Origin of the sequence: Aquitalea magnusonii (assembly GCF_003202035.1) — a bacterium.
Taxonomy (GTDB): Bacteria; Pseudomonadota; Gammaproteobacteria; order Burkholderiales; family Chromobacteriaceae; genus Aquitalea; species Aquitalea magnusonii.
On sequence record NZ_QJKC01000002.1, the window covers coordinates 1 to 56089 of the forward strand.

The 56089-nt window shown below is 60.2% G+C and carries 58 protein-coding genes (1 of these 58 cut by a window edge); 20 read left to right on the forward strand and 38 right to left on the reverse strand.

What is annotated here, in order from left to right; genetic code table 11:
* From DFR38_RS21825 to DFR38_RS01765, 3 genes are all read right to left on the reverse strand, one after another.
* On the reverse strand, positions 1 to 120 hold a 120-nt coding region (locus DFR38_RS21825), incomplete at its 3' end, for a helix-turn-helix domain-containing protein (RefSeq protein ID WP_146215901.1).
* A 228-nt stretch (positions 121 to 348) separates the two neighbouring features.
* A complete protein-coding gene (locus DFR38_RS01760; RefSeq protein ID WP_211310700.1) occupies positions 349 to 792 on the reverse strand; it encodes a hypothetical protein in 444 nt (147 codons plus the stop codon).
* The gene (locus DFR38_RS01765; RefSeq protein WP_059287449.1) at positions 779 to 1246 is read right to left on the reverse strand and encodes a MarR family winged helix-turn-helix transcriptional regulator; all 468 of its coding nucleotides are present in this window, start codon (positions 1244 to 1246) and stop codon (positions 779 to 781) included. The genes DFR38_RS01760 and DFR38_RS01765 overlap by 14 nt, the downstream gene beginning before the upstream one ends.
* A 607-nt stretch (positions 1247 to 1853) precedes the next feature.
* On the opposite strand from DFR38_RS01765, the gene DFR38_RS01770 reads away from it, so the two are divergent.
* From DFR38_RS01770 to DFR38_RS21180, 3 genes are all read left to right on the forward strand, one after another.
* The gene (locus tag DFR38_RS01770; RefSeq protein ID WP_059287448.1) at positions 1854 to 2504 is read left to right on the forward strand and encodes a hypothetical protein; all 651 of its coding nucleotides are present in this window, start codon (positions 1854 to 1856) and stop codon (positions 2502 to 2504) included.
* 593 nt (positions 2505 to 3097) lie between these two features.
* Positions 3098 to 3709: a hypothetical protein gene (locus DFR38_RS20870; RefSeq protein ID WP_146215902.1), complete on the forward strand. Its 612-nt coding sequence runs from the start codon at positions 3098 to 3100 to the stop codon at positions 3707 to 3709.
* 207 nt (positions 3710 to 3916) lie between these two features.
* Positions 3917 to 4093: a hypothetical protein gene (locus DFR38_RS21180; RefSeq protein WP_158527673.1), complete on the forward strand. Its 177-nt coding sequence runs from the start codon at positions 3917 to 3919 to the stop codon at positions 4091 to 4093.
* Positions 4094 to 4141: 48 nt separating this feature from the next.
* Here DFR38_RS21180 and DFR38_RS01780 read toward each other — a convergent pair whose 3' ends face one another.
* From DFR38_RS01780 to DFR38_RS01790, 3 genes are read right to left on the reverse strand one after another with little or no spacing between them, the layout of a single operon-like run.
* Positions 4142 to 4846, reverse strand: coding sequence for an anaerobic ribonucleoside-triphosphate reductase activating protein (locus DFR38_RS01780; protein WP_158527674.1), 705 nt, complete (start codon positions 4844 to 4846; stop codon positions 4142 to 4144).
* Positions 4824 to 5009 carry an anaerobic ribonucleoside-triphosphate reductase gene (nrdD, locus tag DFR38_RS21650; protein ID WP_059285362.1) on the reverse strand — a complete coding sequence of 62 codons (186 nt, stop codon included), beginning with the start codon at positions 5007 to 5009 and terminating at the stop codon, positions 4824 to 4826. Before nrdD ends, DFR38_RS01780 begins: the two co-directional genes overlap by 23 nt.
* A 40-nt stretch (positions 5010 to 5049) precedes the next feature.
* Positions 5050 to 6765 carry a ribonucleoside triphosphate reductase gene (locus tag DFR38_RS01790; protein ID WP_059285361.1) on the reverse strand — a complete coding sequence of 572 codons (1716 nt, stop codon included), beginning with the start codon at positions 6763 to 6765 and terminating at the stop codon, positions 5050 to 5052.
* A 270-nt stretch (positions 6766 to 7035) separates the two neighbouring features.
* Here DFR38_RS01790 and DFR38_RS01795 point away from each other — a divergent pair, with 270 nt between their 5' ends.
* The 6 genes from DFR38_RS01795 to DFR38_RS01820 all read left to right on the forward strand — a co-directional run bounded on the left by DFR38_RS01795 (position 7036) and on the right by DFR38_RS01820 (position 14852).
* Complete coding sequence (locus tag DFR38_RS01795) at positions 7036 to 8142, forward strand: ABC transporter ATP-binding protein (RefSeq protein ID WP_110312915.1); 1107 nt, start codon at positions 7036 to 7038, stop codon at positions 8140 to 8142.
* A 69-nt stretch (positions 8143 to 8211) separates the two neighbouring features.
* A complete protein-coding gene (locus DFR38_RS01800; RefSeq protein ID WP_239688576.1) occupies positions 8212 to 9237 on the forward strand; it encodes an ABC transporter substrate-binding protein in 1026 nt (341 codons plus the stop codon).
* 114 nt (positions 9238 to 9351) lie between these two features.
* Positions 9352 to 10620, forward strand: coding sequence for an ABC transporter permease (locus DFR38_RS01805; RefSeq protein ID WP_059285359.1), 1269 nt, complete (start codon positions 9352 to 9354; stop codon positions 10618 to 10620).
* Between the two features lie 26 nt (positions 10621 to 10646).
* On the forward strand, positions 10647 to 11465 hold the full coding sequence (locus DFR38_RS01810) for an ABC transporter permease (protein WP_103524522.1): 819 nt from the start codon (positions 10647 to 10649) through the stop codon (positions 11463 to 11465).
* Between the two features lie 192 nt (positions 11466 to 11657).
* Entirely contained in the window at positions 11658 to 13208 is a 1551-nt protein-coding gene (locus DFR38_RS01815) for a FecR family protein (RefSeq protein WP_110312916.1), read from the forward strand.
* 21 nt (positions 13209 to 13229) lie between these two features.
* Complete coding sequence (locus DFR38_RS01820) at positions 13230 to 14852, forward strand: CHASE2 domain-containing protein (RefSeq protein WP_110312917.1); 1623 nt, start codon at positions 13230 to 13232, stop codon at positions 14850 to 14852.
* Between the two features lie 62 nt (positions 14853 to 14914).
* Here DFR38_RS01820 and DFR38_RS01825 read toward each other — a convergent pair whose 3' ends face one another.
* The 25 genes from DFR38_RS01825 to DFR38_RS01945 form a co-directional block, all read right to left on the reverse strand.
* On the reverse strand, positions 14915 to 15259 hold the full coding sequence (locus DFR38_RS01825; protein ID WP_110312918.1) for a 2Fe-2S iron-sulfur cluster-binding protein: 345 nt from the start codon (positions 15257 to 15259) through the stop codon (positions 14915 to 14917).
* 2 nt (positions 15260 to 15261) lie between these two features.
* Positions 15262 to 16464 carry a molybdopterin molybdotransferase MoeA gene (locus DFR38_RS01830; RefSeq protein ID WP_059285460.1) on the reverse strand — a complete coding sequence of 401 codons (1203 nt, stop codon included), beginning with the start codon at positions 16462 to 16464 and terminating at the stop codon, positions 15262 to 15264.
* A complete protein-coding gene (mobB, locus tag DFR38_RS01835; protein ID WP_110312919.1) occupies positions 16451 to 16960 on the reverse strand; it encodes a molybdopterin-guanine dinucleotide biosynthesis protein B in 510 nt (169 codons plus the stop codon). The genes DFR38_RS01830 and mobB overlap by 14 nt, the downstream gene beginning before the upstream one ends.
* Positions 16961 to 17050: 90 nt before the next feature.
* On the reverse strand, positions 17051 to 17269 hold the full coding sequence (locus DFR38_RS01840; protein WP_059285461.1) for a hypothetical protein: 219 nt from the start codon (positions 17267 to 17269) through the stop codon (positions 17051 to 17053).
* A gap of 180 nt (positions 17270 to 17449) precedes the next feature.
* Entirely contained in the window at positions 17450 to 18574 is a 1125-nt protein-coding gene (locus DFR38_RS01845; protein WP_110312920.1) for a succinylglutamate desuccinylase/aspartoacylase family protein, read from the reverse strand.
* Positions 18575 to 18608: 34 nt separating this feature from the next.
* Positions 18609 to 19376, reverse strand: coding sequence for an ABC transporter ATP-binding protein (locus DFR38_RS01850; RefSeq protein ID WP_059285462.1), 768 nt, complete (start codon positions 19374 to 19376; stop codon positions 18609 to 18611).
* A gap of 21 nt (positions 19377 to 19397) precedes the next feature.
* A complete protein-coding gene (locus DFR38_RS01855) occupies positions 19398 to 20111 on the reverse strand; it encodes an ABC transporter permease (protein ID WP_059285463.1) in 714 nt (237 codons plus the stop codon).
* Positions 20108 to 20797, reverse strand: coding sequence for an ABC transporter permease (locus DFR38_RS01860; RefSeq protein ID WP_059285464.1), 690 nt, complete (start codon positions 20795 to 20797; stop codon positions 20108 to 20110). Before DFR38_RS01860 ends, DFR38_RS01855 begins: the two co-directional genes overlap by 4 nt.
* Positions 20798 to 21266: 469 nt before the next feature.
* On the reverse strand, positions 21267 to 21767 hold the full coding sequence (locus DFR38_RS01865) for a DNA-deoxyinosine glycosylase (RefSeq protein ID WP_110312921.1): 501 nt from the start codon (positions 21765 to 21767) through the stop codon (positions 21267 to 21269).
* A gap of 12 nt (positions 21768 to 21779) precedes the next feature.
* Positions 21780 to 22397 (reverse strand): ribonuclease HII, encoded by a 618-nt coding sequence (gene rnhB / locus DFR38_RS01870; RefSeq protein WP_211310702.1) that lies wholly within the window; start codon positions 22395 to 22397, stop codon positions 21780 to 21782.
* Complete coding sequence (lpxB, locus tag DFR38_RS01875; RefSeq protein ID WP_059285465.1) at positions 22382 to 23560, reverse strand: lipid-A-disaccharide synthase; 1179 nt, start codon at positions 23558 to 23560, stop codon at positions 22382 to 22384. The genes rnhB and lpxB overlap by 16 nt, the downstream gene beginning before the upstream one ends.
* A 2-nt stretch (positions 23561 to 23562) precedes the next feature.
* Entirely contained in the window at positions 23563 to 24339 is a 777-nt protein-coding gene (lpxA, locus tag DFR38_RS01880; RefSeq protein ID WP_059285466.1) for an acyl-ACP--UDP-N-acetylglucosamine O-acyltransferase, read from the reverse strand.
* Between the two features lie 2 nt (positions 24340 to 24341).
* Positions 24342 to 24794 carry a 3-hydroxyacyl-ACP dehydratase FabZ gene (gene fabZ, locus DFR38_RS01885; RefSeq protein ID WP_059285467.1) on the reverse strand — a complete coding sequence of 151 codons (453 nt, stop codon included), beginning with the start codon at positions 24792 to 24794 and terminating at the stop codon, positions 24342 to 24344.
* On the reverse strand, positions 24787 to 25836 hold the full coding sequence (gene lpxD, locus DFR38_RS01890; protein ID WP_110312922.1) for a UDP-3-O-(3-hydroxymyristoyl)glucosamine N-acyltransferase: 1050 nt from the start codon (positions 25834 to 25836) through the stop codon (positions 24787 to 24789). The genes fabZ and lpxD overlap by 8 nt, the downstream gene beginning before the upstream one ends.
* A gap of 52 nt (positions 25837 to 25888) precedes the next feature.
* Positions 25889 to 26377, reverse strand: coding sequence for an OmpH/Skp family outer membrane protein (locus tag DFR38_RS01895; RefSeq protein WP_059285468.1), 489 nt, complete (start codon positions 26375 to 26377; stop codon positions 25889 to 25891).
* A gap of 18 nt (positions 26378 to 26395) precedes the next feature.
* Positions 26396 to 28684, reverse strand: a complete 2289-nt coding sequence (gene bamA, locus DFR38_RS01900; RefSeq protein ID WP_059285469.1) for an outer membrane protein assembly factor BamA — start codon at positions 28682 to 28684, stop codon at positions 26396 to 26398.
* Between the two features lie 9 nt (positions 28685 to 28693).
* Positions 28694 to 30040, reverse strand: a complete 1347-nt coding sequence (rseP, locus tag DFR38_RS01905; RefSeq protein WP_110312923.1) for an RIP metalloprotease RseP — start codon at positions 30038 to 30040, stop codon at positions 28694 to 28696.
* Positions 30034 to 31215 (reverse strand): 1-deoxy-D-xylulose-5-phosphate reductoisomerase, encoded by a 1182-nt coding sequence (gene ispC / locus DFR38_RS01910; RefSeq protein ID WP_059285470.1) that lies wholly within the window; start codon positions 31213 to 31215, stop codon positions 30034 to 30036. Before ispC ends, rseP begins: the two co-directional genes overlap by 7 nt.
* Positions 31216 to 31224: 9 nt before the next feature.
* A complete protein-coding gene (locus DFR38_RS01915; RefSeq protein WP_059285471.1) occupies positions 31225 to 32031 on the reverse strand; it encodes a phosphatidate cytidylyltransferase in 807 nt (268 codons plus the stop codon).
* A gap of 6 nt (positions 32032 to 32037) precedes the next feature.
* Entirely contained in the window at positions 32038 to 32787 is a 750-nt protein-coding gene (locus DFR38_RS01920; protein ID WP_059285472.1) for an undecaprenyl pyrophosphate synthase, read from the reverse strand.
* Positions 32788 to 32798: 11 nt separating this feature from the next.
* Positions 32799 to 33356 carry a ribosome recycling factor gene (gene frr / locus DFR38_RS01925; RefSeq protein WP_059285473.1) on the reverse strand — a complete coding sequence of 186 codons (558 nt, stop codon included), beginning with the start codon at positions 33354 to 33356 and terminating at the stop codon, positions 32799 to 32801.
* Positions 33357 to 33437: 81 nt separating this feature from the next.
* Complete coding sequence (gene pyrH / locus DFR38_RS01930; RefSeq protein WP_045844999.1) at positions 33438 to 34157, reverse strand: UMP kinase; 720 nt, start codon at positions 34155 to 34157, stop codon at positions 33438 to 33440.
* Between the two features lie 92 nt (positions 34158 to 34249).
* Positions 34250 to 35116 carry a translation elongation factor Ts gene (tsf, locus tag DFR38_RS01935; RefSeq protein ID WP_059285474.1) on the reverse strand — a complete coding sequence of 289 codons (867 nt, stop codon included), beginning with the start codon at positions 35114 to 35116 and terminating at the stop codon, positions 34250 to 34252.
* A 73-nt stretch (positions 35117 to 35189) separates the two neighbouring features.
* Positions 35190 to 35918 (reverse strand): 30S ribosomal protein S2, encoded by a 729-nt coding sequence (gene rpsB, locus DFR38_RS01940; protein ID WP_059285475.1) that lies wholly within the window; start codon positions 35916 to 35918, stop codon positions 35190 to 35192.
* A gap of 146 nt (positions 35919 to 36064) precedes the next feature.
* Positions 36065 to 36346, reverse strand: a complete 282-nt coding sequence (locus DFR38_RS01945) for a hypothetical protein (protein WP_239688590.1) — start codon at positions 36344 to 36346, stop codon at positions 36065 to 36067.
* Between DFR38_RS01945 and DFR38_RS01950 the strand changes: the two genes are divergently transcribed.
* The 5 genes from DFR38_RS01950 to nudC all read left to right on the forward strand — a co-directional run bounded on the left by DFR38_RS01950 (position 36345) and on the right by nudC (position 42380).
* A complete protein-coding gene (locus DFR38_RS01950) occupies positions 36345 to 37382 on the forward strand; it encodes an NAD(P)H-dependent flavin oxidoreductase (RefSeq protein ID WP_059285476.1) in 1038 nt (345 codons plus the stop codon). The two genes, DFR38_RS01945 and DFR38_RS01950, sit on opposite strands and share 2 nt — an antisense overlap.
* A 232-nt stretch (positions 37383 to 37614) precedes the next feature.
* Positions 37615 to 38940: an MFS transporter gene (locus tag DFR38_RS01955; protein ID WP_059285477.1), complete on the forward strand. Its 1326-nt coding sequence runs from the start codon at positions 37615 to 37617 to the stop codon at positions 38938 to 38940.
* A gap of 236 nt (positions 38941 to 39176) precedes the next feature.
* A complete protein-coding gene (locus DFR38_RS01960; protein ID WP_110312924.1) occupies positions 39177 to 40376 on the forward strand; it encodes a cation:proton antiporter in 1200 nt (399 codons plus the stop codon).
* Between the two features lies 1 nt (position 40377).
* Entirely contained in the window at positions 40378 to 41499 is a 1122-nt protein-coding gene (locus DFR38_RS01965) for a YbdK family carboxylate-amine ligase (protein WP_059285478.1), read from the forward strand.
* Positions 41500 to 41585: 86 nt separating this feature from the next.
* Positions 41586 to 42380: an NAD(+) diphosphatase gene (gene nudC, locus DFR38_RS01970; protein WP_059285479.1), complete on the forward strand. Its 795-nt coding sequence runs from the start codon at positions 41586 to 41588 to the stop codon at positions 42378 to 42380.
* Between the two features lie 62 nt (positions 42381 to 42442).
* Here nudC and DFR38_RS01975 read toward each other — a convergent pair whose 3' ends face one another.
* From DFR38_RS01975 to orn, 3 genes are all read right to left on the reverse strand, one after another.
* A complete protein-coding gene (locus DFR38_RS01975; RefSeq protein WP_110312925.1) occupies positions 42443 to 42946 on the reverse strand; it encodes a CinA family protein in 504 nt (167 codons plus the stop codon).
* Positions 42939 to 44591 carry a glucose-6-phosphate isomerase gene (gene pgi / locus DFR38_RS01980; protein ID WP_059286764.1) on the reverse strand — a complete coding sequence of 551 codons (1653 nt, stop codon included), beginning with the start codon at positions 44589 to 44591 and terminating at the stop codon, positions 42939 to 42941. The genes DFR38_RS01975 and pgi overlap by 8 nt, the downstream gene beginning before the upstream one ends.
* Before the next feature lie 140 nt (positions 44592 to 44731).
* On the reverse strand, positions 44732 to 45277 hold the full coding sequence (gene orn, locus DFR38_RS01985; RefSeq protein WP_059286753.1) for an oligoribonuclease: 546 nt from the start codon (positions 45275 to 45277) through the stop codon (positions 44732 to 44734).
* A 73-nt stretch (positions 45278 to 45350) separates the two neighbouring features.
* Between orn and DFR38_RS01990 the strand changes: the two genes are divergently transcribed.
* The 5 genes from DFR38_RS01990 (at position 45351) to DFR38_RS02010 (ending at position 49267) form a co-directional block, all read left to right on the forward strand.
* Positions 45351 to 46598, forward strand: a complete 1248-nt coding sequence (locus DFR38_RS01990) for a M48 family metallopeptidase (protein WP_059286754.1) — start codon at positions 45351 to 45353, stop codon at positions 46596 to 46598.
* Positions 46595 to 46921 (forward strand): 4a-hydroxytetrahydrobiopterin dehydratase, encoded by a 327-nt coding sequence (locus DFR38_RS01995; RefSeq protein WP_059286755.1) that lies wholly within the window; start codon positions 46595 to 46597, stop codon positions 46919 to 46921. Before DFR38_RS01990 ends, DFR38_RS01995 begins: the two co-directional genes overlap by 4 nt.
* Positions 46918 to 47802: a ribosome small subunit-dependent GTPase A gene (gene rsgA, locus DFR38_RS02000; RefSeq protein WP_059286756.1), complete on the forward strand. Its 885-nt coding sequence runs from the start codon at positions 46918 to 46920 to the stop codon at positions 47800 to 47802. The genes DFR38_RS01995 and rsgA overlap by 4 nt, the downstream gene beginning before the upstream one ends.
* Positions 47803 to 47924: 122 nt before the next feature.
* On the forward strand, positions 47925 to 48665 hold the full coding sequence (gene phbB / locus DFR38_RS02005) for an acetoacetyl-CoA reductase (RefSeq protein WP_059286757.1): 741 nt from the start codon (positions 47925 to 47927) through the stop codon (positions 48663 to 48665).
* A gap of 119 nt (positions 48666 to 48784) precedes the next feature.
* Positions 48785 to 49267, forward strand: a complete 483-nt coding sequence (locus tag DFR38_RS02010) for a GAF domain-containing protein (RefSeq protein WP_059286765.1) — start codon at positions 48785 to 48787, stop codon at positions 49265 to 49267.
* Between the two features lie 49 nt (positions 49268 to 49316).
* Here DFR38_RS02010 and DFR38_RS02015 read toward each other — a convergent pair whose 3' ends face one another.
* Both DFR38_RS02015 and DFR38_RS02020 read right to left on the reverse strand, forming a co-directional pair.
* Positions 49317 to 50381 carry a DNA-binding protein gene (locus DFR38_RS02015; RefSeq protein WP_158527675.1) on the reverse strand — a complete coding sequence of 355 codons (1065 nt, stop codon included), beginning with the start codon at positions 50379 to 50381 and terminating at the stop codon, positions 49317 to 49319.
* 281 nt (positions 50382 to 50662) lie between these two features.
* Positions 50663 to 51802, reverse strand: coding sequence for a response regulator (locus DFR38_RS02020; protein ID WP_082693543.1), 1140 nt, complete (start codon positions 51800 to 51802; stop codon positions 50663 to 50665).
* A 1212-nt stretch (positions 51803 to 53014) separates the two neighbouring features.
* On the opposite strand from DFR38_RS02020, the gene DFR38_RS02030 reads away from it, so the two are divergent.
* On the forward strand, positions 53015 to 54484 hold the full coding sequence (locus DFR38_RS02030) for a phosphoethanolamine transferase (protein WP_082693545.1): 1470 nt from the start codon (positions 53015 to 53017) through the stop codon (positions 54482 to 54484).
* A gap of 172 nt (positions 54485 to 54656) precedes the next feature.
* On the opposite strand, the gene DFR38_RS02035 is transcribed toward DFR38_RS02030, so the two are convergent.
* Positions 54657 to 54839: a hypothetical protein gene (locus DFR38_RS02035; protein WP_059286762.1), complete on the reverse strand. Its 183-nt coding sequence runs from the start codon at positions 54837 to 54839 to the stop codon at positions 54657 to 54659.
* 17 nt (positions 54840 to 54856) lie between these two features.
* Positions 54857 to 56089: the 3' portion of an efflux transporter outer membrane subunit gene (locus DFR38_RS02040; protein WP_110312927.1), read on the reverse strand. 246 nt of this gene lie beyond the right edge of the window; the window shows 1233 of its 1479 coding nt (coding positions 247-1479); the start codon falls outside the window, past its right edge; its stop codon occupies positions 54857 to 54859.

The window sequence follows — 56089 nt, forward strand, 5'->3', positions numbered from 1 at the left end:
AATCGTGCTGGGAGCCCGGTGCAATGCCTTTGCAATGGCCCTGGCACTCTCTCCCTGCTGTTTCATTGCCATGATGAACCCGCGTTCTTCGGCACTGAGGTGCTCATAAGTTCTTTGCATGCAACAACTTAACCTTTAATTGGTTGGTGTTGCACTTAGCTCTTGAAACCGCCGTACTTTCTTTTGGCGAAGCAAAAGCAAAGTACCTCGACGGCGGGGCGAGACCCGCGATTTGGTTTTTTGCTTTTAGCTGTACGGTGACAACCCAGCGGCGCGCGACTCGCCATGGACGGTGAGGGAAGCCTGCTTGCAAGCACCAGCAGGCGTGGGCAACTGCCGCCCAACACGCTAAGACCGGCGATGCCGCCGAGACATTTGCCGCCCGGCACGGATATTCTGTGCCATCAGGAAAAGATTAACCGCACCGGCGAGTAATTCCAGAAGCTGTACCGTGTAAAAGCTGCGATCAAACTCGCCGGACTGGGCCTTGCTGCAAAGAAAAATCGCCGCCGGAATCAATATCAACAGTCCATTGGCGCCGATGATGGGCATGCGCCGACGTTTGGCCACCAGGGTGGGGAAAGTGCTCTTGCCCCCCATGGCAAAGCCGGTTGCACCAACGATGGCCATGCAGGGAACAAATGCAATCAGCGCATAGCTGATGGCCAGCTTCACACTGGCAACCGCGGCGTGGTCGAAGAAAAGCTCGGCAACCATGGTCGAGGTCCAGAATACCGCAATAAAACAAAAGGCCAGCACGCCGGCAATGGCGTGAACATTACGTTTCATCATGCTCTCCTTGTGGCGGCATCTCATGCAGCTGCGCAATCAGGCGCAAGGTGTGCAGCGTGGTTGCCAGCGCTTGCTCCGTGAATGCCGCGCCGCTTTTGGCTGCATGCACTTGCCAAGCCTGATTGACACGTTCGAACAGCGCACTGCCCTGCGTGCTCAGGCGGTAAAGCGGCGAGCGCAGATGGGACGGATTGGGCAGCTTCTCAAGCAGGCCATCCTCAAGCAGCAGATTCAGTTGTTTTTGTGCGCCCTGGCGCGAAACCCCCATTTGCTCGGCAATTTGCGGGGCGGTTAGCTGGTGGCTGGCCAGGGCAATCGCGCCGAGGATTTGCCACCTGGCGCTGGTCAGGCCGTAGGGTGCGGTGAATGCATCACCCCATTCCAGTAATTTTCCATTTGCCTGGAAGAGCGCGATAACCGTATCTGATAGGAGCTGGGAAATTTCAGTTTGCATCGGGAAAGTCTCGCTGACGACTAAATTGACAACCAGTTTCCAACAATGAAAACCAGTTGTCAATTATTCTGAGTGCACACCATCCTGTGTGTCGATGCAATGCAACAAGATGGCCTGTCAGCGGATTACCACCCTGGCCTGGCGCCAGTGGGGGATGCGTCATTGCGGATGATGAGGTGCTGCCGCTCGTGCCGTCGGCTGCAAGACTAGCCTGGCCAAGCCCTCCTTCACCTCCAAGGCCACCCCACAAGCATGGCCTGTGGCTACCCTCCGGGACCCACCCGGAGCGAGGCGCGCCTGAACTCGCGATTGGCTATCGTCAAATCGCTCAAACAAAGCAGGCGCTTAACACCTCGCCCCGGCCACCGTCGGCATGGTGTCAGGCGGATAGTGGGTTGTTATTCAGGCATGCCCATGACAAATGGCTTGAAAATATGATATTTGAGTAAGATAATGGCCAGCAGCAGTATGAATTGATATACAGCCCCTAGTGCCCGTATAAAAACTGTCAGGCTTTTTGTGCGCACATGCCGTAGCTATCCGTTCAGCCAACCGTTCTGGCCCCACATTTTCCCTGGTAGTTCAAATCCACAAACGACATTTTCTTATGAAACGACTTATTACCTGCATCCTCTCTATTCTGCTGTCTGCTTGCGCCGTTACGCCACCGAAGATCGCAGTAAGTGACCTTGGCAAGTCCCAGGCCGTAACACTTCAAGACATTCACCCTGCAGAAGAAAACAAACGCGAAATATTCAGTTATCTCATTACAAGTGAGCGCTACGGCATCTTCCGACTTGGTGACATTGCCACGGAACCCCGTGCTTTGCGGTTGCTTCAGCATCGCGTGTACGAGCACTTTGGTGATGCATCCCCCATAAGCGTGAAGGTCCATCACTTTGTCGTGTATCAGAACATGCAAGGCTCGCTTCGCGCAGGAGCGCTCGGCTCTGTGTTTGGAGCTGCTGGAGCCGTCCTTGCTTCATCATCTGTCAATAACGATCTTGGAGGCTCTGTTTCGATCATTGACCCAGCACTGTTTACCAGCACTGCCGGTGATAGTGAGTGGAAGCGCGGCATTTCGACTACGCAGGAAAATCCAAATAATGGTGCGTCTTTCGTCACTTGGCTTGACGTGGAGATCAATGGCAAACGGGTATTTGTACGCGGTGTCTCGCCAATGAAAGTACCAGAGGGCAAGGCTCCTTACGTCGTGGCACTCGAATCTACCTACGACTATCTACTGAAGCAGTTCTAAATTAGCCTTGCCAACTGGCCTGCGACACACGGGCGGTAATTGCAAGCGCAACACCATGCCTACGCTCCCCTGCTTAATTGCGGGCTCAAGGCAGACGCCGACATGGCCATACCTTCGGGATTTTCATGAGCCATGTCGACATCCTACGCACTTCGTGCTCTGGTGCCGGTTAAGCAAAGCGCCTGGTCGTCATGGCCGATCTGCAAACTTTACCCGCCAATGGCAACCTCACAAGCATGGCCTGCGGCTGCCCGACAGGTCCCGCCCGAGGCAGGCGCTTAACACCTCGCCCCGGTCACCCGTCGGCATGCTTGACGGACCCACTGATTTCATTGCTTCAAATGAGAATCTGCCAAGGCATGGTCAAGCAGGCTGGAAGATTGTGTTTTCTATACTGAAACACTGACAAATGACTTGAAGTGCGTGATATGCGTACATGGCAATCAGCGACAGTAATAACTTTAATATTAAGAACTTGCCGTCCGGCCAAAATCACCATCTCAAGCCTCGTCCTACCCACATCTGATATTTAAGCGATGTTGACATCCAAGTAGATATTTGATGTTTTACCACTCAGCCGTACGGGAGTTGATTTGAAAAATTTCATTATCTTGCCGATAGCCACCTGCCTCACATTAGGATGCACATCCACATCCACTCCCGAAAATCAGAATCTTTCCGATGTTGCATTTGTAAAAAAAGCCACTCTTACGGAGGCAGTATCCAAAGTCATAAAATCAAAACCATCAGCCATATTCGATATCTACGTGGAGTGGGGTATAATGCCTGGAGTGTATTTGGCCGACAAAGAAAATGAATATGGTACTTTCTATCTTGGAGCGGGCCGATCCTTTTTCGAAAAAGGTGGAAAAGACTCCCCATATCGACTTCGCAAAGGCGGATTTTGGCTCCCAAAAGGAAAAAATGACACTCCGAAGATTTTTTACATTTTTGAAACAGAAAATGTTGTAACATACAATATAGATACCACCGCATTAACCATTAACAATGTAAATAATCAGAATAATCCAGGCAAATTTAGTGCGACAAAAGCGCAATTAGTGGGGGGCGCCATAGGAATGGGAATTGTAAACGCTATAATCGATGCTGAAACCGAATCAATGAAAGGAAAAAGATTCTTTATTCCCAATGTAGAAAATGATTCAACTGTAGAAAAATTGAAATCGATCAATATTGATTATTAATTCGCCTTGCACCTAGCCTCCACCGCTACGCACATTCCTGCCTTTAAGGCATGCAAGCGAGTTCCGACATTCCCCGTTGGAAGGCGCGCCTGAACTCGCGATTGGCTAAGGTCCAATCGCTCAAACAGGGCAGGCGCTAAGGAATACTGGCCCGCACCTGGCTTGCTGCGCGCCTTGCGCCGCAGTGGCAAACCGCTGGCGCGGCACTTGCATGACTGGTTGAACAGGCTGCTGCCGGCACTGGCGCAGCAGATTGCCGCGGCGCAAGGTATTGCCGTGAATAATGGCGAGTTGTTGGGGCTGGCCGCTGCCTGTCATCAGCGTTTGCATCGCCGGCTGGCCCGACAGCTGCTGCGTGCGGAACAGGCAGCCTGCCCGGTGTGACATCCGGCAGGGGCAGGCTGAGTGGGTAATGGCGCTGGCTGGCGACAGCTAAGCGTGACGCCAGCTGAACTGCTGAAAGGCCTGATGCCAGTAGTCCAGCACGGACGGGCCTGGCCAGCAGCTGGCATCAAACAGCGCCTGCCCTGTGCCATCCCGCCCCTGCTGCAAAGCGGCGTGGCGCACGCCTTTGGCCTGCAGGTTGTCGGCCAGCCGGTACAGGCTGTCTGCCGTCATTACGCGCGGGTCCAGTGTGGTGCGGCATTCCAGTTCAGCGGCGCTGTCCAGCGCAATATCCAGCGCCTGCCACATGCGGGCTTCGCTGCCCGGCACACCGGTGACAGCATCCACCCCGCCGGGGGCGGCCTTGATGTCCAGCCCGATCCAGTCCACCAGCCCGGCCACCGCGGCCAGCCGCTGCGGGTAGATGCCGGCGGTGTGCAGGCCGATGGCCAGCCCCGGCTGGCGGGCGTCGTGCATCCAGTCTGCCAGCTGCGGGGCCAGCGTGGGCTCGCCACCGGAGAACACCACGCCGTCCAGAAAACCGACGCGCGCCGCCAGCATGCTGCGCACCTGTGGCCAGTCCAGTTTCCCGGCACTGCGGGCTTGCAGGCCGGGGTTGTGGCAATAGCCGCAGCGCCAGGGGCAGCCGGCGACAAACACGGTGGCCACCAGCCGTCCCGGCCAGTCGCAGCTGGAAAACGGCTCGATGCCGGCCAATGGCAAGCCGGGCTCAGTGATGCAGATGCTGTTCATCAAAATGCAGGCGTTCGGCAAACTCGCCCTGCTTGCCCACATTGAAGGCCGAGACTGGACGGAAATAGCCCATCACGCGGGTCCACACTTCGCAGCGGGTACGCAGGGCCGGGTCGAGTTGTGCGGTGCTGATGACCTGGGGGTGTCGGGTTGGGGTTGTCATGGTGTTCTCCTGTAAAGGGACGGGTGAAAGCGTGTCAGCCTCAGCTGGCGGCAGTGGCTGCCATGGTGCGGACCAGCAGTTCGGCATCGCACTTGGGGCAGTATTCGTGGTGGCCACTCAGATAGCCATGCTGCGGACACACCGAGAAGGTGGGGGTGACCGTGACATAGGGCAGCCGGAAGCGTTGCAGCGAGCGGCGCACCAGCTGCTTGCAGGCTGCACTGCTGCTGATCGCCTCGCGCATATACAGGTGCAGCACGGTGCCGCCGGTATAGCGGCGCTGCAGCGGCTCCTGGTGGCTGAGCGCGGCGAAGGGGTCGTCGGTATGGCCGGCGGGCAGCTGGCTGGAATTGGTGTAGTAAGGCTGGGCGTCCGTGCCGGCCTGCAGGATGCCGGGGTAGCGCTTGCGGTCTTCGCGGGCAAAGCGGTAGGTGGTGCCCTCGGCCGGGGTGGCTTCCAGGTTGTACAGATGGCCGGTGCTTTCCTGCATTTGCACCATGCGCGCACGGATGTGGTCGAGCAGCTCCAGCGCCAGCTGCTGGCCATGGGCGGTGGTGATGTCGTCGGCATCGCGGCTGTAATTGCGCACCAGCTCATTGATGCCGTTTACGCCGATGGTGGAGAAGTGATTGCGCAGCGTGCCGAGATAGCGCCTGGTGTAAGGATAGAGGCCATCGTCCATCCAGCCCTGTACCCGCCGGCGCTTGATTTCCAGGCTGTCGCAGGCCAGGGCCAGCAGGCGGTCGGTTTCGGCCAGCAGGCCGGCCCAGTCGCCGCAAAAGCGGTAGCCCAGCCGTGCGCAATTAAGGGTGACCACGCCTAGCGAGCCGGTCTGTTCGGCACTGCCAAACAGGCCGTTGCCGCGCTTGAGCAGTTCGCGCAGGTCCAGCTGCAGCCGGCAGCACATGGAGCGCACCATTTGCGGCTCCAGATCGGAATTGAGGAAATTCTGGAAATACGGCAGGCCGTAGCGGGCCGTCAGCTCGAACAGCAAATCGGCATTGGCGCTGTCCCAGTCGAAATCCGGGGTGATGTTGTAGGTGGGGATGGGAAAGGTGAAGGCGCGGCCATGGGCGTCGCCGCTGGCCATCACCCGCAGAAAGGCGCGGTTGATGCGGTCCATTTCCGGCTGGCAGTCGCCATAGCAGAACGGCATTTCCTCGCCGGCAATCAGCGGGATCTGTTCCGCCAGGTCGGCCGGGCAGCGCCAATCGAAGGTGAGGTTGGTAAATGGTGTCTGCGTGCCCCAGCGCGAGGGCACATTCAGGTTGTAGACAAACTCCTGCATGGCTTGCTCCAGCTGGGCATCGCTCAGGCCATCGCGCTTGATGAAGGGGGCCAGGTAGGTGTCCACGCTGGAAAAAGCCTGTGCGCCGGCCCATTCGTTTTGCAGGGTGCCCAGAAAATTCACCATCTGCCCCAGCGCCGCGCTCAGGTGGCGCGGCGGGGCCGATTCCACCCGGCCCGGCACGCCATTGAAGCCTTCGTGCAGCAACTGGCGCAGCGACCAGCCGGCGCAGTAGCCGGCCAGCACATCCAGATCATGCAGGTGGAAATCGGCCTCGCGGTGGGCCTGGGCCACTGCCGCCGGGTAGATGCCATCCAGCCAGTAGTTGGCGGTGAGCTTGCCGGCGGCATTCAGAATCATCCCGCCCAGGCTGTAGCCCTGGTTGGCATTGGCAGAGACGCGCCAGTCGGCGCGGCTGAGGTATTCGTCCAGCGTGGCAAGCGGACTGACCATGACAGGTTTTTTCATAACAATATGTAGTGCCTTGAAATTTTCAGACACTATATATTGATTTTTAGCGCAGCAAAGTCACAGCTGGAAAAGGCTTGATGCGGATCAAGTGCCGCCCCTGCCGGCCACTTGCACCAGGGTGGCACCGGTTTTTCATGCTGCTGTCTTGTAGGGATTGCCCTACAGGACTACAGCATTTTTCCTGACAGTAAAATCCGCAGCCCCCCGATACCCCTGCTGTCATCCACTTTTTACAATTCAGTCATCACCATTTAAACAGGAGTGGTCATGGCTGAAACGAACGCAAGCGACATCCTGGTCCGCTTCAAGAACGTACAAAAGAGCTACGACGGCGAGACCCTGATCGTGAAGGATCTCAATCTGGATATCCGCAAGGGCGAATTCCTGACCCTGCTGGGTCCGTCCGGCTCCGGCAAGACCACCAGCCTGATGATGCTGGCCGGCTTTGAAACCCCGACCGCCGGCGAGATCATGCTGGGCGAGCGTTCGCTCAACCGCGTACCGCCGCACAAGCGCGATATCGGCATGGTGTTCCAGAACTACGCGCTGTTTCCGCACATGACCGTGGCCGAGAACCTGGCTTTCCCGCTGAAAGTGCGCGGCATGGACAAGACCGACGTCACCGAGCGCGTCAAGCGTGCCCTGTCCATGGTGCAGCTGGACAAGTTTGCCAACCGCTACCCCGGCCAGATGTCCGGTGGCCAGCAGCAGCGCGTGGCCCTGGCCCGCGCCCTGGTATTCGAGCCGCAACTGGTGCTGATGGACGAACCGCTGGGTGCGCTGGACAAGCAGCTGCGCGAACACATGCAGATGGAAATCAAGCATCTGCACGAACGGCTGGGCGTGACCGTGGTGTATGTGACCCACGACCAGAGCGAAGCGCTGACCATGTCCGACCGCGTGGCCGTGTTCCATCAGGGTGAAATCCAGCAGATCGACAGCCCGCAAGGCCTGTACGAGCATCCGCGCAATACCTTTGTCGCCAACTTCATCGGTGAAAACAACCGCCTGCATGGCAAGCTGCTCAGCCGCGATGGCGAGCGCTGCACCGTGGGCCTGGAAAACGGCGAGCGCGTGGAAGCCATGGCCATTCACGATGCCGCCCCCGGCGCACCGGTATCGCTGTCCATCCGTCCGGAACGCATCAAGCTGAACGTGGCGCAGGAGCAAAACCGCTTCTCCGGCCGCGTGCGCGAATTCATCTATCTGGGCGACCACGTGCGCATCCGCATGGAAGCCTGTGGCAACTCCAGTTTCATCGTCAAACAGCCTATCGCCACGCTCGACCCCAAGCTGGCAGTGGGCGATGTGATTTCGCTGGGCTGGAATGTAGAACACGTAAGAGCGCTCGATCCCGTCGAACTGGCCGAGTGAGTGCGTGCGAGTGAGTAAGGTGTAGCTGTAGTCCTAAAACAATAGGAGATCTATCAAATGAAGAAATGCATGAAAGCTCTTTCGCTGGCCGTGGTTGCTGCTTGCTGTGCTCAGACTGCCCTGGCCGGTGACCTGACCGTGATTTCCTTCGGCGGCGCCAACAAGGCTGCCCAGGAAAAGGCCTACTACGCCCCCTTCACCAAGGCTACCGGCATCAAGGTAGTGGGCGGCGAGTACAACGGCGAAATGGCCAAGGTCAAAGCCATGGTCGACACCAAGAGCGTGTCCTGGGACGTGCTGGAAGTGGAATCCCCGGAACTGGCCCGCGGTTGCGATGAAGGCATGTTCGAAAAGCTGGACTACAGCAAGATCGGCAACAAGGCTGATTTCGTACCGGGCGCTGCCCAGTCCTGCGGTGTGGGCATCTTCGTATGGTCGACCGTACTGGCCTACAACGCCGACAAGCTGAAGGTTGGCCCGACCAGCTGGAAGGATTTCTGGGATGTGAAGAAATTCCCGGGCAAGCGCGGCATGCGCAAGGGTGCCAAGTACACCCTGGAAGTAGCGCTGATGGCTGACGGCGTGGCACCGAAAGACGTGTACAAGGTACTGGCCACCCCGGCCGGCGTGGACCGCGCCTTCAAGAAGCTGGACCAGCTGAAGCCGAACATCCAGTGGTGGGAAGCCGGCGCGCAACCGCCGCAGTACCTGGTATCCGGCGACGTGGTGATGAGCTCGGCCTACAACGGCCGTATCGCCAACACCCAGAAGGAAGGCAAGAACCTGAAGATCGTCTGGAACGGCGGCATGTATGACTTTGATTCGTGGGCCATCCCGAAGGGCTCGCCGAACAAGGACGCTGCGCTGAAGTTCATCGCTTTCGCCAGCAAGCCGGAAAACCAGAAGGTGTACTCGCAGAATATCGCCTACGGCCCGACCAACAAGAAAGCCGTACCGCTGCTGGACTCGAAGCTGGTGGCTGACCTGCCGACCGCTCCGCAAAACATCAAGAGCGGTGTCGCCGTGGATGTGGCTTTCTGGGCTGACTTCGGCGAATCGCTGGAACAACGCTTCAACGCCTGGGCTGCCAAGTAAGCAGCTGCAACACGCATGACTGCTGCCGGCTCTTTTATATCCGGCAGCAGGTCCGCCCCCTCGGGGGTTCATCCCCAGGGGGTTTCACCCCTTACCTGATCCGGAGCCGGAAGAATGACCGCTTCCTCTGCACCCACCACCGCTGTCGCAGCCACCCTGCCGGAGGCCGGCCGTTCGCTGAAACAGAAGCTGGCCCGCGCCGAGCGCATGAACAAACTCAAGTCCCAGCTGCTGATCCTGCCGCTGGTGCTGTTTATCCTGCTGGTATTCGTGCTGCCCATTACCAGCCTGTTATTCAAGAGCGTCAACAACCCGGAAGTGGTGGACGCCATGCCGCACACGGTCAAGGCCATCTCCAGCTGGAGCGGCCGCGCCCTGCCGCCGGAAACCGTGTATGCCGCGGCAGCACAGGACATCCAGCAAGCACACGATGACCAGAAGCTGGGTGATCTGGGCAAACGCCTGAACATGGAAGTGGCCGGCTACCGCAGCCTGCTCAACAAGACTGCCCGTGCCCTGCCGATGGACCCGGCCCCGAAATCCTACAAGGACGCGCTGACCAATCTGGACGAGCGCTGGGGTGACCCGGCCTACTGGCAGGCCATCCGCCGCAACACCAGCAGCCAGACCCCGTTCTACCTGCTGGCCGCCATGGATCACCGCATCGATGATCTGGGCGAAATCAGCCGCTCCGCCCCGGACCAGGCCATTTACCTGGACATCTTTACCCGTACTTTCTGGATGAGCCTGGTGGTGACCGCCATTGCGCTGGCCCTGGCCTACCCGCTGGCCTACCTGCTGGTCAACCTGCCCACCCGCACCAGCAACCTGCTGATGATCCTGGTGCTGCTGCCGTTCTGGACCTCCGTGCTGGTACGGGTTGCCGCCTGGATCGTGCTGCTGCAATCCGGTGGCCTGATCAACTCCACCATGCAATGGCTGGGCCTGATCGATCATCCGCTGCAACTGGTGTTCAACCGCACCGGCGTGTACATCTCCATGGTGCACATCCTGCTGCCCTTCATGATCCTGCCCATCTACAGCGTGATGAAAGGCATCTCCCCCAGCTATATGAAAGCCGCCATCTCGCTGGGCTGCCACCCGTTTGCCAGCTTCTGGCGCGTGTACTTCCCGCAGACCGTGGCCGGTATCAGTGCCGGTGCGCTGCTGGTGTTCATCCTGTCCATCGGCTACTACATCACCCCGGCCCTGCTGGGTAGCCCGAACGACCAGATGGTGAGCTACTTCGTGGCCTTCTACACCAACACCTCGATCAACTGGGGCATGGCTACCGCACTGGGCGGCCTGCTGCTGGCCGCCACCATGATCCTGTACATCGTTTACAACTGGCTGGTAGGCGCCAAGAGCCTGCGCCTGGGCTAACCCTCACCCTTCACGGAGACATAACCATGCTGAACCCGACCATGTCGCCCATCGAAAAGGTGTGGCACTACGTTCTGCGCATTACCAGCGGCCTGACCCTGCTGTTCCTGATCATGCCGGTGCTGGTGATCATTCCGCTGTCCTTTAACGAAGGCTCTTTCCTGGTGTACCCGCTGACCGGCTTCTCCTTCCGCTGGTATCAGGACCTGTTCAGCGCACCGGAGTGGATCCGCTCCTTGCAGAACAGCATGATCGTGGCCCCGGCCGCCACCGTGCTGGCCATGGTATTGGGCACGCTGGCCTCCATCGGTCTGACCCGTGGCGAATTCCGTGGCAAGGGCATCATCATGTTCCTGCTGATTTCGCCGATGGTGGTGCCGGTGGTGATTGTCGGCGTGGCCAGCTACCTGTTCTTTGCCCCGCTGGGCATGGACAACAGCTACACCACGCTGATCCTGGAACATGCCGCGCTGGGCGTACCCTTTGTCATCATCACCGTGACCGCCACCCTGCAGGGCTATAACCACAACCTGACCCGTGCGGCAGCCAACCTGGGTGCTTCGCCCATCACCACCTTCTTCCGCATCACCCTGCCGCTGATTGCGCCGGGGGTGATTTCCGGTGCGCTGTTTGCCTTTGCCACCTCGTTTGATGAAGTGGTGGTGACGCTGTTCCTGGCCGGCCCGGAACAGGCCACCCTGCCGCGCCAGATGTTCAGCGGCATTCGCGAAAACCTCAGCCCCACCATTGCGGCAGCGGCCACCTTGCTGATCGGCTTCTCCATCCTGCTGCTGCTGACACTGGAATGGCTGCGCGGCCGCAGCGAGCGTCTGCGTACCAGCTGATTGCAAACATTCCCTCATCTGCTCCATCCATTGCAGAGCATTGCAGGCCGGCCATAACAGGTCGGCCTGATTTTTGTCAAGAAATCATTATTCAGTTTGCCGGCGGAACCGCTGTTGCTTGTAATCCGCGGCCAGCAGCTTAGTATTCAGGAAGTCTGCGCCCCGTGCGCCCATTCCTGTGCAAGTTTGTTTATGCGACTTATCCCGGCATTAAGCCTGCTCCTTGTTAGCTCCTCCCTGTTTGCCGCCCCGGGCAGCGACTCGGCCACCTGGGAATACCAGGTCAAGCCGGGGGATTCGCTGTGGTCGTTTGCCGACCAGCACCTGTCCTCTCCCGCCTATGTGCCGCGCCTGCAAAGCCTCAACCACATTGCCGACCCCTACCGCCTGACGCCGGGCAGCCGGATCAAGGTGCCCTATCCCTGGGTCAGGCAGCATCCCTCCAGCGCACAGATCGAAGAGTTTTCCGGCGAGGTCAGCGCACACGATGCCAAGGGCAAGCCGCTACCCATCAACAAGGACATGCGTTATCCCAAGGGCGTACAGTTCCAGACCGGCAACGACGCCATGCTCAAGCTGCGCTTTGAAGACGGCTCCACCCTGCTGCTGAACGCCAATTCCAGCGCCCAGCTGCAAAACGAAATCTACTATCCCAGCACCGGCTCGGCCAAAACCGAAATCAAGCTGGACAAGGGCAATGCCGGCAGCTCGGTGATTCCCAACATCCTGATGCCCAACCGCTACCAGATCCGCACGCCATCGGCGGTCACCACCGTGCGCGGCACCGAATTCCGCGTCAATACCGAGTCGGTCAGCGCCACCATGACCGAGGTGCTGCGTGGCAAGGTCAGCGTCAGCGGCAAGAGCAAGGCCCAGGTCGATGTCCCGGCCGGCTTTGGCACCCTGGCTTCAGGCTCCGGCAAACCCAGCGCCCCGGAGGCCCTGCCTGCCGCCCCGGATCTGGGCCCGCTGCCGGCAAGCAGCAGTTTCAACCCGCCCCTGCTGAAATGGGCGGCCGACCAGCAGGCCGTGGCCTACCGCATCAAGCTGCGCGGGCCGGGCGAACATGGCCGCCTGCTGGCTGAACGCACGGTGGCCGCTCCGCAGCTGTTCCCGGCACTGCCCGCCAATGGCGAATACCTGCTGTCGGCACGCGCACGCAACCAGCACGGACTGGAAGGCTACGACAGCAGCAAGACCTTTACCCTGGCCGCCTTCCCGCCACCGCCGCTGCTGTTTGGCACCGCCGGCGTGCAGGAAATCCGCACACAGTCGCTGCCGCTCAAGCTGCTGGCCAGCCCGCAGCAGCCCGTGCAGCTGCAATTGTCCCGCAGCAGCGACTTTGCCAGCATCAGCCAGAGCCTGACGCTGCAGGACGGCGACATCACCCTGCAGCTGCCGGACAAGGGCCAGTGGTTCTGGCGCGTGGCGCGGCTGGATGAACAGGGCCAGCCCGGCCCGTACAGCGATACCCAGCAAGTGCTGGTCAAGGGCCTGTTCTCCAGCATCGGCAACAACACCCCGGCCCTGCTGGGGCGGCGTTACCCGGTGAGCGGAGCCCGCTACACGCTCAAGCTGGCGGATAATCCGACCATGCAAAACATCAGTTATCACGACACCCGGCCGCAGCCGGCCTGGCTGCTGGACACACTGCCGCGCGGCCAGTACTTTGCCCAACTCGAAATCAATGGCGATGATGGATATCACGCGGTGGAAGCGATTGAAAAAATCAACATCCAATGAGCAATCGCATAAAATACGCGCATGCCATCACCGATAAAACACCGGTCATATCAACTGCTGCCGCTGCTGGCGGGGCTGCTCGGCCTGCTGCTGGCGCTGACCGGTGCCGTGCAGCGGCTGGATTACTGGTTTTACGATGCGGCGCTCAGCCGGCACACCCTGCACAAGAGCGCCGATGATCCCATCCTGATCGAAGTGGACAACCGCAGCCTGGCCGAGATGGGCAGCTGGCCCTGGCCACGCGAGTTGCACGCCCGCCTGATCGATCAGCTGCAATACGCCAAGGCCGTCGGCCTCGACATCGCCCTGGCGGAAAGCACGCTCGCCAGCAACCAACCCGACCAGTCGCTGGCTGCGGCCATCCGCCGCAATGGCAAGGTGGTCAGCCCGGTGTTTCCGGAAAGCGCCGGCGACACCCTCACCGAAACCCGGCCGATACCCTTACTGGCGGCGGCCTCCAACCGGCTGGGACACACCGACTTCGAGCGCGATAACGACGGCGTGATCCGCCGTACCTATCTGATGGCCGGTCTTGGCTCTGCCGACTTTCCCGGCTTTGCCAAGGCAGTGTACGAGGTGGCACAGGGCCTGCCCGCCCCGGCCCTGAAACTGCCCTTCCATGGCAGCGACGAATCCTGGGTGCGCGACGACGAAGTACTGGTGCCGTTTGGCAATGGTGCCGAACCCTTCGAACGCATGTCGTATATCGATGCCCTGTCCAATGCCGAGCGCGAGACTTTCCGCAACCGCATCGTGCTGATCGGGGTGACCGCCGCCGGGCTGGGGGATATGCACACCACCCCGATTTCCGCCAATTCGGCCGGCATGCCCGGCGTGGTGATCAATGCCTATCTGCTGCGCGGCCTGCAGGATAACAGCCTGATCCGGCCATTGAACCTGCTGCGCCAGGGGCTGCTGACCCTGCTGCTGATCGTGGCACTGGACTACCTGCTGACCCCATGGAGCCGGCAACGAACGGTGCTGCTGGCTTATCCCGCCGCCACCCTGCTGGTGGCCGGCGCATCCATGCTGCTGCTAAACCTTGGCCATATCTGGTTCGCTCCGGCCAGCAGCATGCTGGTACTGGTGCTGGCCGGCCTGACCCGCTTCATCATCCGCCAGGCCAGCCTGCAGACGCTGGCCACCACCGACGGGCTGACCCAGCTGGCCAACCGCCGCCATTTTGACGAAGTGTTCATTCCGGCCATCGAACGCCAGCGCAACGCCCAGCAGCCGCTGGCCTTTGTCCTGCTGGATATTGACCACTTCAAGCTATACAACGACCAGTACGGTCACTATGCCGGCGACATGGTACTCAAGCGCGTGGCCCATGTGCTGCGCGAATCATTCCAGCGCAAGGGCGAATTGCCGGCACGCCTGGGCGGCGAAGAATTCGGCGTGCTGATGCCCGGCGCCACCATGCAGGATGCGGTCGATGCCGCCGAAACCTTCCGCCAGCGGCTGGAAGACCTCGACCTGCCGCATGATGGCAGCCCGCTGCACAAGGTGACTTGCAGCATCGGCGTGGCTGCCCGCATCCCCCAGCAAGACGACACGGCCCAACGCATCTACGAAGAAGCCGATGGCGCCCTGTATATCGCCAAGCGCTCCGGCCGCAATGTGGTCAGCCCGGCATCCAGCTAGCCGGCAATGTCCGAGAGATGTCCATAAAAAAGGCAGCCATCAGGCTGCCTTTTGCATGAGTGCTAATCTTGCGGACAGAGCACCAGCCAGTCCTCTTCCCCCACCGTCAGATGGCAGGCCAGCCGCCAGCCGGATGACACATCCGGCCAGCACTCGGTGCCAGCGGCGGCCTGGTCGATCAAGCCGGCCCGCAGCAGGACATTGCGCTCCTTGCGCCCCAAGCTCACCGGCTGCAGCGGGCCGCCATGACTGATACGCACCTTGCAGGTGCCACATGTCCCCTGCCCGCAGCGCCAGTGCAGCGGGACCTCCGCCAGCCTCGCCACATCCAGCAACAGTTCACCGGGCTGGGCCTCCAGCTCGGCCAGCAGCCGCTGCTGCTGGTCGACAAATCGCAGCTGCGGCATGGCTAGCAGCCGAAGCGCCCGATCGGCAACAGCTCCAGCAAATCGCCCGGCTGCACCTGCTGGCCGGCCGCCAGCCGCACCAAACCGTCGGCCCAGGCGCAGGAGGTCAGCACACCGGAGCCCTGGTTGGGGTAAGGCTGCAGCTGCCACTGGCCATCCTGCTGCACCAGCTTCACCCGCAGGAATTCCTCGCGCCGGCTGTCGGGGCGGTCCCAGACAAATCCGGCCGGATACTGCCGGGGTGCCTGGCCGATATCGGCCAGCAGGCCGGCACAGCGCTGCAGATAGGGTTTGACCAGCACCTGATAAGTGACAAAGCCGGACACCGGATTGCCCGGCAGGCCGACAAAGCCCGCCTGGCCAACCCGGCCGCTGGCCAGCGGCTTGCCCGGCTTGATGGCGATTTTCCACAAGTCGAGCGCCCCTTCGGCCTCGACTGCCGCCTTGACGTGGTCTTCCTCGCCTACCGACACCCCGCCGCAAGTCATGATGACATCCGCCAGCGCGGCAGCGTCCTGCAGGATTTCGCGGGTGCGGCTGAGCGAATCGGGCACGATGCCCAGATCGGTCACCTCGCAGCCCAGCTGCATCAGCTCCGGCACCAGCCAGTAGCGGTTGGAGTTGTAGATCTGTCCGGCGGCCAGCGGCTGCCCCGGTTCGACCAGCTCGTCACCGGTAAAGAACACCGCCACCCGCAGCGGCCGGAACACGGTCAGCTCGGCCACACCGATGGAGGCTGCCAGGCCCAGATGCGCGGCAGTCAGTTGCTGCCCGGCGCTCAGTACTTGGCTGCCGCGGCGGATATCCTCGCCCGCACGGCGGATATTCTGTCCGGGACGGGGACTCTGGCTGAACGCCACCCGGCCATCGGCTTGCAGCTCGGCCATTTCCTGCATCACCACGGCATCGGCACCGGCAGGAATGGGCGCACCGGTAAAGATGCGCGCCGCGGTGGCCGCTTGCAGCGGCTGCGGCTGGCAACCGGCAGCAATGCGTTGTGACAGCGGCAGCGGCTGGCCGGCATCCGCGGTATTGAGGGCATAGCCGTCCATGGCGCTGTTGTCGTGCGGCGGCACATCCAGGCTGGCCAGCAGCGGCGTCGCCAGAATGCGACCCAGCGCCTGCAGCAGCGGAACGGTTTCGGTAGCGGTAAGCGGCCTGGCGCGCTGTAGCAGCCAGTCGCGGGCTTGATCAACGGTGAGCATCTTGATGTTGTTCCAGCAAGGCAAGAATGAAACGGACAAGGCCGGCGGCATCGTTCCGGGTAAAAGCGGGTAGCGCAGTCGCCAGTGGTGCATCGGAAACCACCGCCAGCACCTGAGCATCGTCGAGGTAAAGCGGCGCATGGCCCAGCGCCGGATCATACACTTCCAGCTTGGGAATGGCTTCGTGCTTGAAGCCTTCGGCCAGCACCAGATCACAGGGACGCAGGGCTGCGACATGGGCGGCCAGCGGCGCATCATTGCCCTGCGGCAGGGTTTCCACCAGCAGGCGGCGCTGCGCCCCTGCCAGCAAGACCTGCCGCGCGCCGGCCTGGCGATGCCGCCAGCTGTCCTTGCCGGGCTGGTCCCAGTCCACATCGTGGTGCGTGTGCTTGATCACGGCCACATCCACGCCAGCGGCCAGCAGCAGCGGAATGATTTTTTCCAGCAAGGTGGTCTTGCCGCTGCCGGAATAGCCGGCGACTCCCAGAACATACATGGCGGCGCTACTCGATAAAATGGGGCAGGAGCGCATCATAACATGTGCCCCTGCCCCATCATTCAGCCGGATGACCTAGTTATTCGGTACTCAGGCCACCGCCCGGGCAAAATGAGTCGTCTGCTCCTCGGGCTGTTCGAAACGCTTCCAGTCCACGATCATCACCTGGCTCAGCCCGCAATCCAGCGCCAGTTGCGCCTCGATTTCTTCCAGCACCTGATGACAATGGATACTGCCATTGATGGCGACTTCGGCACGCCGCATGACCGTGTCGTCGGGCGTGACAAACCAGATGCAATAGCGACTCATGCTGCCCCTCCTTCCTGTAGATGCACTTACCTTACCAATATCGGTGCAAGCGGCAGCAAACTGCAAGTTTTCGACCACGGCAAAGCCATGGCAACCGTGACTAGGGATGGAAAACACCACAAACCACCCGCCCTGCACTTGCCCTTGCGCACCCGGCAGGCTAGTGCCGGGCCGCGCGCGCTAGGCTCCCAGCAGATTGCCCTTGCCTAGCGGGCTGGCCCCGGCGATCTTAGCCACCGTGCCACCACAGGTGACATAGGGATGGCGGGCAAACACATAGAACACCCCGGCCGTGCCCGCGCGCAGGATGGTGCTGCTGCCGCTGACGGGGTCGATCACCTCGGCGATGGCATCGCCCGCCTGCACCACGCTGCCCAGCTCGGCCAGGCTGACAATCACCCCGGCATGCGGCGCGATCAGGGTTTCCGAGCCATCCAGCGGCGTGGCCGGATGCGGCAGTGCCGGGACCGGCCGCGCTGCGCCACGGATCACGCCGCAGCCGGTCAGGTAATGCAGAATGGCCTGACTGTCCTGATCGGCCAGCGCATGGCTGACATCACCCTCGCCGCGCAGCTCCACCGTCACCGCCACGCTGTCGAATGGCACGGGGAATTGCGGCAAGGCAGCTCGAATCTTGGCCCAGGGCAGGAAGATCGCTTCGTCGAAGGGCATCACGCCATAGGCATCGGCCAGCAGGGACGCCCCGCATTGCAGGTGGGCAGCCAGCGCCTCCACCAGCGGCCAGTGCTCGCTATGCGCGTAAATATGTACCGGGCCGGCAAAGTCGCAGTGCAGGTCCAGCACCAGATCGGCATCGATGGCCAGCAGATGCAGGGTCTGGCGCAGGCTTTGCAGCTCGGTGTTGACCGGCTCGGCCGCAATGGCAGCACGCAGCGCCTGGCGGATGATGTCGCGGTTGGCATGGGCATCCTGCGTCAGGCTATCGGCCAGCTGCGGCAGCACGCGGGCCGAAGGTTCGCTGTACAGGCGGTTGAAGTTTTCCCCGCTTTCCAGATCGAAACGGCCTTGCGGCTGGTAATGCAGCTGCTGGGCCAGGCCGATGGGATTGGCCACCGGCACCAGCACGATCTCGGCCTGCAACAGGCCCTGCTGCTCCAGCGCAGCAAACTGCTGGCGCAGCTTGTGCGCCACCAGCATGCCGGGAATCTCCCCCGCATGCAGGCTGGCCTGGATATACACCTTGCGCGGCCAGCCACCTGTTCCGGCAGCGCCGAAATGAAAGCTGGTGATGCTGCGCTGGGTGCCCAGGCTGGGCGACAGCAGCGGGTGAATTTCCGTTCGCATGAATGACTCCTGATGATGTGAGATGCCGGCAGTATTACTTCAGGCTGCCGGACAAAAACTGCTGCAAGCGTTCGCTTTTGGGCTGGCTGAGCACCTGGGCCGGGTGGCCTTCTTCCTCGATCCGCCCCTGGTGCAGGAAGATGACATGATTGGACACATTGCGGGCAAAGCCCATCTCGTGCGTCACCACCACCATGGTGCGGCCCTCCTCGGCCAGTGCCTGCATCACCCGCAGCACTTCGCCCACCAGCTCCGGATCGAGCGCCGAGGTGGGTTCGTCAAACAGCATCACCTCCGGCTCCATCGCCAGGGCACGGGCAATGGCCACCCGCTGCTGCTGGCCACCGGACAGATGGGCCGGGTATTTGTTTTCCTGCTGCTCGGTCAGCCCCACCTTGGCCAGGTATTTGCGTGCGCGCTGCAGCGCTTCGGCACGGCTCAGGCCCAGCACATGCATGGGCGCTTCCATGATGTTTTCCAGCACGGTCATGTGTGACCACAGATTGAAATGCTGGAACACCATGGACAGCTCGGTGCGCATTTTCTGCAATTGTTTCGGATCACGCGGACGCTGGCTACCCTTTTTGTCCAGCACGGTCTGCAGCAGCTCGCCATTCAGGCTGATTTCGCCGGCGCAAGGCTGCTCCAGAAAGTTGATGCAGCGCAAAAAGGTGCTCTTGCCCGAGCCGGACGAGCCGATGATGCTGATCACATCGCCGGCCCTGGCCTTGAGCGAAACCCCCTTGAGCACTTCATGCTGGCCGTATTTCTTGTGCAGGCCGTTCACAGTCAATTTGTACATGGCAATCTTTCCGAATCCGTATCAATGGCCCATGGGGCGCAAAAAGGCCAGCCAGCGTTTTTCACACAGGCGGAACAGCCCGACCAGGGCAAAGGCGATGCAGGCATACAGCACGGCGGCGATGCCGAAGGCCTCGAAGGAGGCGTAAGTCGCGGCATTGACATCGCGCGCCACCTTGAGGATGTCCGGCACCGTGGCGGTAAAGGCCACGGTGGTGGCGTGCAGCATCAGGATGACTTCATTGCTGTAGTAAGGCAGTGCCCGGCGCAGCATGGCGGGAATGATGATGCGGGTGTACTTGACCCAGGGCGACATGCCCAGCGCGCGTGCCGCTTCGATTTCGCCATAGGGAATGGCGCGGATGGCGCCGGCAAAGATCTCGGTGGTATAGGCGCAGGTATTGAGGGCAAAGGCCAGGATGGTGCAGTTGAGACCCTCGCGGAAAAAGTGCTCCAGCAGGTCGACCGAGCGCACCACATGCAGGCTGTACACCCCCGAGTAAAAGATCAGCAGCTGGATATACAAGGGCGTGCCGCGAAACACATAGGTATAGAACCATACCGGCCCGCTGATCCAGCGCCGCGACGACACCCGCGCCACCGCCAGCGGGATGGACAGGCAAAAGCCGCAGGCAACCGAGGCAATCAGCAGCCACAGGGTCATGGCCACGCCGGACAGGTGATAGCCGTCGTTCCACAGCCAGGCCTGCCAGTAATTCTGGATGATCTCGCTCATAGCACCGCCTTGCGCACACCGGCCGAGTAATGGTTTTCCAGCCAGATCAGCAGCAGATTGGACACGGTGGTGATCAGCAGGTACATCAGCGCGCCCACCACGGCAAACAGGAACATCTGCATGGTGGCCTTGCCGGCGTCCTGGGTGGCCTTGACGATGTCGGCCAGCCCGATGATGGACACCAGCGCGGTGGCCTTGATCAGCACCTGCCAGTTATTGGCAATGCCCGGCAGGGCAAAGCGCATCATCTGCGGAAACAACACCCGGCGAAAGCTCTGCCATGGCGTCATGCCATAGGCGATGGCCGCTTCGATCTGCCCAGCCGGCACCGACAGGAAGGCGCCGCGAAAGGTCTCGGTGAAATAGGCGCCATAGATGAAGGCCAGGGTCACCACGCCGGCCAGAAAGGGGTCGATGTCGATCTGCGCCAAGCCCAGCGCCTCGGTGCACTGGTTCAGCCCCAGTTGCAGGCTGTAGAACAGCAGCAGCATCAGCACCAGGTCGGGCACGCTGCGAATCAAGGTGGTATAGGCGGTGGCCCAGCCACGCAGTAGACGGCCCTTGGCCAGCCGGGAACTGGCACCGGCCAGACCGATCAGCATGGCCAGGATCAGCGACAACAGCGACAGCTTCAGTGTCACCCAAGTACCCGCCAGAATGAGCGGGCCGAATCCGGACAGGAACATGGCTATCTCCTGACGGAAGGACACGGTGAATGATGGGAATGGCGCACGGCAGCAGCTGACGCTGCCAGCCGGATCTGGCGGGCAGAAGGGTGGTTCATGACATTTCTCCTGGTAGAGGGTAAAGCGACCGGTCGGCCGTCCTTGCTGGACGATTCTCAGCCGGTCGCGCCCGGCGATGGCAGCCATTGCGGCAACACATCTGTCACGATCCTAATCAAGCCTTATTGTATATACAATGATTTTTTATTGTGCATGCGCAGCATGCCAGCAGCGGAGACACAGCCGCCTGCCAGATAGACATGCGTATGAAACAAAGAGGGAAATAGCGGCAAATAACTGTTTTTGTTGCAATATAAATCAGGCCGCTCATGCAGATCGGCACCAACGGAGCGGCTGGATCTGGCAGCAAGCCGCCATGATTTGTATATGCAATTATCGCAAAAGTGTTGCGGCCAGCACCAAAACCGGCTCAGGCCAGCACGGCGCGCAAGGCCAACCAGCGGCTCAGTTTGGCTGGATAAGACAGGGTATAGGCAGGACTGGAAGAAGGCAGATCAAACAGCAATGGCTGGCTGACCATGCCCGCCAGCTGCTTGCGGCCGATGCTTGCCGCGGTGCCGCCATTGAAGGCAATGGCACGCAAGGCCGGCAGGCTGGCACACAGCGCCGGCAGGTCATTGGGGCTGAGGTCGCGGATGGCTGCATCCAGGCTGCCCGGCCGCCGTGCTTGCGCCACCACATCCCACAGCCCGATACCGTGTTGTTGCAGTGCCGCCAGCCGGCTTGGGTAGTCCAGCCCCGGCAGATCATCATCCAGCAGCTCGCCCAGCAAACGCCAGAACTGGTTGCGCGGGTGGGCATAGTATTGCGCCGCCCGCAGCGAAGCATCGCCGGGCAAGGACCCCAGGATCAGCAAACGGGTTTGCGCATTCACCACCGGCGGGAAACAGGATTTGGCGCTATCGCTCATGGGCAGCAGCAGCTAGAACAGCTGACCCTGCTGCCGGGCCAGCCAGGCCTTGACCGGGCCAAAGGATTTGCGATGCGCCGCCAGCACACCATGCGCTTCCAGCGCAGCCAGGTGTTCGGCGGTGGGATAGCCCTTGTGGCGGGCAAAGCCGTATTGCGGATGCAGGGCATCCAGCGCCACCAGCTCGGCATCGCGAGCGGTCTTGGCCAGGATGGAGGCGGCGGAAATGGCCTGCACCTTGGCATCGCCCTTGACGATGGCTTCCGCCGGCAGGCTGATCTGCCTGGGTACGCGATTGCCATCGATCAGCACCCTGCCCGGCTGTGTTGCCAGCCCGTCCACCGCCCGGCTCATCGCCAGCATGGTGGCGTGCAGGATATTCAGCTGGTCGATTTCCTCGACGCTGGCACTGGCGATACACCAGGCCAGCGCATCGCGTTTGATGAGGACGGCCAGGGCATCGCGCCTGACCTCGCTCAATACCTTGGAATCGGCCAGCCCGGCAATGGGCCGCGCCGGATCGAGAATCACCGCGGCGGCAAACACCGCCCCGGCCAGCGGGCCGCGTCCGGCCTCATCCACGCCGGCGATCAGCTCGTCAGCGGCCAGCAGGCTCAGGCGCTGTGACATCCGGCCTCCTGCAATACGGCGGTGGCAGCCAGTTCCGCCGTATCGGCCAGCAGTGACTGATGCAGATCGGTAAAGGCCTGCACCATCTCCACCCTGGCATCCTGATCGACATACAGGCGCTTGACCTCGGCCGCCAGCTTCACTGCCGTGGCATCCTTTTGCAGCAGTTCCGGCACCACAAAGCGGCCACACAGGATATTGGGCAGCCCCACATACGGCAGCTTGATCTTGCGCTTGACCAGCTGATAGGTGAGCCAGGACAGCTTGTAGCTGATTACCATCGGTCGCTTGGCCAGTGCCACTTCCAGTGTGGCGGTGCCACTGGTGACCAGCACCACATCGCTGGCAATCATCGCCATCTGCGCATGGCCGAACAGCTTGCGCAGCGGCAGATCCCAGGCTTTGTGGCGGGTCAGCAAGCGGTCGAACAGATCCATGGTGGCGCGGGTGGCCAGGGGCACCAGGAAAGTGGCATCCGGATAATCGCGCAGCAGGATGCGCGCCGCCTCGATATACAGCGGGGCCATGAATTCCAGCTCGCTCTTGCGGCTACCCGGCATCAGGGTGAATACCGGCGCCTGCCGTGGCAAACCCAGCTGTTCGCGCATGGCCAGCTGGTCCGGCACCATGGGGATGGCATGGGCCAGCGGATGGCCAACAAAGTCCGCCCGCACCTTGGCTTGCTGGTACAGCGCTGGCTCCATCGGAAACAGGCAGAGCACGCGATTGACTGCCTTGCCTATCTTGTAGATACGCTCCAGCCGCCATGCCCATACCGAGGGGCTGACATAGTGCACGGTGGCAATGCCGCTTTTCTTCAAAGCCGCTTCCAGCGCCAGATTGAAGTCCGGCGCATCCACCCCGATAAACACATCCGGCTTTTCGGCCTGCAACTGTGCGCGCAGAGTGCGGCGGATACGCAGCAGCTCAGGCAGACAGCGCAGCACCTCGGCATAGCCGCGCACGGCCAGTTTTTCCTGCGGCACCATCGAGGTAAAACCTCGCGCTTCCATGCGCGGGCCGCCGATACCGGCAAATTCGATATCCGCATGGCGCGCTTGCAGCGCCTCCATCAGGTGGGCTGCCAGCAGATCGCCAGAGGCTTCGCCAGCCACCATGGCCACCTTGAGCGCGCCTTTACGCTTGAACAAGGGTTCGGACATGGTCAGCGGATGATGCCTCGCTCGGACTGGGCAAAGAAGCGGGTAAACGGCTCCAGCTCGGCATGGCCTTGCTGGGCTTCGGCCAGGATGGCTTCCTTGGCGGCATCGTATTGCAGACCCTGGCGGTACAGCGCCTTGTAGGCATTGCGCACGCGGCGGATCTGCTCCGGCGTGAAGCCACGGCGCTTCAGGCCCTCGGCATTGATGCCGGCCGGCACCGCACGGTTGCCATGCGCCATCACATACGGCGGCACGTCCTGCGCCACCGCACTGGCAAAGGCGGTCATGGCGTGATCGCCGATGATGGCAAACTGGTGCACGCTGGTGAAACCACCCAGGATCACCCAGTCGCCGATATGCACATGGCCGCCCAGGGTGGCGTTATTGGCAAAAATGGTGTGATTGCCAATCTGGCAGTCATGGCCCAGATGCACATAGGCCATGATCCAGTTGTCGTTGCCCAGGCGGGTGACACCCACATCCTGCGCGGTACCGATATTGAAGGTGCAGAATTCGCGGATGGTGTTGTTGTCACCGATTTCCAGCCGGGTCGGCTCGCCTGCGTATTTCTTGTCCTGCGGGATGGCGCCCAGCGAGCTGAACTGGAAAATGCGGTTGTTCTTGCCGATGCTGGTATGGCCTTCGATCACCACGTGCGGCCCCACCCAGGTGCCGCTGTCTATGCTGACATCCGGCCCGATGATGGAGTAGGCACCGATTTCCACATCGGCGGCGATGCTGGCTTTGGGATCAACAATGGCTGTCGGGTGAATGGCCATGATCAGACCTCGCGCTTGGCACACATGATTTCGGCTTCACAAGCCACCTGGCCGTCCACCAGCGCACGGGCGGTGTACTTGCCGATACCACGCTTGGTGGTGATTTCTTCCACTTCAAAGATCAGCTGATCACCGGGCACGACCTGACGCTTGAAGCGCGCCTTGTCGATGCCGACAAAGAAATACAGCTCATTGTCAGCACGCGCTCCCTGGCTCTTGATCGCCAGGATGCCGGCAGCCTGTGCCAGGGCTTCGATGATCAGCACACCCGGCATCACCGGATATTGTTCGAAATGGCCACAGAAGAAGGGCTCGTTGATGGTGACGTTCTTCAGTGCCTTGATACGGGTATTCGGCACCAATTCGGTGACACGGTCGACCAGCAGGAAGGGGTAGCGGTGCGGCAGGCACTGCATGATTTCCCGTACATCAATCGTCACGGCGTGTTCAGTCATTGGCGTTGTCCTCAGGTTCTTTCAGTTTGCCGATCTCGCGTTCGAGTTGTTTTATGCGCTTGGCGAGATCGTCCAGATGTCTTACATGAACGGCGTTACCCAGCCATTCCTTCATGGTTTGCAGCGGATAGGACGAGGCATAGGTGTCCGGCTGGCGGATGGATTTGGACACCAGGGTGCCGCCACCGATATGCGTCTTGTCCGCCACCTCGATATGGCCGACGAACATGGCCGCCCCACCGACAGTACAGTGGGCGCCGATCCGGGTGCTGCCGGCAATGCCGACACAACCGGCAATCGCCGTGTGTTCGCCGATCTGCACGTTGTGGGCAATCTGCACCAGGTTATCGATCTTGGCGCCACGGCGGATGATGGTGTCGGCCAGCGCACCGCGGTCGATGGTGGTATTGGCCCCCACTTCGACATCATCCTCGATGATGACGCGACCGGTTTGCGGAATCTTGAACCAGTGGTCTTTGGCCCAGGCCAGGCCAAAGCCGTCGGCACCGATCACGCTGCCGGAATGCACGGCCACACGGTTGCCCAGCAGGCAGCCGTGATAGACGCTGACATTGGGATAGAGCACCACATCATCGCCCAGCACGGTGCCGTCGCCGATCACCACGCCAGGATGCAGGATGCAGCGCTCGCCAATGACCACGTCACGGCCGATGCTGACATGCTCACGCACCTCGGCGCTGGCGGCGATGACACTGCCCTCGCCCACCACCGCAGTGGCGTGCAGGCCAGGCTGTGGCTGGGCCGGCGGATGGAACAGCGTGGCCACCTTGGCAAAGTACAGATAAGGGTCGTCCACCACGATCCAGGAGCGTGCCGGATCCAGCTCGGCCGCGAGCTTGGGGGAAACGATCACCGCGCCGGCCGCACAGCTGTCCAGCTGCTTGCGGTACTTGGGATTGGACAGAAAAGTGATATCGGCCGGCCCCGCCACATCCAGCGGTGCCAGACGCTCGACCATGCGGTCTGCGCCCTCGAGTGCGCCGCCAAGGCGGGCCACGATATGAGAAAGCGTGTACGCCATCAAAAATGAAAGCCGACCACGGGTCGGCTTCTCCCGTAACTGTTAGGCAGGATTATTTCTCAAGTTCCTTCAACACCTTGCCGGTCAAATCGAACTTGGGATTGACATAAACCACATCCTGCAGGATCAGGTCGTACTGCTCGCGGTCGGCAATCTGCCGCAGCACGCGGTTGGCACGCTCCTGCACCGAGGCAAACTCTTCGTTGCGACGCTGATTGAAGTCTTCGGACAATTCACGCCCCTTGGCGCGATAGTCGCGATCCAGCGCTGCATATTCGCGCTCGTAGCGTTTGCGGTCGTCAATGGACAACGTGCTCTTGGCCAACAGGACTTCCAGCTCTTTGGCACGGTTTTCCATTTTTTTCAGCTCGGCCCTGCGGTCGGCAAACTCCTTGTCCAGTTTTTTCTGGATGGCGATGGCCGGCGCAGCTTCGCGGTATACCCGCTCGATATTGACAAAACCCAGCTTGAAATCAGCCGCAGTGGCCTGCAGGCTGAGCAGGGCCAGCCCCGCCAGCCACCATTTGAAAGAAGATTTCATGTTCAGGCCTCTTTCCGTTTAGAAGACAGTGCCCAGCTGGAACTGGAAGCGCTGCTGCTTGTCGCCTTCCTTCTTGCGCAGCGGATCGGCGTAGCTGAACTTCATCGGACCCAGTGGCGACAGCCAGGTCACGGCAAAACCGGTGGAGTAACGCAGTTCGCTGCTGGGGGTGCTGCCAGTAATGGTGGTATCCCACACCGTACCGGCATCGAAGAACACACTGGCACGTACCGATTTGTTGTCCTTCATGCCCGGGAAGGGGAACAACACTTCGGCATTGGCCACCGCCTTGCGGGTACCGCCCATGTAGTCGCCATTGGTGTCTTTCGGACCCAGGCTGTTGGTGTCGTAGCCACGTACCGAACCGATGCCGCCCAGATAGAAGTTCTGGAAGAACGGCAGGGTGGAAGTCTTGCCATAACCATTGGCATAGCCCACCTCACCGTTCAGCATCAGGGTATAGGTCTTGGATAGCGGGAAGAACCACTGCTGGCTATGCGTCAGGCGGTAGTACTCGAGATCGCCACCCGGCAGACCGGCATCCGCCTGCACCTTGATCGAGGCGCCACGCGTCGGCCACAGCGAGCTGTCGCGGGTATCGCGGCCCCAGCTGACCGAACCCAGCAGGGTCTTGTTCGTTGAACCATGCTGGTTGACGAAGTCGATATAGCGCTGCGGACTGGTGTCGTAGGTGGTGATCTTGGTCTGTTCCACACCAAGGCTGAAATTGATGCGGTCAAATTCGGTCACCGGCACGCCAAAACGTACCGCGGCACCATCGGTCGAGGTCTTGTAGGCCGAGGTCGAGGTGGCATCCGGATTGTACACACGGTGGTACAGGTCGTAGCCGAGGCTGACGCCATCCGGAGTGAAGTACGGATCGGTAAACGACAGCGAGATGTTCTTGTTCACCTTGCCGTTGGAAATACCGAAAGACATGTACTTGCCGGAACCAAAGATATTGCTCTGCGAAATGCTGGCCGACAGCTGGATGCCCTCACCCTGCACAAAGCCCACGCCGGCGGAGATGCTGCCGGTGGCACGCTCTTTCAGGTTGATGTTCATGTCCACCTGATCGGCGGCATCAGCCACGGCCGGGGTTTCCACGGTGACATCTTCAAAGTAGCCCAGCAGCTCGATACGCTCCTTGCTGCGCTTGACGTTGGCCGCATTGTAGGGAGCACCTTCCAGCTGGCGCAGTTCGCGCCGCACCACTTCATCGCGCGTCTTGGTATTGCCGGTGATGTTGACACGGCGTACATAAGTCTTGCGGCCTGGATCGACGAAGAAGGTGAAGCCGACCTGCTTCTTGTCACGGTTGATTTCCGGCAATGCGTTCACATTGGCAAAGGCATAGCCTTCATTGCCCAGGCGGTCGCTCAGCGCCTTGACGCTTTCGGTCACCTTCTCGTTATTGAACACTTCGCCGTTCTTGATGGTGATCAGCTTGCGCAGATCCGCCTCGGGCACTTTCAGATCGCCGGCCAGCTTGATGTCGGAAACGGTGAACTTGCCACCTTCGCTGACATTGATGGTGAGGAACATGTGTTCCTTGTCGGCACTCATGGAAACCTGGGTGGATTCGATATTGAATTCCAGATAACCCTGGTTCTGGTAGAAGGCCTTGAGCTTTTCCAGGTCGCCGGTCAGCTTCTGCTTGGAGTACTGGTTATCCTTGGTCAGCCAGGACAGCCAGCCACCGGAAGTCAGCGTCATCTCGTCCAGCAACTGGTCCTGGGTAAAGGCCTTGTTGCCGACGATATGGATGTCCTTGATCTGGGCGGTAATGCCTTCGGTGATGTCCAGGGTGACCGCGACGCGATTACGCTCCAGCTTGGTCACCTGCGGGGTGATTTCCACCGCATACTTGCCGCGGCTGTAGTACTGGCGCTTCAGTTCCTGTACCGCACCGTCCAGCAAGGCCTGGTCGAAAATGCGCGATTCGGCAAAGCCGTTGTCCTTCAGTGCCTTTTTCAGCTGATCCTTGCTGAATTCCTTGGCGCCATTGATGTTGAGCTGGGTAATCACCGGGCGCTCGGCCACGGCCACAATCACCACGCCGTCGCGCGACTCTACCCGCACATCGTCGAAAAAGCCGGTGGCAAACAGGCTCTTGATGGATTCACGCGCTTTTTGTTCGCTGAAGGTGTCGCCCACCTTGACCGGGAGATAGTTGAAGACGGTACCGGCTTCGGTACGCTGCAGGCCTTCAACCCGGATATCCTTGATCACGAACGGATCTGCAGCCCAAACAGCTGTTGCCGTAGTCATGCCCAGCACAGCGGCCGCAAGTAGTTTCAATTTCATAGGTTTGTTTTAACCCCCAAAAAGGCGGCTGATATCGTTCAGCACGGCAAATAGCATCAGCGACGCCAGCAGGATGAATCCGATCTTCTGTCCAAACAGTTGCGCACGCTCGCTCAACGGGCGGCCTTTGACCAGCTCCGCGACATAATACATTAAGTGCCCGCCATCCAGCACAGGTATTGGCAAGAGATTCAACACGCCGATACTGACACTGATCAGCGCCAGAAATTCAAGATACGGGCTCCAGCCCTCGCGCGCGGTCTGGCCGGCGATGCTGGCAATGGTCAGCGGCCCGGACAGATTGTCCAGCGAGGCCTGGCCGATCACCATGCGCCCGAGGAATTTCAGGCTCATCCACGCCGTGCTGCCGGTCTTGTGCAAGGCCTCGACAGCGGCTTCGGCCACGCCAGGCTTGTGCATGAAGCTCAGCTGCTTCATCCAGGCGCCATCCACCAGCGGCGCCGCACCGATACGACCGATCATCACGTCGCCATCGGCCACGGTGGCCGGGCGCAGCTTAACATCCAGCGGCTTGCCGTCGCGCTCGATACGGATCAGCAACTCCTTGCCCGGACTTTCGTGAATCAGCTTGACCCAGGCATCCCAGCTGGCCAGCGGCTTGCCATCTGCCGACAACAGCTTGTCACCCGCCTTGAGACCGGCCTTGGCTGCCACGCCGCCCTCTTCCACGCCACCAATTGCCGGCAGGTAACGCAGCGGCATCAGGCCGGGATTGCCCTGTTCCAGCGCCTTGAGCGCCTCTTCATCCGCCTGTGCCGGGTCGATGCTGCGCAACTGCGTGGTGGCCTGCGGCGTTTTCACCTGCACGCGAATCGGCACATCACCGCTGCCGGCAGCATCCACCAGCGCCAGCCGCAGCTGCTGCCAGTCGGCCACCGGCTGACCGTTGACCGACAACACGCGGTCGCCCGGATGAAAACCGGCAGTGGCCGCCAGGCTGGGGGTCAGCACCGTGCCCACCTGCGGCGACAGTTGCACCATGCCGCCGGCAATCACTGCCCAGTAGAACAAGACCGCCAGCAGCAAATTGGCCAGCGGACCGGCCACCACGATGGCCATGCGCTTGAGCACAGGCTGGTTATTGAAGGCCAGATGACGCTCCCCGGCCGGCACTTCCATTTCGCGCTCATCCAGCATGCGCACATAGCCGCCCAGCGGAATCGGGCTGATGGCCCACTCGGTGTCGCCGCGCTGAAAGGTGCAGAGCGGCTTGCCGAAGCCGACGGAAAAGCGCAGCACCTTGACTCCACACAGCCGCGCCACCCAGAAGTGCCCCAGTTCGTGAAAGGTGACCAGTACGCCGATGGCCACCAGGAATGCAATGAATGTCAGCATGAGCCCACCTTGTTTGCGGCAAAGCGTCGCGCCTCGCCATCCTTGTCCAGCAGTGCCGCCAGCGTATTGCTGGCCGACAGGCTGACACCGGCCAGCGTGGCTTCCACCACCCTGGCGATATCGACAAAGCGCAGGCGTCCTTCCAGAAAGGCTGCCACCGCCACTTCATTGGCTGCATTGAGCACGGCCGGCGCATCGCCACCGCTTTGCAAGCTGGCAAAGGCCAGCCCCAGACAGGGAAAGCGCTGCAAATCCGGCTGCTCGAAGGTGAGCGAGCCCATGCTAAAGAAGTCCAGCGAGGTCACCCCCGCCTCGATGCGCTCCGGCCAGGCCAGTGCGCAGGCGATCGGCGTACGCATGTCCGGCGAACCCAGCTGCGCCAGCACCGAGCCATCGCGGTATTGCACCATGGAATGGATGACACTTTGCGGATGGACCACCACATCGATGCGTTCTGGTGGTGCAGCAAACAGCCAGTGCGCCTCGATCACCTCCAGCCCCTTGTTCATCAGGCTGGCAGAATCAACGGAAATCTTGCGCCCCATCACCCAGTTGGGATGACGGCAGGCATCTTCGACGGTGACGTTCAGCAAGGCGTCTGCACTGTGCTGGCGGAACGGACCACCCGAGGCGGTCAGGATGATCTTGCGAATGCCGGAGACGTCCAGATTGCCGGCATAGTCATGCGGCAAGGACTGGAAAATGGCATTGTGCTCGCTATCCACCGGCAGCAGCGTGGCACCATGCTCACGCACCGCCTCCATGAACAGCCGGCCAGCCACCACCAGCGCCTCCTTGTTGGCCAGCAGGATTTTCTTGCCGACACGCGCTGCCGCCATGGCCGATGGCAAACCGGCAGCGCCGACAATGGCAGCCATCACCACATCGACTTCCGGCAAGGCAGCCACCCGCTCCAGCGCGGCTGCGCCGTGCAGCACCTCGGTGGCCAGGCCCTGCTCACGCAGCCTGCCTTGCAAGGCATTGGCGGCGACAGCATCCGCCACCACGACATAAAGGGGAAGAAAACGACAAGCCTGCTCGAACAGGCGATCCACCTGGCGGTGGCCACTCAGGGCGACCACACGGTAACGATCAGGATGACGGGCAACCACATCCAGCGTGTTGACGCCGATGCTGCCGGTTGCCCCAAGAACTGCAATGCCTTGAGGTTTCATGAGATGAGCTTACAGCCCGCCCAGCACGCGCAGCGCATTGCTGACTGCCAGAACGGCAATGAGACTATCGATTCGGTCGTAAACGCCGCCATGGCCAGGCAGCAGCTTGCTGCTGTCCTTCATGCCCGAGACGCGCTTGAACCAGGATTCCAGCAGATCACCACAGACGCTGACTGCGGTAAGCGGCAAGGCCAGCAGCACCAGCCCCCACAGTGGCAAGCCTACGGAGATCCAGCCCAGCTTGCTGACAATGACCACGTACACCGCCACGCCGACCAGTGCGCCGTACACACCCTCCCAGCTCTTGCCCGGGCTGATGGAAGGCGCCAGCTTGTGCTTGCCGAAGGCCTTGCCGGAAAAATAGGCCGCCACATCCGCCACCCACACCAGGCCCATGACGGCCAGCAAGGTCAGGGCATGGGCGCTGTCAGCCTGTGGCCGCCATTCCAGAAAACCGTACCAGGCCGGCAGCATCAGCAACCAGCCCAGCAGCATGGCCAGCGGCTGCGAAGTCAGCTTCCAGCGCCGCACCAGCCACAAGGGCATGACCAGCAACCAGAACGCCAGCGCCAGGCCATGAGCAGCCAGCGGCATATGCCAGCCCTGCCACCAGGACAGGCCAGCGAATGCGCTGCTCAGTGCCAGATAGGCCCATTGCCGCGCACCGTGCAGACCGGCCATGCGGGAGAATTCCCACAGCGCCAGCAGGATGATCAGCCAGGAAAAGCCGGCCCAGGCATTGGCCGGAAACAGGAACAGCGCTGCCAGCATCAGCGGCAGCAAGACCAGGGCAGTCAGAATGCGAGTCTTGAGCATGGAGGATCAGTTTCTGCGCTGCTGGACCGGCAGCTGTTCGCTGGTACGGCCAAAGCGGCGCTCGCGTTCGCGATAGGAATTGAGCGCGCCCTCCAGGGCCGTGCGATCAAAGTCCGGCCACAACAGATCGGTAAAGTACAGCTCGGAATAAGCCAGCTGCCACAACAGGAAGTTGCTGATGCGCTGCTCGCCACCCGTGCGGATGAACAGGTCGGGCTCCGGCGCCCAGTGCGTGGACAAGCGCGCGGCCAGATTCTCTTCGGTGATTTCACTGACACCATCGGCAATCAGGCCGTTGACGGCATTGAGCACATCCCAGCGGCCACCATAATCGGCAGCAATGCTCAGCACCAGGCCATCATTGCCGGCCGTCTTGTCTTCCGCCGCCTGGATACGTTCGGCCAGCGCCGGGCTGAAACGCTCGCGCGTACCCAGCACCCGCAGCCGGATATTGTTGGCATGCAGCTTGCTGACTTCGCTTTCCAGCGCACGCAGGAACAGCTCCATCAGAAAGGACACCTCATCCTGCGGCCGCCGCCAGTTTTCCGTGGAAAAGGCGAACAGCGTCAGGTACTCCACCCCCAGCTCCTTGCAGGCGGTCACCACTTCGCGCACGGTATCCAGCCCTTTTTTGTGGCCGGCTACCCGTGGCAGGAAACGCTTCTTGGCCCAGCGGCCATTGCCATCCATGATGATGGCGATATGCCGGGGTACGCAGCGCACCTCCGGCACGTCCTTGGTGGAGCTTCCAAACAAGGCTATTTCCTTTATACCGCCATCAGGTCTGCTTCTTTGGCCGCCAGTGCCTTGTCGATCTCGGCGATGAACTTGTCGGTCATCTTCTGGATATCGTCCTGACCGCGGCGCTCGTCATCTTCGGTGATGGACTTGTCCTTGATCAGGTTCTTGAATTCATTGTTGGCGTCGCGGCGGATGTTACGCACGGCAACACGCGCACCTTCAGCCTCGCTGCGCACCACCTTGATCAGGTCACGACGACGCTCTTCAGTCAGCATCGGCATCGGCACACGGATGATGTCACCCATGGATGCCGGGTTCAGGCCCAGATCGGAGTCACGGATGGCTTTTTCGATCTTGGCCACCATGTTTTTTTCCCAGGCTTGCACACCGATGGTGCGGGCATCGATCAGGCTGACATTGGCCACCTGATTCACCGGCACATCGCTACCGTAGTAATCGACCATGACATGATCAAGAATGCCGGTGTGGGCGCGACCCGTGCGCACTTTGGTCAGGTCGGTCTTGAACGCCTCCAGAGACTTGCTCATCTTCTGCTCGGCGGATTTCTTGACTTCATTAATCATGCTTGCTCCAAAAATCGGTACTTTGAAAAACAAGGCGGAAAGCGGCTACCAGCCGTTTCCGCCCCTTGGTATTCATCAAGCTCAGCAGTGTACCAGCGTGCCTTCATCTTCGCCAAGCACTACGCGCTTGAGTGCGCCCTGCTTGAAGATGCTGAACACCTTGATGTTCAGGTGCTGGTCGCGGCACAGCGCGAAGGCGGTGGCATCCATCACCTTCAGATTGCGGCCGATGGCCTCATCGAAGGTCAGGGTCTGGTAGCGCACGGCATCCGGATTTTTCTTCGGGTCGTCAGTGTACACGCCATCGACCTTGGTGGCCTTGAGCATGATGTCCACGTTCATTTCCATGCCGCGCAGGGCGGCTGCGGTATCGGTGGTAAAGAAGGGGTTACCGGTGCCGGCACCGAAAATCACCACCTTGCCTTCTTCCAGATACTGCATGGCCTTGCCGCGCACATAGGGCTCGGCGATCTGCTGCATGGTCAGCGCGGATTGCACGCGGGCCACCACGCCCACCTTGCCCATGGCATCCTTCAGCGCCAGGGCATTCATCACCGTCGCCATCATGCCCATGTAGTCGGCCGTGGCACGGTCCATGCCGCTGGCTGCACTGGACACGCCGCGGAAGATATTGCCACCACCAATCACGATGCCCACCTGCACGCCAAGCTCTACCACTTCCTTGATCTGGCCAACAATCTGCTCGATGGTCGAGCGGTTGATGCCATAGTTATCGTCACCCATCAGGGCTTCACCAGACAGCTTGAGCAGAATGCGTTTATAGGAAGGAGCTTGGCTCATGATAACCTCGAGTTGGGTGTTTTTAGGGCGTTCAGTTTGCAAAACGGCACCCTGCAGGCAGGGTGCCGTTCGATCATACAGTCTTGTCAGACTTACAGCTTGGCAGCGGCAGCCACTTCAGCAGCATAGTCTACAACCTTCTTCTCGATACCTTCGCCAACAACAAACATGGCGAATGCATTTACGGAAGCAGATTTTTCAGCCAGCAGTTTTTCTACAGTCACGTCCGGATTCTTGACGAAAGGCTGACCTACCAGGGTCACTTCAGCCAGGAACTTGTTGACGCGGCCTTCCACCATCTTGGCGACGATATCAGCCGGCTTGCCGGATTCAGCAGCCTGCGCGGTGTAGATCTTGCGCTCTTGTTCCAGGGTTTCGGCCGGAACCTGCTCCTTGGATACACAGATCGGCTTGGAAGCAGCGATGTGCATGGCGATGTCACGACCCAGCGCTTCGTCACCCTTCAGGTCGACGATCACGCCGATCTTGGCACCGTGCAGGTAGGTGGCGATGGTGCCGTCGGTTTCGTAACGCACGAAACGACGGATGGTCATGTTTTCGCCCAGCTTGGCGATGGCAGCCTTGCGGATGTCTTCAACGGACTGGCCGTCGATCACCACAGCGGACAGGGCTTCCACATCGGCCGGGTTGGCAGTGGCAGCAGCCTGGGCGGCAGCATTGGCCAGGGCAACGAAAGTCGGGTCCTTGGCTACAAAGTCGGTTTCACAGTTCACTTCAACCAGGGCGCCAACGCCGCCGGCAACGTAAGAACCGATGATACCTTCGGCAGCCAGACGGCCAGCCATCTTGGAAGCCTTGTTACCGGACTTGATGCGCAGAATTTCTTCGGCCTTGGCCGCGTCGCCTTCCGCTTCAACCAGGGCTTTTTTGCACTCCATCATGCCCAGGCCGGTAGCAGCGCGCAGATCCGAAACCATCTTTGCGGTAATTTCCGCCATTTGTAACTCCTGTATTCGATACGTAAGGTAATCAGGTCTAAAAAAAGGGGCTTGCGCCCCCTTTCGAGTCTGCTTACTCAGCCTGGGCCGTTTCAGCAGCGGCTACGACTTCTTGCAGCGACTGAGCGCGGCCTTCCAGTACGGCGTCGGCGATGCCGCGAGCGTACAGGCGGATAGCGCGACTGGAGTCGTCGTTACCCGGAACTACGTAGTCGATGCCGTCCGGGGAGTTGTTGGTATCAACAACGCCGATTACCGGGATGCCCAGTTTCTTGGCTTCAACGATGGTACCTTTCTGGTAGCCAGTGTCGATAACGAAGATGGCGTCCGGCAGGCCCTTCATATCTTTGATACCGCCCAGCGAGCGTTCCAGTTTGTCAACTTCGCGTTGCAGGTCCAACAGTTCTTTCTTGTTGTAGCCCATGTCAGCGCCTTCCAGGATGGCACGCTTTTCTTCAAGACGCTTGATGGACTGCTTCACGGTCTTGTAGTTGGTCAGCATGCCGCCGAGCCAGCGGTGATCAACAAACGGCATGCCAGCGCGAGCGGCTTCTTCACGGACGATCTCACGTGCCTGACGCTTGGTACCAACAAACATTACGGTACCCTTGTTGGCGGCCAGACGACGCACATATTCCTGGGCGCTGATGAACAGCGGCAGAGTCTTTTCCAGGTTGATGATGTGGATCTTGTTGCGGCTGCCAAAGATGTACTGAGCCATCTTCGGGTTCCAGAAACGGGTTTGGTGGCCGAAGTGAACACCGGCCTCAAGCATTTGACGCATGGTAACGTTGGTGGACATGCAAAAACTCCTTAAAGGGTTAAGCCTCCATCCGCGCAGACAACCGTCAGTATCAGAAAAATGACGGCACCCTTTGGCACGGATGTGCGTAGTTTATTCCCCTACCCAATGTAGAGGACGCAAGATTCTAGCACCACCGGGCAGGCTCACTCAAGCGTCTTGCCGGTGTTTGCCTGCTCGCGGGCCGATTCCTGCCTTTTTCGCAGCTTGCGCCGTGTCATTCTTGCAATAAACAGGGTGGGCAGGAAGCCGAGGAAAAACAGGATGGAAAACGTAGCCCACAGGCTGTTCTGCGCCACCGCCAGCATCAACACCACGTAGAGCCAGCCGATCAATACCATGTACATAATCAAACAACCGTTTGAATTTTTCGAAAAAAGCCTGAACAATAGTGGCACATTGTAAACCACCTGCCCGGCCACCATCATGCAAACCCGCTTTACCGAAACCTTTGGCGTGCGCCTGCCACTCGCCTGCCCCGGCATGAGCTATATCGCCACCCCCGAACTGGTAGCCGCCACCGCCAATGCCGGCGGGCTGGGCATTCTGGCCAGCGGGCCACTTAATCCGACACAAACCCGCGCCGCCATCCGCCGCATCCGCGAACTGACCGACAAGCCCTTTGGCATTGGCTGCACGCTGATGATGCCGGGCGCGCGCGAAAACTGCGAGGTGGCACTGGAAGAACAAGTGCCCGTCATCAACTTCTCGCTGGGCAAGGGCGACTGGATCGTCGAGCGCGCCCATGCCTATGGTGGCAAGGTGATTGCTACCGTGGTCACCGAGAAGCATGCCATATCGGCAGAAAAAGCCGGCGTGGACGGCCTGCTGGTCACCGGCCATGAAGCGGCCGCCCATGGTGGCGAGGTGACATCGCTGGTGCTGATTCCCGCCATTCGCAAGGTCAGCAGCCTGCCCATTATTGCCGCCGGTGGCTTTGGCAGTGGTGCTGGCCTGCTGGCCGCCCTGTCGCTGGGTGCCGATGCCGTAGCCATGGGCAGCCGCCTGGCCATGACCCGCGAAAGCCCGGTGCATGAGCGCAGCAAGGAGATGATTCGCCAGCGCAGCGTGGCCGATACCTTGTATTCACGTCATTTCGACGGCCTGTGGTGTCGCATGATGGACACCCCTACCGCCCGCGCCGCCACCCGCAAGCCGATGAATCTGCTGGCTGCCGCCTGGAAGGCCAGCGCCATCGCCCGCAAGCTGGGCATGCCGGTATGGAAGGTAGCCGTGGGCGGCATGCTGCAAAAACCGCAGGAACTGCGCCAGCTGGCGCTGTTTGGCGCGGCGACCGAATCCATCCGCCTGGCCATTGAGGAGGGCGATCACCAGCATGGCGTGCAGTTGATCGGCCAGGTGCAGGGCTTGATTGATGATGTTCCCAGTGTGCAGCAGCTGTTCGAGCGCATCATGCAGGAGGCCGGGCATGGCCTGAGCCGGCTGCAGCAACTGCAAGCCTAGCGTAGCGCGTCGCCATTCATTCCATTCGACTGGCGGCGCATTTTTCACACTGTATTAGCAGAAATAGCAGGACTTACCTCGATCAAAATCACCCCGCACGCAACAAGATGCCAGCGCGCCGCTTCTTGCCGCATTGCCCGTCCCCATCCCTTCCCGTATTCTCTCAGGCTGACCCACCGCCCGGCAGCAGGCCGCCACAGAGCGACCAGCCCACACTGACAAGAGATTACCCATGATCCCGCATCACCACGAGACCGACCCCAACCCGCCCCGCCCGCTCAATCGGCAGGACTACCGCACCCTGGCGCTAGCCGCCCTCGGCGGCGCGCTGGAGTTTTACGACTTCATCATTTTCGTGTTTTTTGCCCTGGTCATCGGCAAGCTGTTTTTCCCGCCGGACATGCCGGACTGGCTGCGCCAGTTCCAGACCTTCGGCATCTTTGCCGCCGGCTATCTGGCGCGTCCGCTGGGCGGCATTGTCATGGCGCACTTTGGTGACAAGCTGGGACGCAAGCGCATGTTCACCTTGTCCATCGTGCTGATGGCCGTTCCCACCTTGCTGATGGGCATGCTGCCCACTTACGCCAGCATCGGCATTGCCGCGCCGCTGGCTTTGCTGGCCTTGCGCATCCTGCAGGGGGCGGCGATTGGCGGTGAAGTGCCCGGTGCCTGGGTATTCGTGGCCGAACATGTGCCCGCCCGCCACACCGGCTATGCCTGCGGCACGCTGACTGCCGGCCTCACCGCCGGCATCCTGCTGGGCTCGCTGCTGGCCACCCTGATCAACAGCAGCTTCAGCCCGGCACAAATCAGCAACTGGGCCTGGCGCCTGCCTTTCCTGGTGGGTGGCGTGTTTGGCTTGCTGGCGATGTATCTGCGCCAATGGCTGCAGGAAACACCGGTGTTTGCCGAAATGCAGGCGCGCAAAGCCCTGGCCGATGAATTGCCACTGAAAACCGTGCTGCGCCAGCACAAACGCGCGGTCATCCTTTCCATGCTGCTGACCTGGCTGCTGTCGGCCGCCATCGTGGTGGTCATCCTGATGACACCCACCTATCTGCAAAAACAGTTCGGCATGGATGCCGCGACCACCCTCAAGGCCAACAGCCTGGCCACCATCGCCCTGAGCGCTGGCTGCATCCTGGCCGGGCGCATCATCGACCGCCTGGGCAGCGGCCTGACCTTCATCGGCGGCTGCCTGTTGTTGGGAGCGTGCAGCCATTACTTTTACAGCAGCGTGGCCAGCGATGGCAGCCAGCTGTATGCGCTATACGCCCTGACCGGTTTCTGCGTCGGTATTGTCGGGGCGGTGCCCTTCGTCATGGTGCGTGCCTTTCCGCCAGCAGTGCGCTTTAGCGGGCTGTCATTTTCCTATAATGTCGCCTACGCCATTTTCGGCGGCCTCACACCGATGGCGGTTTCGCTGTGGCTGCGGGCTGATCCGCTGGCCCCGGCCCATTACGTGGTCAGCCTGTGCGGCATGGGGGTCGTACTGGGCGTTTATTTGCTGCTGACCGAATCACCCCAAGACGCAGGCAGCACATCGACACCGCACTGACTGCCTCGCAAATTGCTTTTTCCACGGCCCTTCGGGGCCGTATCCATACCTACCGCCCAGGATAATTCCGCAACGCAGCACGAATTAATTCATTCGATGACGGAACCCTCGCAGCAAATCAGCAGTCACTAATTTATTCACCCGGCACTTCACGCCATCTGCACAGCTGTTCCATACCACACTCCCGGCCTCATGCCCGCCCCGGCGGGCCTTACCAACAGACCACGGAGACGCTCATGAGCCACCTGCCCTGGCACAGTCTTTCCCTTAACCCGCTGGCGGCCTTTGGCATTCTGCTGACGCTGGGCGTCATCGGTGGCCAGATCGCCAACCGTGCCGGCCGCCTGCCGGCCATTACCGGCTATGTCCTGACCGGCCTGATCATCGGCCCGGCCAGCCTGCACCTGCTGAACCAGCCATTGCTCAGCGCCGCCGACCTGTTCGTCAATCTGGCCCTGGGGCTGGCACTGTTTGAAAGCGGGCGACGGGTCGACCTGCACTGGCTGCGCGTGGAGCGCACCTTGCTGCTGACCACCCTGTGCTATTGCCTGGCGGTGTTTGCCGCCCTGTGCGCCCTGCTGTTGCAAGGCGGACTGGGCGGGCAGGCCAGCTCCATGATGGCCGCACTGGGCATGGCCACCTCGCCCATCGTCATTCTGGAAATGCTGCGCGAGACCCGTGCCGAGGGCCAGGTCAGCGAAAGACTGACCACGGCCACCGCGCTGTCCAGCTTGCTGTCGGTCATTGTCTTCGCCATCGCCCTCAGCTCGGCCCATCTGCAAAACCAGCACAGCACCGAGGATGCCATCCTGTCGCCAGCCTGGCTGATTCTGGGCTCCAGCCTGCTCGGCCTGCTGGCCGGCCTGCTGGCCATCGCCCTCAACCGCTGGCTGGGCAGCCAGCAACGGCAGCGGCAGACCGTCCTGCTGTTCGGCCTGATCGCCCTGCTGGTGGGGCTGTCCGTCATGCTGAACGCCCTGCCCTCGCTGGCCCTGCTGGTTTTCGGCCTGGCAACCCGCAATCTGCACGGGGGGCACACGGTGAGCGAACCGGGCCTGCTCAGCGGCAGCCATTTTTTCTTTGTCGCCTTTTTTGTTGCTGCCGGCGCCCAGCTGGCACCACAGGCGCTGGCCAGCCATTGGCCACTGGCCCTGGCCTACCTGCTGCTGCGCTCGGCCATCCCCATGCTGTGCTGGTGGCTGCTGGCCCCGCAAAACTGCCTGAGCCGCCAGCGCGGCCTGTGGCTGGGGCTGGCACTCAACCCGCTGTCCGGTGGCAGCGCCATGCTATTGGGTATGAGCACGCTGGCACTGGGCGCGGATGCCAGTGCCTTTAGCGGCACCATGATGGCGGTTTTTGTCATCAGTGAACTGACCGGCCCGCTACTGACCCGCCTGGCCTTGCACCGGGCGGGCGACATTCCATCGGAGGACTGACATGCTGCACTTCAATAACAGCACCCCGCTGACCCTGGGCGTGGAACTGGAACTGATGATCGTCAACCGCCGCGACTACAATCTGACGCGTGGTTCGGACGACTTGCTGCTGCTGATAGACCGCCAGCAGCACGGCTATGACATCAAGCCGGAAATCACCCAGGGCATGATTGAAATCGGCACCGCCATTCATCAGGGCAGCGATGCCATGCTGCAGGAGCTGCAGCGCATCCGCGCCCTGCTGGTCAGCAGCGCGCAAAAACTCAACCTGGGGCTGGCTGGCGGCGGCTCCCACCCTTTCCAGCACTGGAGCGAGCAGCAGATCTACCCCAAGGAACGCTATCAGCTGGTTTCCGAGCTATACGGCTATCTGGCCAAACAGTTCACCGTGTACGGCCAGCACATCCATATCGGCTGCCCCGATGGCGACAGCGCCATCCGCCTCAGTCATTATCTGGCACGCTACATTCCGCACTTTATCGCCCTGTCCGCCTCATCGCCCTTTTATCAGGGCATGGATACGCTGTTCCAGACCTCGCGCCTGACCAGCGTCAATGCCTTCCCCCTGTCCGGCTGCATGCCTTGCGTGGAAAACTGGGCGCAATTCAACGATTATTTTCAGCACATGGCCGAGCTGGGCATTGTCGCCAGCATGAAGGACTTTTACTGGGACATCCGCCCCAAGCCGGAATATGGCACGGTGGAAATCCGCATCTGTGACACCCCGCTGGACATCGTCACCCCCACGCTGCTGGCAGCCTATGCCCAGATGCTGGCGCATCGCTGCCTGAGCGAGGAATGGCACGACATCCAGGCCGCGCACTATCACACTTACAATTACAACCGCTTCCAGGCCTGCCGCTTTGGCTTCGATGGCGTACTGGTGGATGGCGCGGCACGCCAGCAAACCGGCCTGCAGGAGGATCTGCTGGGCACGCTCAATGCCCTGCAGCCGCAAGCCAGGGCACTGAACTGCGAAAAGGAGCTGAGCCTGCTGCGCGAGCGCACGCTCAAACGCCAGTCGGATAGCCAGTGGCTGCGCGCCATCCACCACCACAGCGGCTCGCTGTCCGAGGTGGTGCGTCGCCAGAGCGAGCACTGGATGTATGGCAGCGCGGCCTGAGGCGGCAACACAGCCGGCGGTGCAATGCAGCAGACATGGCCGCCCGCAGCAGCTAAACTGGCAGCTTAGCGTCCCAAAGCCCCATCATGCCGCTCGAACTGCCCGAACACCTGAATCCCGATCTTCCCACGCGCTGGTGCATTTTCGATGGCCCGCGCCTGCTGCTGCAAAACCAGGCACTGCCTGGCGATGCCGCCCGCCACTGGCCGCTGGCCAACCGTCTGTTCATCGACCAGCAACAAGGCAGCAATCTGTATGCGGCCGACCTGATCGGCCCGCCACCGCCGGATTGCGAGTGGCTGCCGCTGCGGGCCGCGCTGATGGCACTGCCACCGGAGCAAACCGCCGGCATCGCCCGTGCTGCGCAGCTGCGCCAGTTTCAGCATACCCACCGTTTTTGCGGCCACTGCGCCAGCCCGCTGCAACAGCACGGCCACGATCAGGGCAAGCACTGCCCCGGCTGCGGCCAGCTCTACTACCCACGGCTGTCGCCCGCCATGATGGTGGCGGTCTATCGTGGCCAGGAGCTGCTGCTGGCACGCAGCCCGCATTTCCTGCCCGGCGTATACAGTGCCCTGGCCGGCTTTGTCGAACCCGGGGAAACCGTGGAGCAATGCGTGCACCGCGAAACCCTGGAGGAAGTGGGCGTGCGGGTGAAAAACCTGCGCTATGTCTGCTCGCAATCCTGGCCGTTTCCGCACTCACTGATGCTGGCATTCACTGCCGAGTATGATGGCGGCGACATCCGCCCGCAGCCTGGCGAAATCGAGGACGCCGGCTGGTATCACATTGACGCCCTGCCCACCATCCCGGCCCAGCTATCGGTGGCCTATCAGCTGATTCGCCACACCAGCGACTGGCTGCGCCAAACACAAGCCTGAGCAGTCGTCATGCCAAAGGGGAGCCCATGGCTCCCCTTTTTTGTTGACGGCACACCGCAGGCTCAGGCCGACAGCGCACAGTCCTCGATCAACTGCCGCAAACGGCCCAGCGCTGTCAGCACGGTCTGCTGGCGCACCGCCGCCCGGTCGCCGGCAAAGTGGCAGACAAAGGCCTGGCTCAGGCCATCCGGCCCGGCCAGGGCCAGCCATACCGTGCCCACCGGCTTGGCCGGCGAACCACCACCCGGCCCTGCAATGCCGGACACCGCCACCGCCCAGTCCGCAGCGGCACGCTCACGCGCACCGGCCGCCATCTGCCGTACCACGGACTCACTCACGGCACCGTGTTCGGCCAGCGTGGCGGCCTGCACCCCCAGCAGATCCTGCTTGGCCTCATTGCTGTAGCTGACCAGGCCATAGCCGAACCAGGCCGAGCTGCCGGCAATATCGGTCAGCGCAGCGGCAATCATGCCGCCAGTGCAGGATTCTGCCGTCGCCACCGTTTCGCCCCGCGCCAGCAGCAGCTGGCCCAGTTGTGCCGCCAGCGCGGCTGCCTGCTTATCCATGCACGCTCCTGAAATATTCGATCAAACCGCGGGTTGAACTATCGTGTGCCGCAGGCGCGGCCGCCGCCGCGTCCAGCTCGGGCAGTATGCGCCGGGCCAGCTGCTTGCCATACTCCACGCCCCACTGATCAAAGGAATTGATGCCCCAGATGACGCCCTGCACAAACACCTTGTGCTCATACAGCGCCAGCAGCATGCCCAGGGTGCGCGGCGTGACCTTGTCCAGCGCAATGGTATTGGAAGGCTGATTACCCGGAAACAGCTTTTGCGGCAGCAGCATGTCCAGCTCTTCGCCAGGCATGTCCGGCAATTCGGCCATGACCTCGGCCTCGCTCTTGCCGCGCATCAGCGCCTCGGACTGGGCAAGGCAGTTGGCCACCAGCACGCGATGCTGCTGTTCCAGCCCGTAATGACTGTTCATCGGCACGATGAAATCGCAGGGTACCAAGCGGGTGCCCTGATGCAGCAGCTGGAAAAAGGCATGCTGACTATTGGCCCCTTCTTCACCCCAGATCACCGGCCCGGTATCAAAATCCAGCGGCGCACCAAAACGCCCTACCCGCTTGCCGTTCGATTCCATGTCCAGCTGCTGGATATGGGCAGGCAGGCGGCGCAGGCCATGGTCGTACGGCATGATGGCGTGGGTGTGCGCCTGATAAAAGGTGTTGTACCAGATGCCGATCAGCGCCAGCAGCACCGGCATGTTCTGTGCCAGCGGTGCATGGAAGAAGTGTTCATCCATGGCATGCGCGCCATCCAGAAACTGGCGGAAGCAGTCGTAGCCCACCGCCAGCATCACCGGCAGGCCAATGGCCGACCAGACCGAATAGCGACCACCCACCCAATCCCAGAAGCCGAACATGTGCTCGGTATCAATGCCAAAGGCCTGCACTGCCGGCGCATTGGTGGACACGGCAACAAAATGCCGGGCAATGTCGCCCTGGCTGGCTGCCTGCAAAAACCAGGCCTTGGCCGCCTCGGCATTAAGCAGGGTTTCCGGCGTGGTAAACGATTTGGAGGCCACCACGAACAAGGTGGTCGCCGGGTCCAGCTGCTCCAGCGTACGGGCGATATGCTGGCCATCGACATTGGAGACAAAATGTACTTTCAGCCCAGGATGGGCATAGGCCGCCAGCGCTTCCTTCACCACCAGCGGTCCCAGATCGGAGCCGCCAATCCCCAGGTTCACCACATCGCGTATCGGCTGGCCGGTATAGCCCAGCCACTGGCCGCTGCGCACCTTGTCGCTGAATACCCGCATGCGCTGCAGCACGGCATGCACCTCGGGCACCACATCCTGCCCGTCCACGACCAGGCTGGCGGATTGCGGCAGGCGCAAGGCAGTGTGCAGCACGGCGCGCCGTTCGCTGACATTGATGCGCTCACCGCAGCGCATGCGCTGCATCCAGTCCGGCAGTTCGGCCTCGTGTGCCAGATCGATCAACAGCTCCAGCGTACGTTCGGTAATGCGGTTTTTCGAGTAATCCAGCAGCAGGCCGTCCAGCCGCAAGGAAAAGCGCTGAAAGCGCTGGGCATCGGCCAGGAACAGTTCACGCATCTGCATGAAACGGGTGGCACGTTGGTGCTGGTGCAGCTTGGCCCAGACGGGGCTGTGATTGATGCCGGTTTTGCTGTCGTCAAACATGATCGTGAAATGGCTGCATTCAAAAATGGAATTGGACTGTGCTTTATTCACCCCGCCACCAGTGGCCGGGCTGGCAAGAATAAAGGGGACTGGCGTCCCCTTTGCAGAATGCATATTACCACCGTAGTGCCCGCACTACATCACACCTTGAGAAAGTGTTCGCGGTAGTATTTCAGCTCTTCGATGGATTCCTCGATATCCGCCAGCGCCTCGTGCTTGCCACGCTTGACCACGCCGCGCGCCACCTCCGGCCGCCAACGCTTGCACAGCTCTTTCAGCGTGGACACATCCAGATTGCGGTAGTGGAAATACTCCTCCAGCTGCGGCATCCAGCGCACCATGAAACGGCGATCCTGATGAATGGTGTTGCCACACATCGGCGTGGTACGCGCCGGCACATACTCGGCCATGAAGGCCAGCAGCGCAGCCTCGGCCTCGGCCACACTCAGCGTGGAAGCCTTGACCCTGGCAATCAGGCCGCTTTTGCCATGGGTATTCTTGTTCCAGTCATCCATGGCGTCCAGCACACTGTCCGGCTGATGAATCACCAGCACGGGCGACTGTCCCAGCACATTCAACTGGCTGTCGGTGGCAATCATCGCCACTTCGATAATGCGGTCGGTTTCAGGATTCAGCCCGGTCATTTCCATGTCGAGCCAGATGAGGTTGTTCTGATCTTGTGCCATACTGTCCAATCTTTGCGAAACCCGAGCATTTTCCTTCATTGCCGCCGTGGCGGCAAACCCACCTGCGTAAATCATGACCGAGGCATTCCGCTATCTCTTCCTGGCCGCTCTGGCGCTGACCCTGATTCTCAAATTGTGGCTGGGCTGGCGCCACATCCGCCATATTGCACGCCATCGTGCCCGCGTACCGGCCGAGTTTGCCGACGCCATCACGCTGCAGCAGCACCAGCATGCCGCCGACTACAGCATGGCCAAAACCCGGCTCGGCCTGTTGTCCAGCGTCATCGACACCACCCTGATCGCCGTGCTGACGCTGGGCGGTGTACTCGACTGGCTGGCGCGGCAGATCAGCAGCCTGAACCTGGGCGACATCGGCAGCGGCCTGCTGCTGGTGACGGCCCTGGCCCTGCTCACCTCCGCCATCAGCCTGCCTATCTCGCTGTATAGCACCTTCCGCATCGAGGCGCGTTTCGGCTTCAACAAGATGACGCTGGCCATGTTCGTGCTGGATGCCATCAAGGGCAGTGCCATTGGCGCGCTGATCGGCCTGCCACTGCTGGCACTGGTGCTGTGGCTGATGGCGCAGGCCGGGCCGCTGTGGTGGCTGTGGGTGTGGCTGGTCTGGTCGGCTTTCCAGCTCTTGATGGTGGCGTTGTATCCGACACTGATCGCCCCGCTGTTCAACCGTTTCCAGCCACTGGAAGACCTGGAACTGAAACAGCGCATCGAAGCCCTGCTGGCGCGTACCGGCTTTACCAGCCAGGGCGTGTTCGTGATGGATGGCTCGCGTCGTTCCAGTCATGGCAATGCCTATTTCACCGGCTTTGGCAGCGCCAAGCGCATCGTCTTTTTTGATACCTTGCTCAAACAGCTGTCAGCAGTAGAAATCGAAGCCGTGCTGGCACACGAGCTGGGCCACTTCAAACGCAAGCACATCGTCAAGCGCATCGGCTTTGCCTTTGCCCTGTCGCTGGGCTTTCTGTTCATACTGGGTCAATTGCTGCATGCCGGCTGGTTCTACCAGGCGCTGGGCGTCAGCACCCCCAGCACCGCCATGGCACTGATTCTGTTCTTCCTTGCCGTGCCGGCCTTCACCTTTCCGCTGACGCCGCTGTCCAGCCTGCTGTCACGCCGTCACGAATACGAGGCGGATGCATTTGCCGCCAGCCAGTCCGAGGCGCACCATCTGGTCGCCGCGCTGGTCAAACTCTATCGTGACAACGCCTCCACCCTGACACCAGACCCGCTGCACTCGGCGTTTTACGACTCCCACCCCCCGGCGAGCCTGCGCATCGCCCACCTGCAAGGAGACCATCCATGAATCTGCTCACCCTGCATTGCGAGGCCCAGCACGGCAAAAGCCCGCTGGACTCCAGCACCATCAATCAATTCCTGTCCACCCTGCCAGGCTGGGAAATCAAAGGCATCGAGCTGTGCAAGACCTTCCGCTTTGACGACTATTACCAGACCATGGCCTTTGTGAATGCCCTGGCCTGGATTGCCCATCAGGAAGACCACCACCCCGACCTGTCGGTGCACTACAACCGCGCCGTGGTGCACTTCAGCACCCACGATGCCGGTGGCCTGACCCTCAACGACTTCATTTGCGCGGCAAAAACCGAAGCGCTGCAAGGCCGGGCATGAGAGCAGCCATCGGACAGATCATCCGCAGCCATGGCCGCCGCTTCATCGTGGAAGCCGAAGGCCAGACCTACGGCTGCTCCACCCGCGGCAAACGGGTGGACTTCGCCTGCGGCGACCGCGTGGAAATCCTGATTCAGAACAAGGAACAGGCGGTCATCGAGGCAAGCCTGCCGCGCAGCAGCCTGCTCTACCGCCAGGACGACTGGAAAACCAAGGTCATTGCCGCCAATGTCAGCCGCATCCTGTTTGTGATTGCCGCAGTCCCCAGCCCCAGCGAAGAGCTGCTCAACCGCTGCCTGATCGCCGCCGAGGCCGCCGACATCGACCCGGTCATCCTGGTCAACAAGGCCGACCTGCCGGAAACCGCCGCACTGATCGAAAAGCTGCAGCCCTATGCCGCGCTCGGCTACAAGATGATCACCCTGTCCGCCAAACAGGACATGAGCCCGCTGCTGCCGCTGCTGGATGGAGAAACCTGCGTTTTTGTCGGCCAGTCCGGCATGGGCAAATCCACCCTCACCAACGCCCTGCTGCCCGAGGCCAATGCCCGCATCGGCGACATTTCCGAGGCCCTGGATTCCGGCAAGCACACCACCACCCATGCCACGCTCTATCATCTGGACACCCTGTCGCCGGGCAGCGACCTGATCGATTCCCCCGGCCTGCAGGAATTCGGCCTCAAGCATTTGCAAGCCACCGACCTGCTGCACTACTTCCCGGAAATGCGCCCGCTGATCGGCCAGTGCCGCTTCCACAATTGCACCCACCGCAAGGAGCCGGATTGCGCGATCAAGCAGGCGGCAGCAGATGGCACGATATCCCGGCAAAGGCTGGATTTACTACAACGTTTAAGTAATGAATTGTTAAATCATACGGCATAAAACGTTTTGTCATCTGGCCTGTTTACAATTCGGTGCAGGACTCATATTCTGGTAAGAAAAAAGTCATATCAGACTTCGAGATCAGCGAGTTTTCGCCCCAACAAAGACAAGGAGCCAGCATCATGACAAAACGCATCGCACTCGTAACCGGAGGCATGGGCGGCATTGGCACCGCCATCTGCAAGGCTCTGGCCGAATCCGGCCATACCGTGATCACCACCTACAGCAAGCCGGGCAAGGAGCAAGCCTGGCTGGCCGACATGAAGGGCCTGGGCTTTACCGACATCCATGCCTACCAGTGTGACGTCACCGATACCGCAGCCTGCGCCGCCATGCTGGCCAAGGCACAAGCCGAGGTAGGGGCAGTGGACGTACTGGTAAACAATGCCGGCATTACCCGTGACGGCACTTTCAAGAAGCAGACCAAGGACGACTGGGACGCCGTCATCAAGACCAACCTGGATTCGCTGTTCAATATGGTGAAGCCGGTACTGGACGGCATGGTGGAGCGCGGTTTTGGCCGCATCATCAATATTTCCTCGATCAACGGCCAGAAAGGGCAGTTTGGCCAGACCAACTACTCTGCGGCCAAGGCCGGCATGCATGGCTTCACCATGGCGCTGGCGCAGGAAGTGGCGCGCAAGGGCGTGACCGTCAACACCATTTCCCCGGGCTATATCGCCACTGACATGGTGATGGCAGTACCGGAAGAAGTACGCAACAAGATCATCGCCAACATCCCGGTAGGCCGCCTGGGCAAGCCGGAAGAAATTGCCGGCCTGATCAACTACCTGGCCTCCGACCTTGCCGGCTTCATGACCGGCGCCAACCTGGCCATCAATGGCGGCCAGCACATGATGTAAGCCTCACTCCACCAGGAATACCGCACAAAAACCCGGCCTTGCGCCGGGTTTTTTATTGCCATCCTGATGACCGGCATTCTGCTATGCTGACGGCCTTGAATTTCACATCAGAGCAAGACATGGCTGAACATTTGACCATTCAGGGCGAAACCAAGGAAGAAAAATACCAGACCCTGCTGCCGCAGGCGCAGGCACTGGTGCAATACGAGGATGACCAGATTGCTGCCCTGGCCAATCTGGCAGCCGCACTCCATGCCAGCTTTGACTGGCTATGGACCGGCTTTTACCTAGTCAAGGGCCAGCAGCTGGTACTAGGCCCTTTTCAGGGCCCGATTGCCTGCACCCGCATCCCGCATGGCAAGGGAGTGTGCGGCAGCGCCTGGGCACAAAACCGTACGCTGATCGTGCCGGATGTCGACGCCTTCCCCGGCCATATTGCTTGCTCATCCAGCGCCCGCTCGGAGATCGTCGTCCCCGTACACAATGCTGCCGGCGCAGTGGTCGCAGTACTGGACGTGGACTCCACCCGGCTCGACCAGTTTGACACCACCGACGCGCAATACCTGGAAACCATCTGCCAGGCACTGCAACACCTGTTTTAGCGCTCGCAAAAAAGCAGATGTATCACGCATCTGCTTTTTGACTGCCTGCTCAGGCGAGCGGCAATTGCAATTGCCGGCTGACCCACTCGCGCATTCCCGCCTCGTCCAGCACCGCCAGATCCTCGCGCGCGTCATGCATGGCAGCAGCCAGACGCTGCCAGTGCCGCTCCAGCCCCGCCGCCATCTCCCCGGCAAGGCGCGCATTCTCCCCCGCCATATCCAGCAACCGGGCACTGGCCTGCTCCGCCAGCACCGACTGGCGCTCGGCAGCCTGTTGCAACTCGATAGTGCGCTGTTCCAGCATTTCCAGACGCGCTGCCTGCTTGCCGGATTCGCGATCACGCTCGGCCAGCCGCTCACGCCAGACCTGCTCCACTTGCAGCACCTGGCGCCGCGCCGCTTGCAATTCTTCCTGCAAGGCCGCCGACGCCAGCTTCATGGACTTGCGTTCCTCCTCAACCTGCTCATACAGGCGCAGCCGCAAGCCCTCCAGCCGCTCATAAGCCAGACTCTCCCGCCGCTCGGCCTCCCGCCGCGCCTCTTGCAGCCTTTGCTCATGCCGCGCCTCCAGCTCGGCCACCCGCTCGTCACTGTCGCGACGCACTTGCTGCGCCTCCAGCCTGCTGGCTTCCAGCTGCTCGCCCAACCGCTGACTGTTGGACTCCAGCAGCAGATGGCGCTGCTCGGCAGACTGTAGCTTGCCATCCAGCTCCTGCAAACGCGCAGCGCGCAGCTCCAGCTCACGCAAGGCCGATTGCAAGGATGCCTGTGTTATTTCCAACTGCGACTGGGCCGCCGCCTGCGCCTGAGTCGCCTCAGCCACTTGCTGCTCAGCCTCCTGCCGCACCGCTTCCCATTGCTGCTCGGCCGCCGTGCAAGACTGCTGCCAGATCAGGCTGAACGCCTCGGCCAGGCCAGGAGGCCAATCCGGATGGCGGGCGGAACTGGCCATGCGCGCCAGAAACTCCTGTCGCCACTCCTTGAGCGTGTTGTTGATGGTGGTATTGGAACCCGTGCCCAATCGGTTGCGCACTTCCACCACGGTAGGCCACACCCCTTCACCCACCAATTCAAAAGCCACCTGCCGAATACGCGAATAGATGTCAGTTGCCATGTCCGCCATGCCATTTTCGTTGAGTGCAGGCATCTTAACACAGGAATAAAATATTATTTATTACGTATTACATTATTTTATTACACTCAACACTTGTTTATTTCCGATTACTATACTTATCGGATGTTATTACCCAAAAAATCCACAACACAGCGCAAATTAACCACCCCTGACACCATCCCAAATCGTCAGCAAATCGGCACGACCGCACCACCCCACCCAAACCGCCCAAAACAAAAGGCCCGGCATACAGGCCGGGCCTTACCAGACAACACCACACATCAGCTCGCATCACCCCCTACCACCCGGCGCAAATCTGTCAGCATTTGCGACAAGCGGTTCTGCAAGTCTGAAATATCCGCCTGCGAATTCAGCAACTCCTCCACCCCCTCATCCAGCGCCCGGTTAAGCATGTTTTCCTGACTGGTCGTCAGCATCATCGACACATAAGCCACATCCACCCGCTGCCGCACATTTTCCAGCGCAATGCGGCTCGATACCAGATTATCCCGCTGCGCCCTGTCCACCTCCCCCAGCACCCCGGTCATGCACACAGCCAGCCGGACAATTTCCTCATCACGCTGCCGCGCCAGCGCCAGCGCCGCCAACGCCCGCGCATGCACATCCGCCGTTTCGACCAGCATGGTCAGATGATCTCGCAAGCGACCACAACGATCCTCATCCTTAAGCGGCATGTCGCGCACCAGCAAGGACACCACCGGGTAATTGATCACCATGCGCGTCTTGAACTGCTCCAGACGCCCCATGCCCACCAGGTGATCCATCACCGATACTTCCAGCGGGCTGGCCGCTCCACCGCGACAGCGCGTCAGCACACCCGTCGCTACCCGCAGCTGCACACAGGCCTCCAGCCCATACAGCGCCACACCAGCCACCATGGCATCCGCCAACTCCAGCACAGAAGATGCAGTACCCAGCTGCTTCACCACCTCCAGCAAGGCACCCATCTCTCCCATGCTCTGCATGGCAGCCATCGCCGCGCAGCTGGCATCACGCGCCAGGCCATTCAGCCGCCCTCGTTCCGCGGTGGAATCAATCAACCGTTGCAGCTTGGCCACCAGTTCCGGCGCGGAAAACGGCTTGACCACATAATCCTCACCGCCGGCTTCATAGCCAGCCAGCCTATCCTCAATGGCTTCGCGCGCCGACACAAACACCACCGGCACCCGTGCAAACTCATCATGCAGCCGAATACGGCGACATGTTTCAAAACCATCGATGCCTGGCTGCATTTCCACATCCAGCAAAATGGCTGCCGGACGCACCTCGCCCAGCATCGCCAGCGCCTCCTCGCCACTGGCCGCATCCACCACCTCGAAACTGCGTGACAAACCCATCTTGAGCAGCCGCCGCACCGTTTCCACATCATCCACCACCAATATTTTTGCTTTTTCGCTCATGCCCGCAACACCCTTCCCCCTTGATCAGCCCAGAACCCTGTCTCTCATCTATAGCTGTCAACACACACCCTGACAAACCCGAAACGACAACAGGACTTGTCCACAACCGCACGCCACCCCAGAATCGGCAAGCCCATGCCCAACCCCCAGCCTGACAGCCTCTACCCAGCCGGCCTGATCGCCGTCCAGACCGACCAGCAGGCAGCACTACTATGGCTGAGCGAATTCATCGAGCGCCCAGCTGTCTTGCGCCGACAGCCCCGTAAGCCAGCACCCTCCTCCGGGGTGCCGTCTGCATGACACTGCGTCCGCAGGTGCAGCGTACCGGCAAAGCCGCCCTGCCAGTCACCGTGGCCGACACCGCAGGCTGCGGCGACACAGCCATGGACAGCTAGATGACCCACCTCCTGCAGCACCCTCAGGCCACACCACCGCAAACACTGCGCTTTGTCGCTGCAGCGGCGGCCTGCACCGCCAGACAGCATGGTGCGCATGCGCCCGCATTGGATGAAGCGGCACAGCTATTGGCTGGGCAGCAAGCAAGTGGTATTGGCCACAGTCAATCAAAACGGCTGGCTTAACCCGGCCTTGCAGGCTGCTGACAAGGCAATTTGCTGCGACTTCACCCGCCTCAGCACAGCCAGGCCTTTCGACTAAGTCGACTGATTTTTCTGCCTTCTCATTTATACCCCCAGACCTTGCCTTACCAATTGCAGAAGCCCCCCTTTTCTTACGGAAATAGAGAGATATATTTTGTCAATAATATTAAAGGCCGGGCTTAACCCGGCTTTTTTATTTCAGCAACTTCCCAGCTGACCACCTTGTAGAGCGCAAGGAAGCTATTAAAGAAGGCAATGACCACCAATCCATAAGCTCTTTCCTTTTTACCTATCAGTTTTATCTAAAATATTTAGGGCTTTTATACAGTCACGATCCGTCCCGCCACGCCCCGCCACTCCCTTCCATGTTAGCCGATACCTCCATCTATTGATTTAACGAAGAGTATCTCTACCATCAGGCACCATCGACTTTAGCGGAGCGATATACATGCAACAAAGGCTCACTACAACTTCCGATCCTTCTCCCTGGATATTGAACTTAAACCTTGCAAAAGCCAGTAGCACTTGCAAGTGCCGCGCACCATTACCTACCTGAAATTATTTTCAAAACAAAAACACATCACACACAAATAAAATTGAAGAAAGATTCTCCGTGAGAATAGTTTTTAACAAAATAATTAACTATATATATACCAATAAAATTTGGCTTATCTCTGCAACAGCCTTTTCATTTCTTGCCCCATACAATACCGGATATGGCAACCTTGGCAATGCAAGCCTGACGTTCGCCATATTGGCCGTTGCAAGAAAAAGCAAAGCCGCACTGATTTTGGTATTTATATTATTTACACCTACAATCTTATACATGCCTGCCGGGCACGCCTACGGCAAAATAAACATAGGCCATGCTGCATCACTTTTGCAAACAAACACACCCGAAGCAATGGAGTTTATCAAACTAAATTTCATCGGCTTCATCTTATGCTTCCTGGCAATAATCTTTCTCTTGGTTTATATTATTAAATCATGGAATTCGAATCCAAAAAAAAGCCAATATTTATTTCTTATTGCATTTATCTTACTAAATGTAAATTCATATCCCAAACGATTTGCCATTGCAGCGTACATGCGGTTCACAGAGGCAAAGACCGAAGTGGAAATTTTGAAGAACGGCATCTCAATCAAAGATCAATTCACCATACTAAAAAAAGATATACAATATGAAAATATATTAGTAATTATTGGTGAAAGCGTTACGCGTGAATACATGTCTGTTTATGGCTATCCGCTAAATACGACGCCGTGGCTAAAAAATGCCAATGGTGACTTTTACACCAACGCAATTTCACCAGCACCAAATACTTTCCTGTCATTACCAAGAACACTTGCAAAGTTTGATGAAAATAAAAAAGAAGCCGCAAATAATATCGTAAATTTATCAAACAAGGCGGGCCTGGATACATACTGGGTGTCAAACCAAGGGCGCATTGGAGAGTTCGACACTCCTGCAACAATTATTGCATACCATGCCAAGCACAAGTTTTTTTTAAATAACGGTGATTATGAGAGCGCAAAAAACTCCGATGATTTTCAGATGCTTCCCTATATAAACAACATAATTCGCAGCAAAGAAAAGAAAGTTATATTTGCACACATGATTGGCTCACATCCAAATCCATGCGACAGACTTCAGTCTTATCCATTAAATTTCAATACCGGGAATAAAATTATAGATTGCTACCTTTCATCAATTCAAAAGCTCGACTCATTCATAAAGAAAGCCACCGAAATGCTAGAGCAAAATGGCAAGCCATACGTGATTTTTTATTTTTCAGATCACGGGCTAACCATTGACAATTCAAGCAATCCGGTTCGACATGGCAATGCTTATAGAGAAAATTACGACATTCCATTTTTTATCATTGACAACAAATCTCAAAAGCACAGATTAATAAATGGTCAATTTAGTAATTCTGCATTTTTATCGAAATTCTCCGAGAGGATTGGCATTGAGTACAAGACTCCTTCGGATGGAATGCGCAGCTTGGATAATGTGGTTTACAATGGCAGCGCCTTCATTGATTATAAAACCTTACCGAATTTAAAAATAATTGACGGCTAAATGTAAGGACTGATGGCGCTATTAAATCGGCAGAAATTTACCAGCCCGAATGGTAGGTATGCACCCACAGCGCTGAAGTAGCGCAGCTGTTGGCTAAGCACTCTGGCTGAGTGCCGCAATCAATAAAAAAGGCCATGCACTGCATGGCCTTTTTTATTTCTCAAACAAACCCTCAGTGATGCTCGCCCGCGCGCTGGCGGTTTACCTCGCATGGGGTGCCGGCAGTGCAGAAGGCATCATTGGCATTGCGCTGGGCATGCTGTTCCGACGCCTGACTGGCAGCTGGGCTGTCTGCCGCAAAAACCTGGCTGCTGCATGCCAGTAGCAACAGGATGGGGGCGATGAATTTGTTCATGCTGTTTCCTTTGAATTTTAAATCGGTTTCGGATTGGGTGATGTTGGCTGGCCGGCGCTGTTATCCCAGCTGCCGCCCAGCGCGCGGATCAGGCTGAGCGAGGCCAGGTAACGGTCCTGGCGGATGCTCAAGGCCTGACGCCGGATGCTCAGCTCGCTGCGCTGGGCGTCCAGCAGCTCCAGCTGACCGGTCTGGCCGTTGCGATAGCGCGAGTCGGCCAGCGCACTGGCGCGGGCTGCGCTGTCCACTGCTTGCTGCTGGGCGGCCTCCTGCTGCGCCAGCAGGCGGATGTCGCTGAGCGAATCCTCCACCTCGGCCAGTGACTGCAAAATGCTGTGGCGATAATCGGCCATGGCCACGTCCATGTCGGCACGGGCTGAACCCAGCAGTGCCTGACGGCGGCCGCCATCCAGCAGCGGCAAGGACAGCAGGCCTTCCACCGACCAGGCGCGGGCCGACCAGCGGAAGATGTCGCGCAGCTGCGAGCTGGCATAGCCACCGGCCGAGGTGAGCGTCAGGTCCGGAAACCAGGCAGCTTGCGCCACGCCGACGCGGGTCTGGGCGGCCAGCAGCTTGCGCTGGGCGGCTGCCACATCGGGACGACGCGCCAGCATGGCTGCGGGCAAGCCGGCGGGAATCTGCGGCAGGCTGGCATTCCAGCTGCTTTCTTCCAGATGGAAGCCGGACGCCGGCTGGCCCAGCAACACTGCCAGCGCGTTTTCCAGCTGGGCACGCTGGCGGTCCAGCGCAATGGCCTGGGCGCGGGTGGCTTCGCTGTCGGCTTCGATGCGCGCCAGCGACAGCCCGGACTCCTCCCCGGCCTGATAGCGCTGGCGGGTCAGCTGTGCGGTGCGGGCATAGGACTGCACGGTGTCTTGCAGCAGCTGGCGTTGCTGGTCGAGCAGGCGCAGGCTGAAGTAAGTCTGTGCCACCTGACTGGCAATCAGCAGACGGCTGCCTTGCAGCAGCGCGGCACTGGCTTGGGCATCCAGCGCAGCGGCGCGGCTGGCACCGGACAGGCGACCGGCCAGGTCGATTTCATAGCTGAAATTGGCCCCGACGCTGGTCAGCTTCACCGGCGTGGTGTTGCTGCTGTTCAGCAAGTTGGTGCCGGACGGCCCGGCCCCGGCCTGCGTGCCACGCGCACTGCCAATATTCACGCCCAGCTGCGGCATGCGGTCGGCATCGGCCACGCCCAGTGCGGCGCGGGCCTGTTGCAGACGGGCCGCCGCGGCGGCGAGGTCGGTATT

What these genes read in the sequence shown, in the direction of transcription:
- DFR38_RS01760 (WP_211310700.1), bottom strand. Translation starts at nt 792, where the DNA reads ATGATGAAACGTAATGTTCACGCCATTGCCGGCGTGCTGGCCTTTTGT.
- DFR38_RS01765 (WP_059287449.1), bottom strand. Translation starts at nt 1,246, where the DNA reads ATGCAAACTGAAATTTCCCAGCTCCTATCAGATACGGTTATCGCGCTC.
- DFR38_RS01770 (WP_059287448.1), top strand. Translation starts at nt 1,854, where the DNA reads ATGAAACGACTTATTACCTGCATCCTCTCTATTCTGCTGTCTGCTTGC.
- DFR38_RS01780 (WP_158527674.1), bottom strand. Translation starts at nt 4,846, where the DNA reads ATGAACAGCATCTGCATCACTGAGCCCGGCTTGCCATTGGCCGGCATC.
- nrdD (WP_059285362.1), bottom strand. Translation starts at nt 5,009, where the DNA reads ATGACAACCCCAACCCGACACCCCCAGGTCATCAGCACCGCACAACTC.
- DFR38_RS01790 (WP_059285361.1), bottom strand. Translation starts at nt 6,765, where the DNA reads ATGAAAAAACCTGTCATGGTCAGTCCGCTTGCCACGCTGGACGAATAC.
- DFR38_RS01795 (WP_110312915.1), top strand. Translation starts at nt 7,036, where the DNA reads ATGGCTGAAACGAACGCAAGCGACATCCTGGTCCGCTTCAAGAACGTA.
- DFR38_RS01800 (WP_239688576.1), top strand. Translation starts at nt 8,212, where the DNA reads ATGAAAGCTCTTTCGCTGGCCGTGGTTGCTGCTTGCTGTGCTCAGACT.
- DFR38_RS01805 (WP_059285359.1), top strand. Translation starts at nt 9,352, where the DNA reads ATGACCGCTTCCTCTGCACCCACCACCGCTGTCGCAGCCACCCTGCCG.
- DFR38_RS01810 (WP_103524522.1), top strand. Translation starts at nt 10,647, where the DNA reads ATGCTGAACCCGACCATGTCGCCCATCGAAAAGGTGTGGCACTACGTT.
- DFR38_RS01815 (WP_110312916.1), top strand. Translation starts at nt 11,658, where the DNA reads ATGCGACTTATCCCGGCATTAAGCCTGCTCCTTGTTAGCTCCTCCCTG.
- DFR38_RS01820 (WP_110312917.1), top strand. Translation starts at nt 13,230, where the DNA reads ATGCCATCACCGATAAAACACCGGTCATATCAACTGCTGCCGCTGCTG.
- DFR38_RS01825 (WP_110312918.1), bottom strand. Translation starts at nt 15,259, where the DNA reads ATGCCGCAGCTGCGATTTGTCGACCAGCAGCAGCGGCTGCTGGCCGAG.
- DFR38_RS01830 (WP_059285460.1), bottom strand. Translation starts at nt 16,464, where the DNA reads ATGCTCACCGTTGATCAAGCCCGCGACTGGCTGCTACAGCGCGCCAGG.
- mobB (WP_110312919.1), bottom strand. Translation starts at nt 16,960, where the DNA reads ATGTATGTTCTGGGAGTCGCCGGCTATTCCGGCAGCGGCAAGACCACC.
- DFR38_RS01840 (WP_059285461.1), bottom strand. Translation starts at nt 17,269, where the DNA reads ATGAGTCGCTATTGCATCTGGTTTGTCACGCCCGACGACACGGTCATG.
- DFR38_RS01845 (WP_110312920.1), bottom strand. Translation starts at nt 18,574, where the DNA reads ATGCGAACGGAAATTCACCCGCTGCTGTCGCCCAGCCTGGGCACCCAG.
- DFR38_RS01850 (WP_059285462.1), bottom strand. Translation starts at nt 19,376, where the DNA reads ATGTACAAATTGACTGTGAACGGCCTGCACAAGAAATACGGCCAGCAT.
- DFR38_RS01855 (WP_059285463.1), bottom strand. Translation starts at nt 20,111, where the DNA reads ATGAGCGAGATCATCCAGAATTACTGGCAGGCCTGGCTGTGGAACGAC.
- DFR38_RS01860 (WP_059285464.1), bottom strand. Translation starts at nt 20,797, where the DNA reads ATGTTCCTGTCCGGATTCGGCCCGCTCATTCTGGCGGGTACTTGGGTG.
- DFR38_RS01865 (WP_110312921.1), bottom strand. Translation starts at nt 21,767, where the DNA reads ATGAGCGATAGCGCCAAATCCTGTTTCCCGCCGGTGGTGAATGCGCAA.
- rnhB (WP_211310702.1), bottom strand. Translation starts at nt 22,397, where the DNA reads ATGTCACAGCGCCTGAGCCTGCTGGCCGCTGACGAGCTGATCGCCGGC.
- lpxB (WP_059285465.1), bottom strand. Translation starts at nt 23,560, where the DNA reads ATGTCCGAACCCTTGTTCAAGCGTAAAGGCGCGCTCAAGGTGGCCATG.
- lpxA (WP_059285466.1), bottom strand. Translation starts at nt 24,339, where the DNA reads ATGGCCATTCACCCGACAGCCATTGTTGATCCCAAAGCCAGCATCGCC.
- fabZ (WP_059285467.1), bottom strand. Translation starts at nt 24,794, where the DNA reads ATGACTGAACACGCCGTGACGATTGATGTACGGGAAATCATGCAGTGC.
- lpxD (WP_110312922.1), bottom strand. Translation starts at nt 25,836, where the DNA reads ATGGCGTACACGCTTTCTCATATCGTGGCCCGCCTTGGCGGCGCACTC.
- DFR38_RS01895 (WP_059285468.1), bottom strand. Translation starts at nt 26,377, where the DNA reads ATGAAATCTTCTTTCAAATGGTGGCTGGCGGGGCTGGCCCTGCTCAGC.
- bamA (WP_059285469.1), bottom strand. Translation starts at nt 28,684, where the DNA reads ATGAAATTGAAACTACTTGCGGCCGCTGTGCTGGGCATGACTACGGCA.
- rseP (WP_110312923.1), bottom strand. Translation starts at nt 30,040, where the DNA reads ATGCTGACATTCATTGCATTCCTGGTGGCCATCGGCGTACTGGTCACC.
- ispC (WP_059285470.1), bottom strand. Translation starts at nt 31,215, where the DNA reads ATGAAACCTCAAGGCATTGCAGTTCTTGGGGCAACCGGCAGCATCGGC.
- DFR38_RS01915 (WP_059285471.1), bottom strand. Translation starts at nt 32,031, where the DNA reads ATGCTCAAGACTCGCATTCTGACTGCCCTGGTCTTGCTGCCGCTGATG.
- frr (WP_059285473.1), bottom strand. Translation starts at nt 33,356, where the DNA reads ATGATTAATGAAGTCAAGAAATCCGCCGAGCAGAAGATGAGCAAGTCT.
- pyrH (WP_045844999.1), bottom strand. Translation starts at nt 34,157, where the DNA reads ATGAGCCAAGCTCCTTCCTATAAACGCATTCTGCTCAAGCTGTCTGGT.
- tsf (WP_059285474.1), bottom strand. Translation starts at nt 35,116, where the DNA reads ATGGCGGAAATTACCGCAAAGATGGTTTCGGATCTGCGCGCTGCTACC.
- rpsB (WP_059285475.1), bottom strand. Translation starts at nt 35,918, where the DNA reads ATGTCCACCAACGTTACCATGCGTCAAATGCTTGAGGCCGGTGTTCAC.
- DFR38_RS01950 (WP_059285476.1), top strand. Translation starts at nt 36,345, where the DNA reads ATGCAAACCCGCTTTACCGAAACCTTTGGCGTGCGCCTGCCACTCGCC.
- DFR38_RS01945 (WP_239688590.1), bottom strand. Translation starts at nt 36,346, where the DNA reads ATGATGGTGGCCGGGCAGGTGGTTTACAATGTGCCACTATTGTTCAGG.
- DFR38_RS01955 (WP_059285477.1), top strand. Translation starts at nt 37,615, where the DNA reads ATGATCCCGCATCACCACGAGACCGACCCCAACCCGCCCCGCCCGCTC.
- DFR38_RS01960 (WP_110312924.1), top strand. Translation starts at nt 39,177, where the DNA reads ATGAGCCACCTGCCCTGGCACAGTCTTTCCCTTAACCCGCTGGCGGCC.
- DFR38_RS01965 (WP_059285478.1), top strand. Translation starts at nt 40,378, where the DNA reads ATGCTGCACTTCAATAACAGCACCCCGCTGACCCTGGGCGTGGAACTG.
- nudC (WP_059285479.1), top strand. Translation starts at nt 41,586, where the DNA reads ATGCCGCTCGAACTGCCCGAACACCTGAATCCCGATCTTCCCACGCGC.
- DFR38_RS01975 (WP_110312925.1), bottom strand. Translation starts at nt 42,946, where the DNA reads ATGGATAAGCAGGCAGCCGCGCTGGCGGCACAACTGGGCCAGCTGCTG.
- pgi (WP_059286764.1), bottom strand. Translation starts at nt 44,591, where the DNA reads ATGTTTGACGACAGCAAAACCGGCATCAATCACAGCCCCGTCTGGGCC.
- orn (WP_059286753.1), bottom strand. Translation starts at nt 45,277, where the DNA reads ATGGCACAAGATCAGAACAACCTCATCTGGCTCGACATGGAAATGACC.
- DFR38_RS01990 (WP_059286754.1), top strand. Translation starts at nt 45,351, where the DNA reads ATGACCGAGGCATTCCGCTATCTCTTCCTGGCCGCTCTGGCGCTGACC.
- DFR38_RS01995 (WP_059286755.1), top strand. Translation starts at nt 46,595, where the DNA reads ATGAATCTGCTCACCCTGCATTGCGAGGCCCAGCACGGCAAAAGCCCG.
- rsgA (WP_059286756.1), top strand. Translation starts at nt 46,918, where the DNA reads ATGAGAGCAGCCATCGGACAGATCATCCGCAGCCATGGCCGCCGCTTC.
- phbB (WP_059286757.1), top strand. Translation starts at nt 47,925, where the DNA reads ATGACAAAACGCATCGCACTCGTAACCGGAGGCATGGGCGGCATTGGC.
- DFR38_RS02010 (WP_059286765.1), top strand. Translation starts at nt 48,785, where the DNA reads ATGGCTGAACATTTGACCATTCAGGGCGAAACCAAGGAAGAAAAATAC.
- DFR38_RS02015 (WP_158527675.1), bottom strand. Translation starts at nt 50,381, where the DNA reads ATGGCAACTGACATCTATTCGCGTATTCGGCAGGTGGCTTTTGAATTG.
- DFR38_RS02020 (WP_082693543.1), bottom strand. Translation starts at nt 51,802, where the DNA reads ATGAGCGAAAAAGCAAAAATATTGGTGGTGGATGATGTGGAAACGGTG.
- DFR38_RS02035 (WP_059286762.1), bottom strand. Translation starts at nt 54,839, where the DNA reads ATGAACAAATTCATCGCCCCCATCCTGTTGCTACTGGCATGCAGCAGC.